Annotated in this window: 38 protein-coding genes and 1 pseudogene; 18 read left to right on the top strand and 21 right to left on the bottom strand. The window is 68.5% G+C overall.

From position 1 onward, the window contains the following. Positions 1–203 precede the first annotated feature (203 nt). From IEY37_RS21250 to IEY37_RS21275, 6 genes and pseudogenes are all read right to left on the bottom strand, one after another. Entirely contained in the window at positions 204–1,124 is a 921-nt protein-coding gene (locus IEY37_RS21250) for a cation diffusion facilitator family transporter (RefSeq protein WP_188944944.1), read from the bottom strand. A gap of 271 nt (positions 1,125–1,395) precedes the next feature. After that, positions 1,396–2,169 carry a ZIP family metal transporter gene (locus IEY37_RS21255; protein ID WP_188944973.1) on the bottom strand — a complete coding sequence of 258 codons (774 nt, stop codon included), beginning with the start codon at positions 2,167–2,169 and terminating at the stop codon, positions 1,396–1,398. Positions 2,170–2,254: 85 nt separating this feature from the next. Beyond that, positions 2,255–3,418, bottom strand: a complete 1,164-nt coding sequence (locus IEY37_RS21260) for a cation diffusion facilitator family transporter (RefSeq protein ID WP_229674747.1) — start codon at positions 3,416–3,418, stop codon at positions 2,255–2,257. 244 nt (positions 3,419–3,662) lie between these two features. Further along, a pseudogene (locus IEY37_RS21265) lies at positions 3,663–4,340 on the bottom strand (cation efflux transmembrane domain-containing protein); the annotation flags it as partial. Next, positions 4,340–4,675 carry an ArsR/SmtB family transcription factor gene (locus tag IEY37_RS21270; RefSeq protein ID WP_188944946.1) on the bottom strand — a complete coding sequence of 112 codons (336 nt, stop codon included), beginning with the start codon at positions 4,673–4,675 and terminating at the stop codon, positions 4,340–4,342. The pseudogene IEY37_RS21265 and the gene IEY37_RS21270, both read right to left, overlap by 1 nt. A gap of 346 nt (positions 4,676–5,021) precedes the next feature. Next, entirely contained in the window at positions 5,022–5,678 is a 657-nt protein-coding gene (locus IEY37_RS21275; protein ID WP_188944947.1) for a hypothetical protein, read from the bottom strand. Here IEY37_RS21275 and IEY37_RS21280 point away from each other — a divergent pair. The 6 genes from IEY37_RS21280 to resB all read left to right on the top strand — a co-directional run bounded on the left by IEY37_RS21280 (position 5,665) and on the right by resB (position 12,790). Then, complete coding sequence (locus IEY37_RS21280; RefSeq protein ID WP_188944948.1) at positions 5,665–6,705, top strand: L,D-transpeptidase; 1,041 nt, start codon at positions 5,665–5,667, stop codon at positions 6,703–6,705. The genes IEY37_RS21275 and IEY37_RS21280 overlap by 14 nt on opposite strands. Before the next feature lie 183 nt (positions 6,706–6,888). Beyond that, a complete protein-coding gene (locus IEY37_RS21285) occupies positions 6,889–8,052 on the top strand; it encodes a cytochrome P450 (RefSeq protein WP_188944974.1) in 1,164 nt (387 codons plus the stop codon). A 128-nt stretch (positions 8,053–8,180) separates the two neighbouring features. Further along, positions 8,181–9,110, top strand: a complete 930-nt coding sequence (locus IEY37_RS21290) for a DsbA family protein (RefSeq protein WP_188944949.1) — start codon at positions 8,181–8,183, stop codon at positions 9,108–9,110. Between the two features lie 738 nt (positions 9,111–9,848). Continuing rightward, entirely contained in the window at positions 9,849–10,361 is a 513-nt protein-coding gene (locus IEY37_RS21295) for a TlpA family protein disulfide reductase (protein WP_229674750.1), read from the top strand. 2 nt (positions 10,362–10,363) lie between these two features. Continuing rightward, complete coding sequence (locus IEY37_RS21300) at positions 10,364–11,173, top strand: cytochrome c biogenesis CcdA family protein (protein WP_188944975.1); 810 nt, start codon at positions 10,364–10,366, stop codon at positions 11,171–11,173. 36 nt (positions 11,174–11,209) lie between these two features. Continuing rightward, positions 11,210–12,790, top strand: coding sequence for a cytochrome c biogenesis protein ResB (gene resB, locus IEY37_RS21305; RefSeq protein ID WP_229674751.1), 1,581 nt, complete (start codon positions 11,210–11,212; stop codon positions 12,788–12,790). 567 nt (positions 12,791–13,357) lie between these two features. Here resB and IEY37_RS22395 read toward each other — a convergent pair. The 4 genes from IEY37_RS22395 to IEY37_RS21320 form a co-directional block, all read right to left on the bottom strand. Continuing rightward, positions 13,358–13,645 (bottom strand): ankyrin repeat domain-containing protein, encoded by a 288-nt coding sequence (locus IEY37_RS22395; RefSeq protein WP_308426422.1) that lies wholly within the window; start codon positions 13,643–13,645, stop codon positions 13,358–13,360. Next, positions 13,633–14,157 carry a nuclear transport factor 2-like protein gene (locus IEY37_RS22400; RefSeq protein ID WP_229674752.1) on the bottom strand — a complete coding sequence of 175 codons (525 nt, stop codon included), beginning with the start codon at positions 14,155–14,157 and terminating at the stop codon, positions 13,633–13,635. Before IEY37_RS22400 ends, IEY37_RS22395 begins: the two co-directional genes overlap by 13 nt. After that, positions 14,154–14,474 (bottom strand): hypothetical protein, encoded by a 321-nt coding sequence (locus tag IEY37_RS21315; protein WP_229674753.1) that lies wholly within the window; start codon positions 14,472–14,474, stop codon positions 14,154–14,156. Before IEY37_RS21315 ends, IEY37_RS22400 begins: the two co-directional genes overlap by 4 nt. Before the next feature lie 372 nt (positions 14,475–14,846). Further along, the gene (locus IEY37_RS21320) at positions 14,847–16,766 is read right to left on the bottom strand and encodes a copper-translocating P-type ATPase (protein ID WP_229674754.1); all 1,920 of its coding nucleotides are present in this window, start codon (positions 16,764–16,766) and stop codon (positions 14,847–14,849) included. Positions 16,767–16,820: 54 nt separating this feature from the next. Here IEY37_RS21320 and IEY37_RS22405 point away from each other — a divergent pair, with 54 nt between their 5' ends. Next, positions 16,821–17,087, top strand: a complete 267-nt coding sequence (locus tag IEY37_RS22405) for a hypothetical protein (RefSeq protein ID WP_229674755.1) — start codon at positions 16,821–16,823, stop codon at positions 17,085–17,087. Between the two features lie 449 nt (positions 17,088–17,536). Here IEY37_RS22405 and IEY37_RS21325 read toward each other — a convergent pair whose 3' ends face one another. The 6 genes from IEY37_RS21325 to IEY37_RS21350 all read right to left on the bottom strand — a co-directional run bounded on the left by IEY37_RS21325 (position 17,537) and on the right by IEY37_RS21350 (position 24,226). Then, positions 17,537–18,910, bottom strand: a complete 1,374-nt coding sequence (locus IEY37_RS21325; protein ID WP_188944953.1) for a L,D-transpeptidase — start codon at positions 18,908–18,910, stop codon at positions 17,537–17,539. A gap of 303 nt (positions 18,911–19,213) precedes the next feature. After that, the gene (locus tag IEY37_RS21330) at positions 19,214–20,023 is read right to left on the bottom strand and encodes a DUF305 domain-containing protein (protein WP_229674756.1); all 810 of its coding nucleotides are present in this window, start codon (positions 20,021–20,023) and stop codon (positions 19,214–19,216) included. Positions 20,024–20,108: 85 nt separating this feature from the next. After that, entirely contained in the window at positions 20,109–20,708 is a 600-nt protein-coding gene (locus tag IEY37_RS21335) for a hypothetical protein (RefSeq protein WP_188944954.1), read from the bottom strand. Next, complete coding sequence (locus IEY37_RS21340; protein ID WP_188944955.1) at positions 20,705–23,230, bottom strand: heavy metal translocating P-type ATPase; 2,526 nt, start codon at positions 23,228–23,230, stop codon at positions 20,705–20,707. Before IEY37_RS21340 ends, IEY37_RS21335 begins: the two co-directional genes overlap by 4 nt. 72 nt (positions 23,231–23,302) lie before the next feature. Next, positions 23,303–23,521: a heavy-metal-associated domain-containing protein gene (locus IEY37_RS22410; RefSeq protein ID WP_229674757.1), complete on the bottom strand. Its 219-nt coding sequence runs from the start codon at positions 23,519–23,521 to the stop codon at positions 23,303–23,305. Positions 23,522–23,944: 423 nt separating this feature from the next. Beyond that, a complete protein-coding gene (locus tag IEY37_RS21350) occupies positions 23,945–24,226 on the bottom strand; it encodes a metal-sensitive transcriptional regulator (protein WP_188944978.1) in 282 nt (93 codons plus the stop codon). Between the two features lie 141 nt (positions 24,227–24,367). On the opposite strand from IEY37_RS21350, the gene IEY37_RS21355 reads away from it, so the two are divergent. From IEY37_RS21355 to IEY37_RS21365, 3 genes are all read left to right on the top strand, one after another. Further along, positions 24,368–25,813 carry an MFS transporter gene (locus IEY37_RS21355; protein WP_188944957.1) on the top strand — a complete coding sequence of 482 codons (1,446 nt, stop codon included), beginning with the start codon at positions 24,368–24,370 and terminating at the stop codon, positions 25,811–25,813. Between the two features lie 148 nt (positions 25,814–25,961). Next, positions 25,962–26,315: a BlaI/MecI/CopY family transcriptional regulator gene (locus IEY37_RS21360; RefSeq protein WP_188944958.1), complete on the top strand. Its 354-nt coding sequence runs from the start codon at positions 25,962–25,964 to the stop codon at positions 26,313–26,315. 372 nt (positions 26,316–26,687) lie between these two features. After that, the gene (locus IEY37_RS21365; protein WP_188944959.1) at positions 26,688–27,209 is read left to right on the top strand and encodes a hypothetical protein; all 522 of its coding nucleotides are present in this window, start codon (positions 26,688–26,690) and stop codon (positions 27,207–27,209) included. A 411-nt stretch (positions 27,210–27,620) separates the two neighbouring features. Here the strand turns inward: IEY37_RS21365 and IEY37_RS21370 are convergent, their stop codons facing one another. Further along, entirely contained in the window at positions 27,621–29,345 is a 1,725-nt protein-coding gene (locus tag IEY37_RS21370) for a hypothetical protein (RefSeq protein WP_188944960.1), read from the bottom strand. A gap of 791 nt (positions 29,346–30,136) precedes the next feature. Between IEY37_RS21370 and IEY37_RS21375 the strand changes: the two genes are divergently transcribed. The 3 genes from IEY37_RS21375 to IEY37_RS21385 all read left to right on the top strand — a co-directional run bounded on the left by IEY37_RS21375 (position 30,137) and on the right by IEY37_RS21385 (position 32,345). Next, positions 30,137–30,913 (top strand): hypothetical protein, encoded by a 777-nt coding sequence (locus IEY37_RS21375; RefSeq protein WP_188944961.1) that lies wholly within the window; start codon positions 30,137–30,139, stop codon positions 30,911–30,913. Between the two features lie 222 nt (positions 30,914–31,135). Next, a complete protein-coding gene (locus tag IEY37_RS21380) occupies positions 31,136–31,624 on the top strand; it encodes a hypothetical protein (protein WP_188944962.1) in 489 nt (162 codons plus the stop codon). A 298-nt stretch (positions 31,625–31,922) separates the two neighbouring features. Beyond that, on the top strand, positions 31,923–32,345 hold the full coding sequence (locus IEY37_RS21385) for a hypothetical protein (protein WP_188944963.1): 423 nt from the start codon (positions 31,923–31,925) through the stop codon (positions 32,343–32,345). An 89-nt stretch (positions 32,346–32,434) separates the two neighbouring features. Here IEY37_RS21385 and IEY37_RS21390 read toward each other — a convergent pair whose 3' ends face one another. The 3 genes from IEY37_RS21390 to IEY37_RS21400 form a co-directional block, all read right to left on the bottom strand. After that, positions 32,435–33,394, bottom strand: coding sequence for a TolB-like translocation protein (locus IEY37_RS21390; protein WP_188944964.1), 960 nt, complete (start codon positions 33,392–33,394; stop codon positions 32,435–32,437). A gap of 370 nt (positions 33,395–33,764) precedes the next feature. After that, positions 33,765–34,661 carry a hypothetical protein gene (locus tag IEY37_RS21395; protein ID WP_188944965.1) on the bottom strand — a complete coding sequence of 299 codons (897 nt, stop codon included), beginning with the start codon at positions 34,659–34,661 and terminating at the stop codon, positions 33,765–33,767. Positions 34,662–35,153: 492 nt separating this feature from the next. Further along, positions 35,154–35,864 carry a hypothetical protein gene (locus IEY37_RS21400; protein WP_188944966.1) on the bottom strand — a complete coding sequence of 237 codons (711 nt, stop codon included), beginning with the start codon at positions 35,862–35,864 and terminating at the stop codon, positions 35,154–35,156. Positions 35,865–35,942: 78 nt separating this feature from the next. Between IEY37_RS21400 and IEY37_RS21405 the strand changes: the two genes are divergently transcribed. The 4 genes from IEY37_RS21405 to IEY37_RS21420 all read left to right on the top strand — a co-directional run bounded on the left by IEY37_RS21405 (position 35,943) and on the right by IEY37_RS21420 (position 40,387). Further along, positions 35,943–36,185, top strand: coding sequence for a hypothetical protein (locus IEY37_RS21405; RefSeq protein ID WP_188944967.1), 243 nt, complete (start codon positions 35,943–35,945; stop codon positions 36,183–36,185). A gap of 391 nt (positions 36,186–36,576) precedes the next feature. Then, positions 36,577–36,897, top strand: a complete 321-nt coding sequence (locus IEY37_RS21410) for a hypothetical protein (RefSeq protein WP_188944968.1) — start codon at positions 36,577–36,579, stop codon at positions 36,895–36,897. An 856-nt stretch (positions 36,898–37,753) separates the two neighbouring features. Beyond that, positions 37,754–38,941: a Kelch repeat-containing protein gene (locus tag IEY37_RS21415; RefSeq protein WP_188944969.1), complete on the top strand. Its 1,188-nt coding sequence runs from the start codon at positions 37,754–37,756 to the stop codon at positions 38,939–38,941. Positions 38,942–39,451: 510 nt separating this feature from the next. After that, a complete protein-coding gene (locus tag IEY37_RS21420) occupies positions 39,452–40,387 on the top strand; it encodes a DEAD/DEAH box helicase family protein (RefSeq protein WP_188944970.1) in 936 nt (311 codons plus the stop codon). Positions 40,388–40,603: 216 nt separating this feature from the next. Here the strand turns inward: IEY37_RS21420 and IEY37_RS21425 are convergent, their stop codons facing one another. Then, complete coding sequence (locus tag IEY37_RS21425) at positions 40,604–40,990, bottom strand: hypothetical protein (RefSeq protein WP_188944971.1); 387 nt, start codon at positions 40,988–40,990, stop codon at positions 40,604–40,606. Between the two features lie 85 nt (positions 40,991–41,075). On the opposite strand from IEY37_RS21425, the gene IEY37_RS21430 reads away from it, so the two are divergent. Next, positions 41,076–41,366 (top strand): hypothetical protein, encoded by a 291-nt coding sequence (locus IEY37_RS21430; RefSeq protein WP_188944972.1) that lies wholly within the window; start codon positions 41,076–41,078, stop codon positions 41,364–41,366. Positions 41,367–42,098: the final 732 nt, after the last annotated feature.

Raw genomic sequence — 42,098 nt, forward strand, 5'->3', positions numbered from 1 at the left:
ACACCGCAATCGGGAACCAGGCCCCGGTCACCCGCTTAACCAACCTGTCCGGTCAGTACAGCTAGTCGGGGCCATCGCGCTCCGCCGACGCCGCGACAATCTGTAGACACCACCGCGGCGAGCGCAGGTGGGCCAACCGTTACGCAGGCGGCGACGAACCTGCTGCGTGGGGTATCCGCCTCGCCGCCGGTGTTCGCTAGCGCTCACGCTTGTTGCCGGTAGATGTCCGGCTCCAGATAGATCATCCGCGCTGCGGGCAGCGCCTGGCGGATGCGACTTTCAGCCGTATCAATTGTGGTCGCTACGTGTTGCGCTGAGTCGTCATGATTGACACCGATTTTTGCGGCGACCAAGATCTCGTCGGGACCCAGGTGCAGCGTCTTCATGTGCACGATCCGGGTGATGGACGGCGTCGACGTCAACGCTGACACGATGAGCGCCGTGTCCGCATCTGAGGCGGACTCGCCGAGCAGCAGACTTTTCGTCTCTACTGCCAGGACGACTGCAATCGTTACTAGCAGCGCACCGATGGCGACCGTTGCCAACGCGTCGTACACGCCGTTGCCCGTCAGGAGGGTGAGGATGACTCCGATCATCGCCAAAGCTAGGCCGAGCAGCGCGCCCAGATCCTCCAGCAAGACCACGGGCAGTTCGGGAGCCTTGGACGACCGAACGAACTTGATCCACGAGAGCCCCCCTCGCGCTCGATTAGATTCAGTCACTGCGGTTCGAAAGGAGTAACTCTCCAACGCCGTCGCCACGGCCAACACCACGATTGGCAGCCACTTCCACCCTTCAACGGTGTGCGGCTGCCGAACCTTGTTGATCCCCTCATAGAGGGCGAACAGGCCCCCAATACTGAACAGTACGATGGCGACAATGAATGCGTAGAGGTAACGCTCGCGACCGTACCCGAATGGATGGGTGGCAGTGGCTTGCCGGCGGGATCGGCGACCACCGACCAGCAGGAGGCCCTGGTTACCGGAATCGGCAACAGAATGGATGGACTCGGCAAGAAGCGACGGCGACCCGCTCAGCAGAAACGCCGCGAACTTGGTGACCGCAATACCCATATTCGCCGCAAGCGCCGCGAAGATCGCCTTCGAACCACCGGACGTGCTCATGACCTCCGCCTTCCACCTCATTCTCAGCTTGTGCTGCCGCTGTTGCGGCGTCACCGTTCCTAATCCGGGTTGGTTAGCCGGTGCCCGTCGCGCATCCCACACGACCGCCTAGATCCGAAATCATACCGATTCCAAAGGCGGCCGGCGCGCTCCTGCTGTCAGGGCGGATCGGCCGTCGTCGCTGATAAAACGCCAACACCTGGGCGATACACGGATTCGTCGGACATCGGACTTGTAGCGTCCCTAAAACTTGACTGTTCCATTCGCTGCTTCAGCCGCCGACCTCTGCCAGCAGGAACAGCGCAATGAAGCCGAGGAAGAACAGCGCGCTGAGTACGGGCGTGTCGGGTTGTTCGTGCGCCTCGACGATCAGTTCCTCCACGACCAGGTAGAGCAGCGCGGCGGCACCGAAGGCTAAAACGGCGGCCAGCACGGTAGGGCTGGCGTCGCCCAGGACAGCCGCGCCGCCGATAGCCCCTAGCGCAGTGGCCAAAGCAAGGCTGGCCGCGACGCTGGCGGCCCGGAACCGGGCGATTCCCAGCTCGAGCAACTCCGCGCATACCGCCAACCCCAGGAACAAGATTTCCAGGGTCAGCGCGACCGTCAGGATCAGCCCTTGGTTGCTGCCCAGCGTGACGCCCAAGCCCACCAGCAGGCCGTCCAACAACAAGTCAATTCCTACCGCGACCAGCAATCCCACCGGTAAACGTGCGGTCGGCGCCGCAGCGGTGGATTGGGCGGGGCTGTCACCGGTCGTCTCGGGAGCGGCCGTGGTGGCTTCCAGGCGTCGGGTGTAGGCGGCCAGCATCAGCAGGACAGCGACGCCGGCCGAGAAGCCGACCGCGGTCGCCCACAGGTGTCCCTGTGCCTTCAGCTCAGGCAGCACTTCGGTGGCCACGGCCGCGAAGACCACGCCGGCCGCCAAGTGCTGCACGCCGCTGGTGAACTTCGGGCTAGGTCGGCGCAGCGCCCCCGCGAAAGCCCCCGCGCCCGCGGCCACCACCGGGAAGACCACCAAGACGGCGGCCTGACCGACCACAGACATCACCTAAGACCTCCACTCAGACGTCCACAGATGCCCTGTCGGCTCCAAAGACTTGATTGCCTACGTTCGAAGCTCAGTTCGAGGGTCAATGTCCGTGGTGCTGCGGTCGGTCGCTTTCAGGTGCCGTGACGGCGGTCGGTGCCGTTTCGGCGGCGGCGACGGGGTAGTGGCGCGGGCCGTGGGGTTCCTCGCAGGTTTCGCCCGCCTGGCCGCCGTCCTGTGCGGTCGCGGAGGGGTCGTTGATGTGGTCGACCTGCAGGGTGGTGTGGTCGATGCGGTATTGGCCTCGCAGCAGCACTTCCACGTCGCGGCGGACGGCGTGGCAGTCACCCGTCGGGTCGACCAGGATGTGCGCGGACAAGGCGGGCATGCCGGAGGTGACGTCCCAGATGTGCAGGTCGTGAACCTCGGCGACCGTGGGCCGCTGGGCCATCGCCGGCCCGATCACGTCCGGGTCGAGCCCGCGCGGCGCGGCCTCGAGGAAGATCCGGCCGGACTCACCGATCAGGCCGAATCCGGCCTTGAGCATCAAAGCTGCCACGACCATCGCCGCGAGAGCGTCGGCGCGGGCGAACCCGGTCAGCAGCACCACCAGTCCTGCGATGGCGGTGGCGATGAACGCGTAGAGGTCGTTGAGGATGTGCTGGAACGCGCCTTCGACGTTCAGGCTGGTGCGGTTGGCCTTGGAGATCAGCCACGCCGCGGCGATGTTGACCGCGATGCCGACAAGGGCGGTGATCAGCACCAGCGCGCCGGTGACCTCCGGGGGGTCGATCAGTCGGCGGATCGACTCGTAGATGAACCACACAGCCAGCAGCACCAGCGTCAGACCGTTGGCCTGAGCAGACAGAATCTCGGTGCGTTTAAGGCCATAGGTCCAGCGGCCCTGCGCCGGCCGGGCGGACAGCCGCATCGCCACCAACGCCAAGACGATCGAGGCGGCGTCGGTGAGCATGTGCCCGGCATCAGAGATCAACGCCAACGAACCGGCGACCACCCCGACCACCACTTCGGTCAGCATGAACACCACGATCAAAGCCAACGCCCCGGTCAAGTATCGGCGGTCGGCGTCCGCGGCGACCCCGTGGCTATGCCCGCCGTGCCCGCCGTGCCCGCCGTGCCCGCCGTGCCCGCCGTGCCCGCCGTGCTCACCGTGGTCGGCATGGCCGTGGTCGGCATGGCCGTGGCCGGCCCGCTCAGCGCGTGTTTGGGGCGGCGGCGCTGCGCCGCTGCCGTCGTGGTCAGTCACGCGAGTGCGGCCTTTGCACGAGCTGCACAGCGACGAGGGACGCGCCGGCGGTCGCACCGCCGGTCGGGCTGACGGTGGAGTCGGCAGCGGGATCGGCAGGGGAGCAGCACCGGCAGCCCGCGTCGCATTCGTCGGTGTCGACGGACACTGACACGGCCCCAGCCGCGGCCGTGGGGGCATCGGCCGGGTGCGTGCCCGGGACGCAGCAGAAATCGGACTCTGCGTTGTGGTCTGCGTTGTGGTCGGCGTGCAGGGCGGCGGTGGGGGCGCAGCAGCTGTCGCCGCGCCAGGCTTGCAGTCCTTCTCGGACGGCGACCGCGGCGATGACCAGCGCGGCGATCGGATCGGCCCAGGACCACCCCCACAGCCAGTTGACGGCGAGGCCGACCAGCAGCACCGCCGATAGATAGGTGCACAGCAGGGTCTGCTTGGAATCGGCGACCGCGGACCGCGAGTTCAGCTCCCGCCCGGCGCGGCGCTGCCCGTAGGACAGCACCGGCATGATCAGCAAACTCAGCCCGGCCAGGACCAGCCCGACGGGGGAGTGCTGGGCCTCGCGGCCGCCCAGCAACGAGATTGCGGCGTCAATGGTCACGTAGGTGGCCAGCGCGAAGAACGACACCGCGATGATCCGCAGCGCCGTCTTCTCCCGCCGCTGCGGATCCCGGCCGGCGAACTGCCACGCCACCGCCGCCGCCGAGGACACCTCGATCACCGAGTCCAACCCGAACCCGATCAGCGCCGTCGAGGACGCTGCGGCGCCGGCGACCAACGCGACGACCGCCTCGATGACGTTGTAGCTGATCGTGGCCGCGACGAACCACCGGATCCGCCGCTGCAGCAACGCCGGCCGGTCCACGGCAGCAGCACCAGGCCGGGCCAGCGGTGCGGCGCCGCCGGGGGAGGTGGTCGCGGCGGCCATCAGCAGCACCCTTCGGTGGTGGCGGCGGCGCAGTACTGGGGGTCGACGGCGACCACGACGCTCATCAGGTCGGTCAAGGCGTGCGCCAGGCGGGCATCGGCCAACTCGTAACGGGACCGCCTGCCTTCGGGCACGGCGACGACCAACCCGCAGCCCCGCAGGCACCCCAGATGATTGGACAGGCTCTGCCGGCTCGTGCCCAACAGCTCCGCCAGCTCCGACGGGTAGCCGGGACCGTCCCGCAGCGCCAGCAACACCCTGGCCCGAGTGGGGTCGGACAACGCCTGACCGAAACGGGCCAACACCGCGCCGAACGTGGCGATCTCAACAGGCACACCAACACACTACATCGCGCGGTGTATCCAGGCGACGGTGGACCGGTAGGCTGCACCTGCCGGTTGTGCGGTCGGGGAGGCCGGGAGGAGGAGGCGCGGACGTGACATCCACGCGTGGCCTGTCGTCCCTGTCCGCTGTATGGCTAGGTCGTTGGCTGCTGCTCGGCGTGGCCTTGGTCGCCGTCGTGGCGCACTTTTTCACCGTTCATGACGCCGGCGACGACCCAATGTCGGTGAGCGCGTTCACCACGGCATCACCATCGGTTGGCGTTGACCACTCTGTGCATTCTGTCGACGAGCCGTCGACCGTCACCGGTGCCGCTGCGCCGGACGGGCGGGGCGTCTTTCAGGTCCAGCAGTGGCCCAGCCGCGACGGCCATGGGATGCGTTTCGGTTGTGTGACCGTGTTGCTCACAGGTCTGCTCATCATGGCGTTCGTGGGTGGACCGACCGCAGCGCTGCAAGCCCCGACGGTGTCGGTACGGCGGTTGCCTAGCGGACGAACGGGCGGGTCGGACCCCCCGAACCGTCGGACTTTGTGCGTGGAACGGACCTGACGGTCGGGCACGTCGCTGGCTGCGCCTGCCTGCAGCGGCAACACATCCCCACGTTTTGTCTCCTCGTTCGTGTCCGACCTTGCAGAAAGCTCGTCCATGCCTGTTACGTCCTTGCGTTTGCGCGGTCTCGCCGCGGCCGGTGCCCTGCTCGCCGTTTCGGCCTGCACCGCAACCCCCGCTGCGCAGCCCACCGCCGCACCCGAAGCCAGCGCCACCAACAGCACCGTGACCCCAGCCGGCACGGCCGCGGATACGGTGCGACCCGGAACCGGTGCGGTCACCAGCACCGGATCCTCGCCGCTGTCCGGGTCACTGTCCGGGTCGTCGTCCAGCCAGTCATCGCCGCCTAGTGCGACCACCCCGGTCAGCAGCACCGTCCTGGCTCCGCCGAAGCCTCGATTGTCAGCGGTACCGGCCAACGGGGCCGAGAACGTGTCGCCGATCAAGCCGGTCACCGTCGCCGCTGCGGCGGGCACCCTGACGTCGGTGGTGATGACCAACCCGGACGGCAAGAAGGTCCGCGGCGCCCTGACCGCGGACCGCACGAAGTGGACCTCGACCGAGCCGCTGGGCTACGGCCGCCGGTACACGATCACCGCGGCCGCCGTCGGCGCCGCCGGCGGCAAGACCACCACACGAGCGTCGTTTTCCACCTTGACACCGGCCGACACCATCTACCCGTCGTTCTTCCCCAACTCCGAGCTGTCCACCGTCGGGGTCGGGCAACCCATGGTCGTCACCTTCGACAAGCCCCCCACCGACAAGGCGGCGGCCGAGAAGGCCCTCAAGGTCACCACCGTCCCCGCCGTCAAGGGCGCCTGGTACTGGTGGGATGACCGCACCCTGCACTACCGCCCCGAGAAGTACTGGAAGCCGGGAACCAAGATCACCGTCGCCGCGAACATCTACGGCGTCAACCTCGGCGACGGCGTCTACGGCGAGACTGACCGGTCCACGACCGTCACCATCGGGCAGTCCAAGATCGCCAAGGTCGACGACGCCAGCAAACAGATGCAGATCTTCGTCGATGACAAGCTTGTCGACACGGTGCCGGTGTCGATGGGGATGAACAAGTCGGTCACCGTCAACGGGCTGGACATCTCCTTCATCACCCCCTCCGGCACCTACGTCGTGCAGGAGAAGTACGAAGTCAAACGGATGACCTCCGCAAGCTACGGCCTGCCGCTCAACTCCGACCTGGGCTATGACTCGCTGATCCCGCTTGCGGTGCGGATCTCCGATGACGGGATCTTCGTCCACTCCGCGCCGTGGTCGGTCCAGGATCAGGGCGTCCGCAACGTCTCCCACGGCTGCATCAACATCAACCCGCAAGCCGCGCAATGGTTCTACGACAACTTCAGTTACGGCGACATCGTCACCGTCACCGGCACCTCCACCGACCTCGAACCCAGCAACGGCTACGGCGACTGGAACATCTCCTGGTCCGACTGGCTGCAAGGCAGCGCGCTCTGACCCCGCCCGCCCACGCCAGCCCGACGCCCCTGCCCGATGCGGGACATCCGGACGGTGAGCCCGCCGCGGACACCACCGGTGCACGGGGCCGACCAAGGTGGGGCCCCTGCCCGCCGACCCGCTGCTCACAACCCTGCTGCACACGACTGCCTGAAAGGCGCCCTGCCTGTGACAGATCCGTTCATGCCGCTGCTACGGGACAAGCTCGACCCGGTACCCGAGCTGGCCGCACGACGCGCCGACCAACCGATCAGCAAGCTCGAGTTCCCGTTCGGGTTCTCCGCGTGGTTGGTGACCCGCTACGACGACGTCCGGCAAGTCCTGGCCGACGCCGACGCGTTCAGCAACGACTTCGCCAACCTCACCGCCGCAGCGACCGGGCGGGCCGCGCCGGCCGCTGACCCGGGCGGGCTCGGCTTCGCCGACCCACCGGATCACACCCGACTGCGCCGGATCCTGACACCGGAATTCACCATGCGCCGCCTGGGCCGGCTGCAACCACGGATCGCCGACATCATCGACCAGCAACTCGACCGGATGGCGACCGCCGGGCCGGGCGTGGACCTGGTCAGCAGCTTCGCCACCCCGATCCCGTCACTGGTGATCAGCGAGCTGCTCGGCGTCCCCTACAGCGAACGGGAAGCGTTCGCGCAACTGTCCGAGTCCCGGTTCGACATCTTCGCCAACCTCGGCGACCCGATGGGCGCCGTCACCGAATCGCTGATCTACCTCAAGACCCTGGTGCAGCGAGAACGCGACCAACCAGGCGAAGGCATGCTCGGCATGATCGTCCGAGAACACGGCGACGCCATCACCGACGACGAACTCGCCGGCCTCGCCGACGGCTTGCTCACCGGCGGCCACGAAACCACCGCCAGCATGCTCGCCCTGGGCGCACTCGTGCTGCTGCAACAACCGGACCTGGCCACCCGGCTGCGCCACGACGACACCCACACCGCGGCCATCGTCGACGAGCTGCTGCGCTACCTCACCGTCGTCCAAGTCGCCTTCCCCCGCTTCGCCCGGCGCGACCTGCAGATCGGCGACCAACACATCGACAAGGGCGACATGCTGCTGTGCTCACTCACCTCCGCCAACCGCGACCCCAACCTCGCCGCGGAACCCGACCAAGTCCACCCACCCCAGGCCAGTACCGCGCATCTAGCGTTCGGGCACGGCATTCACCGCTGCGTCGGCGCGGAACTGGCCAAGATGGAGCTCCGCGCGGCCTACCCCGCTCTGCTTCGCCGCTTCCCGGGCCTGCAGCTGGACATCGACGTCGCCGACATCAACTACCGGCAGTACTCCATCGTCCACGGCATCGACAACCTGCCCGTGTCCTGGTAGCCGCGGGGGCAAGACGGGGATGGCCTCGAACCTCTTCTCGAGTCGATCGGCGCGCACCTCCTGCAGTAGCACGTCAAGGCGTCAGACCGCACATCACGACGAACCGAAAACAGGAACCGGAGGATCCGTTGGCTCTCTTGAGGCGCAGATCGCGCGGCCTCACAACCGAGACCGCGAAAACCAGGAACGGCGGGTCCAAGCCGCCGACGCACCAGGATGCCGCCGAAGGCGACGACGAGCCCGCCGAGCAGCAACAACCAGCGGTTCACCTCGGCGACGCGCCCACGCAGCCGACTACTGCAGCGTCCAAGGCAACGCGAGAATCAGTTGCAGCCAGACGACCGGTCAAGCCCAGCCGGGCGCCGCTGATCGTCGGCGGCCTGGTGATTGCAGCCATCACTACCGTCGTCGTCATCGGACTGATCATCAACGCACAGCAAGGCGAGGCCACGTCGACCTACGGGCCGTCGACCGAGTCAACGGCCACCCTCACGGCCGACGGCGTGATCACCGTGTCCAGCGCCGGCCACGTCCCCAGGGCCACCCTAGATGTCTACGTGGACCCACTATGCGAAGCCTGTGCGTTCTTCGAACAGCAATTCGGCCAAGAAATCAACGACAACGTTGACAACGGCGCCCTCGTCGTCCGATATCACATGCTCACCTTCCTCGACGGCAACTCTGCCTCCGGGAACTACTCGACCCGTGCCTCGGCAGCGCTAATGTGCATCGCTCGCGACGTCCGCACCCGAGCCGGCGGATTTCGGTCCTACCTCGAGAGCCTGTTCGCAACACATACCCAACCACAGGACAAGGGCTCCACCGACTTGGCGAACGCACAGCTTGCACAATTGGCGGTCAACAGCGGCGCCGGATCGTCCACAGCGTCCTGCATCACCTCCGGCGCCACCACAGCTTCTGCGAAAGCCGAGTCGACGGCAGGTCAGCGGCAACTCATCGCGGCGATCGGACGCAATTGGAGCACCCCCACCGTGCTTCAAGACGGCAAGCCAGTCAACATCAACACCAGAGGCTGGCTGACCAGCCTTGTCGATTGACGTCGTGGGCACCGCCCGGTGCGATACCCCGCAAGGGCCGATGGACACGGACTCAGCTGCCGTACGCGCTCCTCGAGATGTCATGTGCAGCCGCTGCGCCGCCCATCACCGCGTTGCCTGTGGCAATTCGGTTAAATTATAGGAGTTGGCTACTATGACGCGTGAATGTCAGTTCTTTCAGTTGAGGCCGAGTTGGACACGGGATCCTGGACATCACCGATGCGTAACCTCACCCCGAGTCCACGCGTGAGGCGTACACATCGCGTCGCGTCGGTGTACGCCACGGGACAGGTCGCTTCAGCACGGGTTACCGGGCAGCGCCGCCGACGAGTCATCGCCGTGGTCCTGCTCACTCTGGCGCCCGTCGTAGCGCTTACGCACCTCCTCGAACACCTGGGCGCCTGCCGATCGATGACCTCAAGGCCTGAACGTATCGACTGGCTGGCACGCGGCGCCCGTCGTACACATGCGCGGCGGAATCCGATCGGTCTGATCGATAAACAGGGTGCGACGAACTCGGCCGACTCCCTCACTCGCTCGGCATGCTCTTCAGCAGCGAACCGTCGACTACGTAGGGGTAGTGACGCGCTGGGTTTTCTTCGCGCGTCACGGGCGCCCCAACACCTGACCCGTCGCCGACTATCTGGATCCCCAGTCAGGTCGAACTACTGGACATTCCGACGCGCGCGCGCCGGACTCGCGCTGTGCATGATGTCACTCGTGACAGTAAGCTGCTCGGTGAACAACGCGCAGAGTCAGTCCTTTTCGTTTGTGTCCCCTGGAGGCCGGACGGACTTGTCGTACCGCGTGGCGGATCGTCAACCGATCGGCGCGTTGAGCGGTCCTGGTCTGTTGGAGCCCGAGTCAACCATCGCGGTAGCCGACTATCCCGGCAAGGTGATCGTCCTGAATTTTTGGGGATCCTGGTGTGCACCGTGCCGCGCAGAGGCCGACGGGCTCAACCGTGCCTCGGCGCAACTAGCATCGAAGGGCGTGCAGTTCATCGGCGTGGACGTCAAAGACACCCGCGAGGGAGGCTCCGATTTTCACAAGTCGAAGCAAGTTCCCTATCCGTCAATCTTCGACCCATCCATGCGCACGTTGCTGTCCCTGCAGGGCTACCCCGCCAGCGCGATCCCCTCAACGATAGTGCTCGATCGCAACCACCGGGTCGCTCACATCTGGTTGCTACCGGTAACGGCCGAGAAGTTGGTTTCGGTTATCGAGCCGATCCTGGCGGAGACACATTGACCATGATCCCCGGGATCGCCTCCGTGCACGTCTCCGCCAGTGGCATCACGGATACTGTGTTGTCCGGTCCATTTGTCCTGGCGGCGATGCTGGCCTTCGCTGCTGGAGCCGTGTCGTTCGCCTCCCCGTGCTCCATCCCGCTCGTGCCGGGCTACCTGGCGTATCTCATCGGGCTTGTCGGCGCAGAATCAGCCGCATCGACGCCATCGGCGACAATTCGCGTCAGGGCGCGAGCGGTCCGCGCGACGGCGCTGTTCGTTGCCGGGTTCACCGCGATCTTCCTGGCGCAGACCGTGGCGGTCTTGAGTGTTGCCTGGGCTCTCCTCGTCAACAACGATGTCTTGATGCGCATTGGTGGAGTTGTCACCGTCGTGATGGGGCTAGCGCTGCTCGGCTTTATTCCTGTGCTGCAGCGGGAGAAGCGAGTGCATCTGCGGCCGACCGGACGCAACTTCGGGCCCCTGCTGCTGGGCGGCGCGTACGGGCTGGGATGGGTGGTGTGCATCGGTCCGACACTGGCCGGAGTAATTGCACTCGCAACAGCCACCGACTGGGGTGGCTCCGCATGGCGCGGGCTCCTGCTCGTGCTCTTCTATTGTGCTGGCCTAGGAGTTCCCTTTCTGCTCCTGGCATTCGGATTCGGGTGGGCGAGCAGCGGGTTGGCCGCTTTGCGGCGTCGCAGTCGCAGCATCCAACGGTTCGGCGGCGTGGCGATGATCGCGCTCGGCATCTTGATGGTCTCCGGCGTTTGGGGACAGTTCATAGCGTGGCTTCAGGTAGCAGTGTCCGGTAGCGGCGGGGTGTGGTTGTAAATGGTTTCGCAAACAAGCGCCGCCGACGATGGCGCGGTGGCAACTACCGACCGTCCGGAGCCATCGCGTTCGCCAAGGCCAGCACAGACGGCGTTCGCGCTTGCTCGGAACATCTGGCGGCAACTGACGAGTATGCGCACGGCACTCATCCTCTTGTTCTTGTTCGCCTTAGCCTCTTTGCCGGGGGCACTGCTTCCGCAGTGGAACCTCGACAGAGGCAAGACTGCGCAATTCATCATCGACCACCCGCGATGGGGGCGCTTGCTGGATGCGACTGGGTTCTTTTCAGTTTTCGGTTCCCCGTGGTATGCGGCCATTTACCTGTTGCTCTTCACCTCACTCGTTGGGTGTCTGGTTCCGCGGAGCGTGGAATTGACGCGTCAGCTGCGACGACCGCCGGTTGTCACGCCGCGCAACTTGGTCCGCATGCCGCACTTTTTCGCCTTCACTACTAGCGCGACTCCGGACGATTCGGCAGCGAAAGCGACAGCCGTGCTGGGGCGACGCTGGCGGATCCGACGAGACGTCGAGGCCGACGGCGCCGTCACCATCTCTGCCGAACGCGGCTACCTGCGTGAGGTGGGCAACGTTGTGTTTCATCTGTCGTTACTGGGCTTGCTGGTGGCGGTCGCCGTCGGCAAACTCGTCGGCTACGAGGGCTCAATCATAGTCGACACGCAAAGCGGGTTCTGTTCGGTCGGCCCGGTGTCGTATGACAATTTCCGTCCTGGGATTCTGGTGGACGGCACGCAGATGTCGCCCTTCTGCGTCAACGTGGAAAACTTCCGTAGTGCCTACACGGCCCAGGGTCAGGCGTCCGAATTTGCGGCAACCATTCGATACCAGTCGGGTTCCGACGTGGGCACGGGGCGGTGGTCTTCGCGGGTGCTGCAAGTCAACGATCCGCTGCGTATCAGCGGCCAGCGCCTGTACCTACTCGGTCACGGCTTCACGCCGCACTTTCGTGTGAAATATCCCAGTGGAGCGGTACGGGACTATGCGCAACCTTTTCAGCCGATGGATTCCACGTTGGTCTCACAAGGCGCTGTGAAAATCACGGACCCGCCGGATTGGAACGGAACGAGTCTGCTCACCCACCAACTGGCTCTGGTCGGTGTTTTCGCTCCGACGCAGCGAGTCAGTGGCGGGGTGATGACCTCCGTGTTTCCGGCTGCTCGCGATCCCGGCGTGGCCGTCCAGGTCTACCGAGGCGACCTGGGCTTGGAGATCGGTCGCCCCCAGTCGGTCTTCGCTATCGACAGCGCCCAGGTCGCCAGCGGACTACTTGTGAAGGTGAAGCAGGGCAACCTTTCGCCGGGCCAGACTCTGACCCTCGACGACGGCACTGTCATAACCTTCACCGGGTACAACGAGTGGGTGAGCCTGCAGACGTCCTACGACCCAGGTCAGCTGGGCGCGTTGATCTCCGCGATCGCCCTGCTCGTCGGGCTGACTGTCTCTTTGACGATCAAGCGTCGGCGCGTGTGGTTTCGGTTTCGTGCGACGGCGGATGCAACAGGGGAGGCCCGCACGGATGTCGAGGTCGGGGGACTGGCCCGCACCGACGCCGCAGGCTACGGCGAAGAGTTCTCAAGGTTGGTGCGGCTGACCGTATGAATGCGGCCGGAGCGTGTTCGACGCAGGCTGCCCATCCACGACGACGCCGCGGAGCCCACCGGAGGGCAGGGCAGGCCCCTTACAACGCATATCTGCGGCCGATCGCGGTTGTCGCTGGGCTACGACTTCTCGCCACCGCCGCGCTGCTGCCGATGACCGTGCTCATCAGTCGTACTGATGGTGGCCATCGCGCCGCGGCTGATCGCGCGGCTGGCGCCAAGCCCCTGATCGTCGGTGGACTACTGGCCGTCGCCGCCGGGCCGCTCTGGTTGTCCTCCGCCCGATCCGATCGAGTCTGCCCCCCCGGGGCCGTCGTCAACGACTCGCCGAGGCAGGGCGACGGGCGCTGCTCGCGCCGACTCCTTTAAGCCAGTCGACGACATTCTGCTGCCGCGTCGACCGGTCGGTCGCCACGTCCAGCGGCGTGCCCTCGGCGTAGCCCGGGGTCCAGTCGATATCGGCCCCGGCCTCGAGCAGCCGCTCCGCGGCTCGACGCTGGGACGCGGCGCAGGCGTGCCAAAACGCCTGCGAGGCCGCGTCGCGTTCCGGCTCGTCGACAAGCAGACCTTACAACAGATCAAGCCGGCCCAGTGCGGCCGCATGCCCCAGCTTCTCGATACGCGCGCCCCGCTGGGCCAGCAGTTCCGCGACGTGCCAACACCCATACCCGATCGCGTTGTCCAACGGTGTCCCGATCGAGCCGCCGGGCAGCTGCATGTCCGCGCCGCCCTCGAGCAACGCCTGCGCGACATCGACGTCGTCGCTGCTGGCCGCCCAATGCAACGGGCTCTCCCCGCGTTCATCGTCATCGGCTCGCACGTTCGGGTCGGCGCCCCGCTCGATCAGTAGGCGCACCGCCTGTGGGCCGCGCGGGGTGTATCCCGGCCAGTCGGCACCACGTGCAGGAGAGTCCGGCCCCCATAGCCGGGCACCCGGTCACGGGCGAGGCTCGGTCGTGCGGCCAGCGCGCGTGTCAATGCCGTCAGGTCGCCCGCCCGCAGCGCAGACACCGCCGAGTCGGCGCCGGTGTCGCGTGGCTCAGCGGTCACCTGCTGCAAAGCGATCACTCGCCCGTCCGCGACATTCACCATCGTCGCCGTTCCCTCCGCGACGCCAACACCGGACACCAAGAACGTCGCATCATCACGGCGCGTCACCTTCACCGCGCGAAGCTCATCACGCGGTCGTTGGCCCTGGCGCAGGCGCAACAGCGCCATTACCTCTTCGCGGCCCGCGCACTCCCACGGGCTAGGCTCGACCGCTTTGAGCGTGACTTGCGGGTCCAACACCTGCTCCAGCGCGTCGAGATCACCCCGCGTCCACGCCGCGAGGCCCTTCTCGATCGCTGCGTTCGCCGAGTCGTTCACCGGATCGCGACCGCCGCCGCCTCTTTCAGAACCCGACGCAGCTCACGCAGCCCTGGCAGCGGTCGCCCGCCGGGATAGACCCGGCAGGCCAGCGCCGCCGTTCGGCCCGGCTCATCGAACAAGTCGCGGCCCTCGACCGTGAACGTCGGCGAACCGAGGAAATGCATCTGTTCGGCCATCGCAGGGCTTTCAACCATGACCACCTCGAACGACTGCGACCCCAGGCCGATGTCGTCGAGCGCACCACGCAACAGGGCGGCTGCGGCTTCCTCGTGAGGACAGTCCGCCAGGACAACCAGTTTAATCCGCATCACCACCTCATCCTCCGCGTCTTCGCCCGGAATCGGAAGGCAGGCAACAGCAGCTGAGCAGCACACCCCGAACTCACCGCGTCGCACTCAAATGGGCCAAATCGGTGAGGGCCGGGGAAGCCAAATCACCTGCCGAACCCACCTGGCATACGGCCCAGCCGCAGTTACTGTGCGGCAAGCGGGATCTATTGGACCGATCGGCAAGCCGAGGGCACGTCGCCGCGGCCCAGCGCTTCGCCAGCCGTAACGGATCAGCGAGCCGCTTGGCACCCACGCCGCCGCTGTTGATCACCTCGACGGCCGGTGCACGTCGAATCGGGCGGCACGAAGCGCTGTCGACCGTCTCCTGGTGGCGGGGGGTACGGAGGGGCGACGGGATCATCGCTGGTCCTGGTCGGGGCGTAGCCGGATGCGGCGCAGCAGTTGGGCGTTGGCGGCGACGATGATGGTGGAGGCGCTCATGAGGATGGCGCCGACGGCGGGGGCGAGGACGAATCCGATGGGTGCTAGGACGCCTGCGGCAAGAGGAACCGAGACCACGTTGTATCCGGTGGCCCAGGCCAGGTTTTGCCACATCTTGCGGTAGGAGGCGCGGGAGAGGGTGACCACTCCGACGACGGAACGGGGATCGTCGGAGGCGAGCACGACACCGGCGGATTCGATGGCCACATCGGTTCCGGCGCCGATGGCGATGCCGACGTCGGCGCGGGCGAGAGCTGGGGCGTCGTTGACGCCGTCGCCGACCATGGCGACGGTGTGCCCGCGGGCTTGCAACTCGGCGACCTTCGAGTCCTTGTCGGCGGGTAGTACCTGAGCGAAGACGTCGTCGATGCCGATTTGGCCGGCCACGGTGTCGGCGACGGTGCGGGCGTCACCGGTGATCATGGCTGTGCGTACGCCGAGTTTGTGCAGCCGGTCGATCGCTTCGGCGGATTCGGGTCGGATGCGGTCGTCCAGGGCCAGTGCGCCGGCGACGTGGCCGTCGCGCAGCACGTAGAGCACGGTGCTGCCCTGCGCGGCCCATTGGGCGGCCGCGGTGTGCACGGGTTCGGGGACGTGCCCGTCGGTGGTGTCCAGGACGGCAGGGCCCCCGACGGTGATGCGGGCACCGTCGACGTCAGCTTGCACGCCGCGGCCGGTGTGGGAAGCGAAGTTGGAGGCGGCCGGCAACGACCCGGCCGACCGGGCGGCGGCCACGATGGCGCGGGCGAGGGGATGTTCGCTGTCGGCCTCGGCGGCCCCGGCCTGGGCCAGTAGCTGGGCGGTGGCGGCCGGGTCCTGGTCCCCGGTGCTGGCGACGACGCCGGCGACGGCCGGTTGACCCGCTGTCAGGGTGCCGGTCTTGTCGAAGAGCACTACGTCGACCACCCGCATCTTTTCCAGCGCAAGCCGATCCTTGACCAGGATGCCGGCCTTGGCCGACACCGCCGTGGAGATGGCAATCACCAGCGGGATGGCCAAACCGAGGGCATGCGGGCAAGCGATGACCAGGACGGTGACGGTGCGTTCGACGGCCTCTTGCGGCTGGCCCAGCAGCATCCAGACGGCGAAGGTCACGACGGCGGCGCCGGCGGCGAAGTAGAACAGCACTGCGGCGGCCCGGTCGGCCAGAGCCTGGGCCCGGGATCGGGACGACTGCGCCTGTTCGACCAACCGCCGGATACCGGCCAGCGCGGTGCCTTCACCGACAGCGTCGATGCGGACCCGGATCGCCGAGTCGGTGGCGACCGTGCCCGCCACCACGCGGTCGCCGGGTTCTCGCCGCACCGCCCGTGATTCGCCGGTGATCATCGACTCGTCCAGGTGCGCAAGGCCATCGACGACGACACCGTCGGCGGGGACCCGACCGCCGGAACGGACCAGCACGAGGTCGCCGGCGGCAAGCTCATCTAGGGCGACGGTGTGCACCTGCCCGGCGGCGTCAACCCGTTCAGCGTCGTCGGGCAGCAACGCCGCCAGAGCGTCCAACGCGCCGGAAGCCTGGCCCAGCGCCCGCATCTCAAGCCAATGACCGAGCAGCATGATGACCACCAGCAGGGCAAGCTCCCACCAGAAGTCCAGGTCCAACCCGCCGATCTTCAACGTCGTCGCGGCGGAGGAGACGAACGCCACGGTGATGGCCACCGCGATCAGCAGCATCATTCCGGGTTGCCGGGAACGGATCTCACCGACGGCGCCGGTCAAAAACGGCCAACCGCCGTAGACGAACACCGCGGTGCCGAATACCGGCGCCACCCACACCAACCCCGACGGGATGTGGTAGCCCAACAGGTCCGCGAACATGTGACTGCCCAGCACCGCCGGCACCGCCAGGACCAGCGACCACCAGAACCGGTCCCGAAACTGCGCTGCATGATCGCCGTGCCCGCCGTGCCCGCCGTGCCCGCCGTGCCCGCCGTGGGCACTCTGTCCTGCATGACCGCGGTGGCCTGCCTGGCTTTGGTGCGTTGCGTCCGCGTGGTGGGCGGTGTGGTCGTGCCCGCCGTGTGGTGCTGCGGTCGGATGGCCGGCGTGTTCGCCGTGGCCGGTGGCGGTCAGGACGGGGTCCATGTCGCCGGTCGGTCGAACGGTGTCCGGTGGCGTTGTCACCGCTTTCGATGCGCCGCGCACGGTTCCTGAAGAGGTCGTCTGGTCAGGGTTCGATGCCACGTCCGTCTCCTCTCCCTCGCAATACCGGCAACGGTACCCCCGGGGGGTACCTTTGTCGAGTGGTGGTCGTGGCCGGCTTGCGTCGGTGAGCGCGGACAGACTGCAGGCTGCCGGGTGACACCCGACGGTCGCGGACGCCGGTCGAGCAGTGTTCGATGCGCCGGGGTGCTGTCGGCCTGGGCCTATCTGGTCACGGGCCCGAGGACGGGTTCACGGGCGTCTAGCCCGGCGAGCACTCGGGGGTCCTGGAGCTGCATCCAGGCGATGACGGCAGTGCAACTGCGCACAGGAGTCCTTGCCGCACGCCACGGCGTGTGGGAGCTGGTGCGCCGCAGAGCCAGTGACGGGTGCGCTTGATTCTGGGCGTGCGCGGGACCGCCTCGAGCAGCTTGTCCGGGCGTTTGTGATGTCGGATGAGGTCAGGGGAGGGCGGAGCCTTGCTGCCACTGGTGCCATGGGATGTTCCAGTCGCCGAAGCCGTCGGTGGGTTCGAGCTTGGTGCTGGTGCCGGTGACGGTGACGATGTCGCCGTAGCTGAAGGTGTTGTAGAACCACTGGGCGGCCTGCGGGTTGATGTTGATGCAGCCGTGGGAGACGTTGCGCCGGCCCTGGTCTGCCACCGACCACGGCGCCGAGTGCACGACGATTCCTTCGCCGGAGATTGTCACCGCCAGCGGGATGTCCTGGTCGTAGCCGAGGTCGTAACTGGTGGGCAGTCCGTAGGTGGCCGAGGACATCCGCTTGACGGCGTACTTCTCCTGCGCCACGTAGGTGCCGCTCGGGGTGACGAATGAGATGTTTTTGCCGGCGACGGTGATCTTTTGGTTGCGGCCCATGGACACCGGAATGGTGCGGACCTTCTTGCCTGCGATGAACACCTCCATCTGCTTGGTGGCGTCGTCGATTTTGGCGATCTTTGACGGGCCGATGGTCAGGTGCAGGGTGCGGTCGGTCTCGCCGTACATGCCGCCGCCGAAGTTGACCCCGTATACCTTGGCGCGCACGGTGATCTTGGTGCCGGGCGTCCAGTAGTGCTGCGGCCGGTAGTGCAGGGTCCGTTCGTCCCACCAGTACCAGTTGCCCTTCACGGTCGGGACGGTGCTGACCTGCAGCGCCTTCTCGGCGGTGACCTTGTTGCGGGGGGCCTTGTCGAAGATGACGACGATGGGTTGACCGATCCCGACCGTCTTCATCTGTGGGTTGGGGAAGAACGAGGGATAGACGGTCTGTGCCGGTTTGACGGTGGTGAAGACGGCGGTGGTGTCGGTGCGAGCGGGGCCAGCTCCGGTCGCGCTGGCCTCGATGGTGTAGCGGCGGTTGTAGCCGAGCGGCTCGGTCGAGGTCCAGCGGCGCTCATCGGCGGAGTAGGAGCCCTGCACGAGGCGGCCGTCGGGATTGGTCAGCGACACCGAGCGCAGCGTCCCGCCGCGAGCGGTGATGACCACCGGTGCGATCGGTGAGATTCCGGTCGTCCCATCCGCCGGCACCGTGTCGATCTTCGGCCCGACCTGGGTCGGGCTGCCGCTCGTGGTCGGCGCGGCCGGCGTCGGCAGCTCTGCGGTGCCCGTCGAGGTGGTGCCGGTGCCGGCGGTTCTCGTGTCGGCGGTGCTGGTGGATCCGGTTGCCGCGGTGTCTGAACGGACTGTCGGGGTGGCCGGTTCTGCGGTAGCGGCGATCGTCGTCGTGGTGGTCACGGTTGTCGCGGTGGGGACGGCGGAGCATGCCGCGGCCGTCATCGTGGTGGTGATCAGTCCGATCATCAGCCGCGCGATGCGGCTCGGGGTGGTGGGCATAGAGGTCCTTCCGGACGGGGCAAGGTCGCGGGGTGGCGTCGTCGGTGGTGGCGGCGCGAGCGGGCTTCGGGTGGCGTGCGGTGCTCGGTCCGCGCCGAACGGCAGCCGTGGGTCCAGCCACCCGGTCGACCGCAATCTGTGGGACTCAAAGCGCCGCGACGGCGGTGGCGCGGCGGCCGCGGTGGCGCTGCGGTGGGTTGTTCCACCCGTCCCGCTTGGGAGTGGGAGGGGTGGGGTGCCGGAGGGCTGGCGCGTGAGGGGGAAGGGCCGGCCCTCCGGCGGTCGGTGCAGGAGAAGAACCCCTTACAGGGTTTTGAGCAGGTCCTGCATGGTGGTGATCTCGGCGGTCTGGCTGGTGATGATCGAGTTGGCCAGTTTGAGCGCTGAGGGGTTGGCTCCGTCGGCCTGTTCGGTCTTGGCCATGTCGATGGCGCCCTGGTGGTGGGCGATCATCATCTGCAGGAACAGCTTGTCGAACGCGGCGCCCTTGGCGGCGGTCAGTTGCTGCATCTGCTGCTCGGTCATCATCCCCGGCATTGCCGCACCCGAGGACGCGCTGCCGCCGGTGTCGCCGTGGCCGGTGCCGTGGTCCATGCCCGGCATGCTGCCCATGTCGGAGCTGGTCGGCGAGGCCGAGGTCTTGGTCAGCGGCATGCCGTTCATGTCGGTGTCCGGGGCCCAGGCGGCCAGCCAGTCGCTCATCTGGTCGATCTCCGGGGCTTGCGCCGCCTTGATCTTGGCGGCCAGCTGCTTGACCTGGTCACTGTCGGCTCGGGACGGTGCCAGGTCGGCCATGGCGATGGCGCCCTTGTGGTGCTCGATCATCATCGAGGCGAAGGTGACGTCGGCGTTGTTGTGCGGGCCGGCCGGGCCCGTCGGCATCGGCATGCCGCCGGCTGTGCTGCTGGGCGCTGTACTGCCGGTGGCTGGGTCGCCGGTGGCCGTCGACGGTGTGGCGGTGGCCGCGGTCGAGGCGGGCCCGGCGCTGGTGCTGGTGCTGGTCAGCGGGGTCATGGTGCTGGCGGTGTTGCCGCCGCTGCTGCAGGCGCCCAGCAGGAGGCCGGCGCCGGCGGTCACGACGACCAGTCCGGGGCGGATACGCAAGGTGTTCACAGTTGTCTCCAGGTACGGGAAGAGGGAACGCAGGACACGCTGAGGTCGCCGCATCGGTGTGTCCGGTGCGGCGAAATGGCGGTTCCTATACCCGGAGAACGCACAGGGCCAGGCGCGGTGGCGGCGGCCCGGGTGGGCCGCGTCGCCACGGCGCCCACGCCGACGCGGGGCCGGCATGGCGTCGGCCAGCTCCCGCGGTGGCCAACGCCAACAGCAACGAAAGAATCAGCCCGGCGACGGTGACCAGGAACAGCACACAGCCGGCCATCGAATCCATCGGCCGTCCGTGGCCGGTCCGCACCGCAGCGGCGTCCGTGCGGTCGACGTCGACAGCAGGCGCGGCGGCAGGCGTGAAGTGGCGCGGCTGCCCAGCCGCCGCCACGTGCTGGGCCGGCGGGTCGGCAGGGTGATGAACAGCGTGGTCGGTGTGGTGTTGTGGGGCTGGAGCGGCCGGCACGGCCTGCACGGCCTGCATGTCCATGGCATCCGCGGGCGCCGTGGCTGGCATGGCGTGCCCGCCGTCCTGGTCGTGGGCGCCGAGCACGTGCATGGCGAACACACCCCAGATGACCAGCAGGATGGTCGCCGCCACGCCGACTCGCGCGGCGGCGACCGGTCGCCGGAGCGGAGCGGCCGTGTCCACGACGTTCAGTATCGCCAGGTTCGGCGACTGCCCACGGCTCACGGCGTGGACGATTCCCGTGTCGTGCTGCCGGTACCCGCTGCGGCCGCCGACTCTGCGGTTCCTGTCGCCGTTGCGGCGTTTGCTGGGACCGCTGCTGCTGTTGTCGCGTTCACAGCGGCGCCGGTGGTGGCGGTCGGTCGGTCGGTCGGGGTGCGGGTGGGCGGCACGGCGGAGCCGAAGTTGCGCAGCCGCAGGCTGTTGGACACCACGAACACCGAGGACAGGGCCATGGCGGCGCCCGCGATGAGGGGGTTGAGCAGGCCGGCGATCGCGAGGGGGATGGCGGCGATGTTGTAGGCGAACGCCCAGAACAGGTTGCTCTTGATGGTGGCCAGCGTGCGGCGGGACAGCCGGATCGCGTCGACTGCCGCGTAGAGGTCACCGCGGACCAGGGTCAGGTCGCTGGCCTGGATGGCGACGTCGGTGCCGGTGCCCATGGCGATGCCCAGATCGGCCTGGGCCAAGGCTGCGGCGTCGTTGACGCCGTCGCCGACCATGGCCACGACGTGGCCTTGCCGTTGCAGGTCAGCGACCGCGGCGAGCTTGCCGGCGGGGGACACGTCGGCGATGACCGTTTCGATGCCGACCTGCGCGGCGACCGACCGGGCCGCGCGCGGGTTATCGCCGGTGAGCAGCACGGGCGAAAGTCCCAGTCGGCGCAGCGCGGCAACCGCGGCCGGGCTGGTGGCTTTGACGGTGTCGGACACCACCAACACGCCGCGGGCTGCGCCGTCGACAGCGACCGCGACGGCGGTGCGGCCTTGCGCTTCGGCGGCGGTGACCGCCTCGAGCAGCTCGGGCGGCAGCGGGGCGGACCACTGCTCGGCGAGCCACCGTCCGCGGCCGGCGGCGACCGCACGCCCGTCGACGACCCCGAAGACGCCTTGCCCTTGGCTGTTGCCGAACGAGGACACGGTCGGCAGCGCCGCGCCGGGGGGCAGCTGGTCGCGGGCGGCGGCGGCGACGGCCGCGGCGATGGGGTGCTCGGAAGCGTCCTCCAAGGCGCCGGCCAGGCGCAGCAATGCTGCTGTGTCCTCTCCGGAGGCGGGCACGACCTGGACAAGCTTCATCCGGCCGGTCGTGACGGTGCCGGTCTTGTCCAGCACGATGGTGTCGACGCGGCGGGTGGACTCGAGGATCTGGGGGCCCTTGATCAGGACGCCGAGTTGGGCGCCGCGGCCGGTGCCGACCAGCAGCGCGGTCGGGGTGGCCAGCCCGAGCGCGCACGGGCAGGCGATGATCAGCACTGCGACGGCTGCGGTGAACGCTGCTTCCGCGCCGGCACCGGCGACCAGCCAGATGACCAGCGTCGCCGCCGCCAGCGCGATGACCAGCGGAACGAACACCGCGGAGATCCGGTCGGCCAGCCGCTGCACCGGGGCCTTGCCGGACTGGGCGGCTTCCACCAGTGCGGCCATCTGCGCCAACTGGGTGTCGGCGCCGACCCGGGTGGCCTGAACGATCAGCCGGCCGCCGGCGTTGACCGTGGCGCCGACGACCGCATCGCCCGGCCGGACCTCGACCGGCACGCTTTCCCCGGTGAGCATGCTGGCGTCCACCGCTGACGATCCGTCGACGACGTACCCGTCGGTGGCCATCTTCTCACCGGGTCGGACCACGAAGTGCTCGCCCACGGCCAACTGCCCGATCGGGATGCGCTGCTGTTGGCCCTGCCGCAGCACTGTCACGTCCTTGGCGCCCATGTGCAGCAGCGCCCGCAACGCCGCACCCGACCGCTTCTTGGCGCGGGCCTCGAAGTACCGGCCCGCCAAGATGAACACGGTCACCGCGGAGGCGACCTCGAGGTAGATCTCGCCGGCGCCGGCGCCGCGTTCGGGCAGCAACCGGAACGGCATCCGCATGCCCTCGTGCCCGGCGTCGCCGAACAGCAGCGCATACAGCGACCAGCCGAACGCAGCCAGAACACCGACGCTGACCAGAGTGTCCATGGTGGCCGCGCCGTGACGCAGATTCGTCCACGCCGCCCGGTGAAACGGCCACGCCCCCCACACCACCACCGGCGCCGCCAACGTCAAAGAGATCCACTGCCAGTTCGCGAACTGCAGCGCCGAGATCATCGCCAACACCAGCACCGGCGCCGCCAACGCCGCCGACACCAGCAGCCGCTGACGCAGCCCGGCCAACTCTGCGCGGCCGCCGGCACGGCCGCCGTCCTGCTCGCCGGCGTCCTGGCCGCTGTCCTGGTCACCGCCGTCGTGGGCGGACGGGATCGCGGGGGCGGCCGGATCCGCTGCCGGCGGCTGCGGCGATCGTGGCGGTGCGGGGACGGCGGCGGTGTAGCCGGTGGCCTGCACGGTCGCGATGGCGTCCTGGACGCTGACCGTCGTGGGCAGGTCGACGACTGCCTTCTCGGTGGCGTAGTTGACGCTGGCCTGCACGCCCGGCATCCGGTTCAGCTTCCGTTCGATCCGCGCCGCGCACGAAGCGCACGTCATACCGCCGATCAGCAGCTCCACCCGCTGCGGCGGGTCGGCCACCGCGGGCTGGGCAGCAGATGTCATGGCAGCACTCCTGACACTGGGATCGGCGGCGGGCGGCCGCCGGCGGGGCCTTCGATGCGGACGGCTGGCGGGTCAGCGCAGCGAGCCGGGGACCAGCTGGTAGCCGGCTTCCTCGACGGCGTCCTTGACGGCCTGCTCCTGCACCGGCCGGTCGGTGGTGACCACGACACGGCCCGAGGGCAGGTCCACCTGTACGTCTGTGGTCCCGGGCACACCCGCGGTGACCTCTTCGGTGACCGCGGCCACGCAATGCCCGCAGGTCATCCCGGACACCGTGAACGTGCTGACCACCGTGTCCACCCCAGCGCTTCGCGCCGCGCCCGCACCGGCGCCGCTGGACGGGTCAGCGGCAGCAACGGTGCCGGCGGAGCTCGACGCGGCAGGGCTGGTAGCGGCAGGGCTGGTGGCGGCAGAGTCCGTGGAGCAGCCGCATCCGCAGCCCCCGTGCTGCTGCGCCGTGGTGTCGGTCAAGGGCAGGTGCTGAGTCATCACATCCACCTTCCGGCCTTGAGGCCATTAGTCGTTGGTCGTTGCTGGGCAGGGGAGCGGGGCCAACGGCGGTGTCCGCGGTGTCCACGGTGTCCACGGTGGCCGCTGGGTGCTACTGGGGCTGGTTGGGTTGACTGCCGCTGTCCCCGGCCGTCTGCGGTCCAGGCGGCCCAGGACATGCGGCCAAGGAGATGCGGGCCGAGGACATGGCGTAGTGGAGGTCGATCAGGAGCGGACGAGTCTGGCGATGGCGTCGGCGGCTTCTTTGACCTTGATCTCGACCGAGTCGCCGCCCTCGGCGACTGCTTCGGCCACGCAGTGCGCCATGTGCTCTTCCAGCAGCTTGACGGCCACTGACTGCAACGCCTTCGTGGCCGCCGACACCTGGGTCAGGATGTCGATGCAGTACTTGTCGTCGTCGACCATCCGGGACAGCCCGCGCACCTGACCCTCGATGCGCGCCAGGCGCTTGACGTAGTCGCTCTTGCTGGCCGTGTAGCCGTGCATCCCAACCTCCACGTCATCGCCCGCTATCACCAACGACCTTACCATACCCCCCCACCGTACTTGCAGTCCCGCCGTGAGGCGCCTACTGTGCACCACGCATACCCCCTAGGGGTACTTTCCGTTGAGCGATTGGAGCTTGAGATGTTGCACACCCAACCCAACCCGCGCCGGTGGGCCGCCCTGGCCGTCATCGCACTGGCTCAATTCATGGTCATCATGGACACCTCGATCATCGGCGTGGCGCTGCCGAAGATGCAGACAGATCTCGGTTTCTCGCCGGACACGCTGTCGTGGGTGTTCAACGCCTACGTCATCGCGTTGGGCGGTCTGCTGCTCCTGGGCGGCCGCTTGGCAGATCTGCTGGGCGCGCGGCAGATGTTCCTGGCCGGTTGGGCGGTGCTGCTGGCCGGGTCGGTGATCGCAGCGGTGGCCGGGACGGCCGGCGTCGAGCTGACCGGTCGCGTCGTGCAGGGCGTCGGTTCAGCGCTCATCGCACCGGCCGCGCTGACGTTGCTGATGATGCTGTTCGGCGGGCGCCCCACCGAGTTGCCCAAGGCCATGGCGCTGTACGGGGCGGCCGCACCCGCCGGCGGCACCGCCGGGGTGTTCCTGGGCGGCGTGTTGACCCAGTGGCTGAGCTGGCCGTGGATCTTCTGGATCTACGTCCCGATCGCCGGCGTCGCGATCCTGGCGACCGTGAAGCTGATGCCCACCACGGCCACACACCGCGGCTCGGTGGACGTGGCCGGAGCGGTCACCGTCACCGCAGGCTTGGCCGCAGCCGTCTTCGGCATCGTCCGAGCCCCGCAGATCGGGTGGGGTTCGGCCGGAACGCTGACCTCCCTGCTGGCCGCTGTGGCGTTGCTGGCGGCGTTCGTGCTGATCCAACGAGCACGGCGGGTCCCGTTGCTGCGGCTGGGCATCTTCACCACCCCCAACCTCGGCGGCGCCAACCTCGCGCAGGCACTGCTGGGCGCGGCGTGGGTCCCGATGTGGTACTTCCTCAACCTCTACCTGCAGCAGGTCCTGGGCTACGACTCCTTCGCCAGCGGCGCCGCGCTGCTACCGATGACCGTGCTCATCGTCGTGCTGATGGTGGCCATCGCGCCGCGGCTGATCGCGCGGCTGGGCGCCAAGCCGCTGATCGTCGGTGGACTACTGGCCCTGGCCGCCGGGCTGGTCTGGTTGTCCTTCGCCCGACCCACCGGCAACTACCTGATCGACGTGCTGCCCGCCACGCTGGTCGCAGCGCTCGGCCAGGCATTGGCCTTCATCCCGTCCCTGGGCACCGCCATCTCCAGCGCCCGCCCCGAGGAAGGCGGCATCGCCGCCGGCATCGTCAACACCACCTACCAGGTCGGCTCGGCGCTGGGCCTGGCCGCCATGACCGCCCTTGGGATGTCCTTCGGCGCCGACCAGCTCGGCAACGTCCCGGCGTTGACCAACGGCTACTCCGCAGCGTTCCTCGGCGCCGCCGGCATCGCCGTCCTCGGTGCGCTGCTGACCCTGCCCACCCTGCACTTCTCCTCGCCCCGCACCCGCCAAGCCAGCCAGCAGCAGCAGCAGCCGACAGGCATCACCCACTGACCCGCCCCGCAGGGCCCAGGGCGCCCATAGCCCCATGCCCGATCGACGCGCAGGCCCTGACCCTTGACCGCTTCAGGTCAGGGTCCGCGCGTCGATGCACACAAACGGACCAACGCACCGCCGCCGCGACCTCACTACCCTTGCCGGGGTGAGCAAGCGGCGCGCACCGCCCGACGAGCTGCAAGCGCACGTACTGCTCGCCCTCTGGGCAGCCGACCAGCCGCTCACCGTCGCGGACATCGCCGCCCACATCGGCCTCGACGACCACCACCACACCGTGCGCGCCGCTCCCGACCGGCTGCAATCGCAAGGCGCCATCGACGACGTGACCGGCCGGTCCCGCACCTACCGGCCACGCACCGCCCACGTCCGAACCGCCACCCAGCAACTGCACACCGCGCTGCACCACACCCGCAGCCAACTCACCGTCTTGAACACCGACCGCTGCTTCGCCGGCACCCTCACCCCGGACGAGCCCAACGCGTTACCGACAGACCTCTGACCTTGCTGCCCCGCTGTCCCTTGGCCGAACCACCCCCACCACCACGCCCCCCCAACGCACACCAACAGCCCGCTGGCCGAAGTTGACCTCCGCGACGTCCCGCGACCCATCGAGTCCGGCCGCGTTCGTCCTGGACCGGCACGGACAGGCCGGCCGCCCGGTCACAGGACACCGGCTCAAAGAGTGAACGCTGCAGGCCGAAGCACTGAAAGATGAGCGCGAACGTCGACTTCAAGTGGAGTCTCACGGTGACGGAAGACGGGTCATGACCTGACCTTGCCATCAACAATTGCATGTAGCGACACACCACGGCCCGTGTGATACAACCGACGGCAACAGCGCAACGCGGTCTGTTGATTGCAAGTACCGGTGATGCCCTTCGCATGGCAGAATGCCAAAGAAGCGCTGCAAACATTCGCCATCGAACGCCACTTCGACTTTCTAGGCTATGCCGAGCGTGACAACTTCGCGGCCGCGGCGCTCGAGCGTTTCGCGGCCAACGGGCAGACCGAACGCGGCACCGCGGTCCTCCATCGGACGGGAACCGGTTGGACGACCCCCCGCTTGAGTTCGACGACGATGTGGCAGCACAGGTTCATCACGCGCGGTGAACTGCTCCCGGGACGCCTAATCGAACGGTACCAAGCAATCCAAACGTCTCCAGCGCCAAACGTTGCCCGACGTCCTTCGCATGGCTATGTCGCGATCAGCGGTATCGCCCCATTAGGCGTAAGCGCTGTGGTGGCTGAGACGTCGCTAGACAGCTGGGAAACTAGCGTAACCGAGTCGGGAAACTTCCTGGTGGTTGTTGAAGCTCATTGGGGCGAAGAGGCCAGACTGTTTCTGGCAATAGCCAGCGGGGACCGAGTCGAGGCGACCGGAGGACGGTTGTAGCAGCCGCGCCGGAGGGCGCCCGGCGACAGGTCACGCCTGGTTCGGGGACGATTGGTCCTTGCGTCCACGCACCGCCAAACACGTCCCGTTGGCCATGCGAACTCCGGCATCCGATGGGACAGATCGCCGCACTCATCCGTTTAGCGGACCGCGCCATCAGCGGGACGCCGCGGCTGCGCCGTGCCCGCCGGAAGCACGCCGACGGCTTGTGCACCACTCCCGCGCAGGCCGACCCTTCCACCCATGCCGCCGGTGCACACCCGGACAGTCACACACACCCTTGATAGCCATTCGGTCGCCGGGTGGCTGGGTCGACTTCGCCGCTGACACCGTCATCCGCCGATTGCAGATGTGGTCGCCCGGCCGTGCCGGTATCGCAGCAGTGCAGGACATGCGGTTGGCGGCGGAGGGTCAGCTGGCGTGACGGCGGGGTTGGTTGCGCAGGTGCGCCAGGGCGGCGGCGTAGTCGGCGCGGCCCCGGTGCACGGGGTGGGGGCCGTGGCGGCGGCGCGGCGCCGGCAGGTCCGGAAGAGCTAGCGCCACCTGGTCGAGGCCGGGGGTGCGGCGCCGGCGAGCGGGGGACAGCCGCCGCCAGGCCAGCTCGTCTAGCCACCACGCCCACGCGGTGCGTTCGGTGTCGTGCCGCAGGGTCCGCGCCGCCAATGTGCCCGCCGCGCCGGTCGTGGCCGCCGCGGCGTCACGATGGTCGCGGCCCGGTCGTAGCCACCGCCCGCTGGGGTCGGTGCGGGCCAGCCGGTGGCGGTGCAGCCGCTCGAGGTAGGCCAGGGTGCGGGGCAACGTGTAGCCGAGCCGGTCGGCCAGGCTCCTGGGGCTCCTGGGGCTCCCTTTTGCGGTGGTGAGGGCTTGGTATGTGCGGGCGCAGTGGTGCCCCAACCCTGGCTTGGCGGTGAACACGTCGTGGGCAACCGCGGTGGTGCGGTGCCGTAGGTGGGAACGCCACGCGTTGCGAGCAGCGGGGACGCGGTAGGGAGGGCGGCCGGCGGGGCGCGTGTCCGCTTGTGACCGACCTGAGGTCACCTGTGGTGTGGACAACGTGGGCGGGCGGGTGTGGATGGTCCAGTGGGTGGCGTGCACGCCCTCGGCGGGGCGGACCTGGGCGATCCAGCCGTCGGCGGCAAGGCGCAGCAGGGCTAGGCGGGCGGTGTCCCGGCCCAGGCCGGTCAGCTGGGACAGCCGGCGGATGTCGGCCTCGACGGCGTCGGGGCGGACGGCGTCCAGCTGCAGCAGGCACAGCACGTCCAGCACCCGCCGATCGGCCGGCCCACCCCGGGTGGCCCACCGGCCGGGGGAGGCGTCCGCGCGGCGCTGCACCCCGGCCACCGCCCCGGTGACCGCGGCGCACCGCGGCAACCACGTCGGATCGGCGCCGGCGGTGTCGGCCGGGTGCGCGGCGATCCAGGCGACCGCCCGGCGCCAGTTCCGGTCCAGCACGTCCCGCTGAGCCCGCGGGTTACGGGCGACACGCAGGGGGCCGTGCCGGCGGGTGCGGGCATGCTCCAATCCCGGCGCGGTCGCTAGGTGGGCGTCCAGGTCGGTGCGGCGCCAGCGAGCGCGGGCGGCTCCGCACAGCACCGTGAACAGCACCCGGCTGGCATCCGCCTCGGCCGGCAGCGGACTCGTCAGCGCCGCCTGCGCCGCGGGGGGCAGCGGGCGCCGGTCACCGAGCAGGTGTGGATGGCCGTGCTCGTCCCGGCCGACCGGCGACGCCCCGTCGACGGTGGCGGTGGACCGGGGTGGCGGGTCGCCGACTAGCCCGGCAAGTGTCAGGACGGCGTGGACGCCGGCGGTCGGGGCCAGCAGCGCCGACACGTCGCCGGCCAGGACCTCGCTGCGCCCGCCGAGGCGGTGCGGCGATCCTGGTGGGCGCAGCGCACCGGTGGCCGGGTTCAGCAGGGCGCTGACGTCCAGGCTGGGCAGCAGCTGTTGCAGGCCTGGGGCCAGCCGGGCCACCACCGGCGCTGGTACCGGCTCCGCCACCGCGGCCCACACGTGCCGGCCGCCGCCCGGCCCGGACCGGCACACCACATGCGGCACACCGGCCCGGCCCAGCAGCTCCCGCAGCCTGGCCAGATCCGACTCCACCGGGCCGGCCTTGGCGTCCAGATCGAACCCCAACAGCCGGAACCGGCCCGCGGGCGTCGGTCAGATACACCGCCCACGGCACGACCGGCTCCGCACCAGAAATCGGCGCGGTGGCCGGGTAGCGGTTCTCCACCCGACCATGCGCGTCGACCGAGGCCACCCGCACACATCGACGCGGCGACAACGCAGCCGTCAACGCCCACCCTGTGGGCGGGGGGACGGCGTATGCGCGGTGGCCGCGGGGGGCGCCGGGCCGTTCACCGGACGGTGAAGCGGCGGCTACTCGCTGATGTGGGCGGGGTCGATGCCACGGACACGGTCCGCCATAGGCATCGGACCGGCACGTCAGCCAATCGTCCAACGGCTGTTGGACGATTGCACCTTCTCTGCCCAACGGGCGTCCGCCGTGGTTGTTCCGATCTCGCAGTCACGGGGCCTCGCCGCGGAGCAATCAGCCGTGCGGAGGCAACCCGCCCGCATCGCGGACCCGTCTACTGCTCGAAGGACTCGACCGGCTCGCCAGGGGAGGTGACCGGATGCCAAGGTGGGCGATTGCTCTGCTTATTGCGCTTCTGATGGTGACGGTTGGGTGCGCGGCGAGGGCGCGGCTGCCTGCTGCGCCTTCTACAGGTGCGCCGGGATCGTCTACCGGATCGCTGTCGGCTCGAACCGGGAGCGACCTGCCGAGACCGTCGGCGAGCTCGACCCCGGTCACCGTCCCATGGAGCCCACGTGGGGTTCGGTCCGCCAATAAGGTCATACCGGCCGCCACACCGTCCGCGGTACCAGCCGAACCGCGCGCGTGCACCGGCGCGATCCGGTTGGTGCCCGGTAGCGCCCGCACGACCTCCAGCAGCGGCGGATACCTGCTGACCACCTTCGTCGTACGATTCGGTGCCTCGAAGCCATGTTGGGCCAACGGCGGCTTGTTCGCCGTCGACATGCTCGCCGCAGACGGCACAGCTCTACCCATCGGCTCTATGCCTGCTGGGCCCTATCACCCGCCGTTGCACATCGCAGCCGGTCAGCTCGTGTTCGGGTCCATACGCTGGGCCCCTGGACCGAACAGTCCACGGCCGGTGCGCCTTGCGTTCGTACTCGGCGACGCCCCGTCCGTCTCTCCGATCAGCATCTCGGTCGCCGACGTCGATGTCCCGCCGCTGTCCGGCGGCCACGGCCCACGCGACGCGTGGCAATCCACGGCGTACGGCCGGTTGACGTCGGCCGCTGACCCGGCGAGCTTGGCGTCGTTGACCGCTACGGTCATCGCGCCTGCCACGGTCCGGGTCTCGTCGAAGCTGGTCTACGCCGTCAGGTTGACCAATGACACCGACACCGCGGTGCCATTGCCCGGCTGCCTGCAGTTCGCCGAACAACTCAGCGTCGTGCCGCTGAAGATCCCAACGACGGTCGGCACTGAGGGCCCCTTGAACTGCAGTCGGCTGCCGCCGGCCATCCCCGCCCATGCATCGGTGACGATGCAGATGCAACTGGACACCGCCGGACAGGTCCCCGGCTCCGGTCGACTGACGTGGTCGCTCCTGGACGGCGGTCACGCCGTCGTCGAGGCCGACGTACCAGTCACGGTGCGGGCGCACTAGCGGCAGAACCTGGTGAGCCTCTCCAGTGCTTCCAAGACGCGAGCAACGTCGGGAAGTGTTGCGAGATGGTGCCCTTGGCCTCGCAGGTGACCGACCTGGGTAGCGCATTGAACTAAGTAGAAGTGCTACGGCGGCTTGACTGGTACCCGGAGGCAACCTTGCCGTGGCTGGCTACCGCCTACCCGTTGTGAAGCTGCGCGCGTGGGTGGTCGCGGGGCGCTGGTGACCACCGCGTGCACGTCGGCGCCTTCGACGTCGCTGACGCCAGCCAGCCCGGCTTCTGGTAATCAATCGGCGTTCTCGCAGTCCTGGCAAGCCGTCGTCGGCGCGGTGTCGCCCGCTGAACAGTCCGAAGCGGCGGAGCTGATCGGTCGATGGGCTGGCGCGGCCGCCTCGTCGCCGCCGGCGACCCTTCCGTTCAACCCTGAACGGCCAGGGGTCGCGGTCAACATCGAACGGGTCGTCCAATCCGCGGATGGCAGGATGTCGCAGCTTGAGTTTGTCGGCTCACCGAAGCAGGCCAACCAGGACTGCGGCTACGACTACTCCGCCGCAGCACTGCTCACCACGACGACGGCGGTCCTGGTCGTGCACGCCGACGCGGGCATGTGGCCCGGCGGCCCCGATGTCGGCTGCGGCTTGTCCGACCGCTCACGCTCGGCGGCCGTCCGCCTTCCGGTACCGCTGCGCGACCGGACATGCTGGACCTGACCACTGGCCAACCGATTCAGCCGGCACGGTGACCGCAGCCATCATCGAAGCTCTGGGTAGGACACCGGCCGTCGCCGCGGCGTCCCGGACGGCTGTCAGCCGGACACGCACCGAGCCTGCCGGCGACGCCCGTCGAGGCGGCGTGGCGCCCTCGACGCCGCAAGTCACTCGGGCGCACCCTTGGTACCCGCCGCGGCGGTGGCGGCCCACGACTGGATCGAGCGTCGTACGGCAGGAGGGGTGACGGATGCGGTCGTCACGCGCAGCGTTGCGGAGGTCGCGGGGTTCGCTGTTGGGGTTGGCCGTCGTCGTGGTGCTCGTGGGCGCTGGCTGGGCGTGGTGGCTGCGGTATGACGCCGGCCCGTACATCGACGTTCAGGGCCTGCGATACGCCGACGTCTCCTACGACTCGGGACCGTCACGGGGCAATCGACACGAGACAGGGCCGCGTCTGAACACCGCGGACGCGCTCGCTGTGGCCGAGGCCATCAACGCCCTCTCGACACACGACCACCTGTCCGGACCTCACAGCTGCCCCGTGGACAGCGAAGCCACCGACACGGTGATCTTCCATGCCGACCAGATCACGACAGCAGTCATCGACCGTGACGGCTGCAGCCGGGTGAAAGTCGTCCGCCGCGGACACAGGTGGACCCTGGACGAGAGCTACGGCACCGTCCGAGCCGCCGTCTCCGCCGCCGTCACACCAGCACACCGGTAGCGCCGAGCGGGCCGCCGGGACAGCGAGCCGGCCGGTTCTGAGTGGAAGTGTCGGGCGGTAGCGTGCGCGGCGAACCGACCGCGGCGGACTCACCAAAACCCTGCCAGCTGCGGCTCGTCGGAGGCAGGGTCTCGGCTGTGGGTGGCGGTGATCGTGCGGACGGTGGGTGGTTGCACCTGCCAGACTTGGGTGCCCCAGGCGGTGCCGCATGGCGAGTCGGTGCCGTAGCCGGTGGAGATCTGGGCCAGGGCGGTGGCAGATCCCGGGAGGGCTACAAGGTGGTGGACGCCGCCGCACGGCGGCATGGGCCAGGAGTGCAGGACATCGCCGGCGGGGTCGAGCAGGGCCATGGTGTTGCCGGTGCGGCAGCTTCGGGCGACCAGGATGCCGGCGCGGATCCAGCCGGGGGAGCCGTACGTGCAGTGCGGTGTCGGCTTGGCCACCTGAGGGTGCATCAGGTCGGGATGGTGGGTGTCGACAGTCACGAATGTGCCGTCCAGACCGCCGAGCTGCACGGCCAGCCGCGTCCCGTCAGGACTCCACGACGTGTACGCCAGCGAGTAGTACGGCCGGCCGATGGTGGCGGACAACGTCCGCCAGGTGGCCAGGTCGATGATCTGCAGCCGGTCCAGGCCACAGCCGCCGATGCGGCAGTGCGGAATGCACGCCTGTGTGTTGAGCACGGCGATGCGGGTGCCGTCCGGGCTCAGCGAGGCCCAGGCGGCGTCGCCGTCGAATTGCCGCAGCACGGTGTGCTGGTGGGTGCGCGGGTCGATCTTGTCGAGCCGGGACAGACAGCTGAACGTGGACAGCACCAACACGTCACCGGCCGGGGTCAGCATGGGATCGACGTGCTCGGCGGTGACTGCGGCGACGCAGTCGACCAGCGCCCCGTCGGTGAGTCGTCGGGTCGTGATGACGGTGCCGGCGCCGGTGCCGTCCAGGTTGCCCGGCTGGTTCCGCACCATCAGATACACGGCCTGCCGTGGGTCCGAAGCCGCCGACGGTGCTGGTCCGACGGTGATCATCGGTGGCACGGTCGCGAACATCGGCGTCTGCGTAGCAGCGGACGGCGGCACTCCCGGTGGTGTGGGGCATGCTGCCGCCGACGGCACCACCGGCCGCGTCGACGGCACTGGCAGCGCCTGTGTCGTCGGCGACGCCCCACTGCGGCTTGCCGTGCGAGGCGTTGTGCATCCAGCCACCACGACGCACACCAATACCGCAACAGCAGCAACCGCCCTGACCGCCGCCCGTGGACCGTTCACCACCATGGGACGGCCCGCACACCCGAGATGGTTGCGTCTCCGCCTGGCACTGCGCAACGGCCACCAAGCACACCACCTGACGCCGCTTCGGTGTGGCGGCGGCTCCATCGGAGGTGCAACCGGACGGCCTGCCAGGTACGGGCGGGCCGCATCAATCGGTGATGTTGAAGTTCAGGGCGGGGATGCGGTGTTGTGTGCCGTCGGCGAGGTCGAGAGGGGCGGTCAGTTGCCACCGTCCGGGCGGCAGGGTGTAGCCCAACTCGGGTCGCATGCTCGCGGTCCCTACCAGTAGTGGGATCTCGACACGCCCGCCGCGGGGTCCGGCGGTGAACGGAATCAGCGGCAACGTTTGTGCGCCGACGAAGCCGCCTGCAACTGCTCCGGTTTCGGGATCAAGGATCTGCGCTGTGAGTTGGCCGTTGGTCTGCACCTCGAGAGGCGACGCGGACCGGTTGGTCAACACCACCGCCGTCCTCACCGTGGCGCCGCGAGTCACCGTCAGCTCGGCTTGAAGCCGGATGTCTGCGCGGCCGGGGTCCATCACGGGTAGGGAAGGGAAGGATGCCCGTAGCGGGGTCGCCGCTGGGTCGGGCGGATAACGCAAGGCTCCGACCTGCAGGGTGACGGCGGCACCGTAGCGGCCGTGCAGCGCGGCTGCGACGTCCTCGGCGGTGGCTGTCAACGCGATGCGGTGCGGCTCGGGTTGGAATCGGGAGCTTGCCGTCGGGTACTGCAACAGGACACCAGGAGACCGCCGCCTCAGCTCATCCAGGTCCTGCGCCAGCTGTTGCCAGCGGCTCACAGCCCCATGGGCGGCCGCGACGACCTTCACCTCACCGGACAGACCGATTCCTTGTGCCAAATTGCCGATAACCCGCACGTCGTCGGGACCGACCTGCTCCAGCAACACCTGCGGTGTGCGGTCCGGCAGGAACCGGCACTCCAACACGCGATCGCCAAGCACTTCTTCGACCCGGTCGAACAGCCGCAGTCCCACGGATTGGCGACGCCAGAAGTCGGCGTCGAACTGGTCGTTTCCCAACGTCACGAGCTAACCCTTCCACGCACGATCGACCGCCGCCTGCACGCGGCCATGGGTGGCCTTGACCCAGTGCGTGCGGTCGTCACCTGCGGTCGGTGTGCGGCGTCTTCCGCGGCTTGCGCCAGTCTCCCCTGCCACGAGCGGAAGCCGCGGCCGGACGCCGGGGATTGCATCCGGTCGACCCGCCTTTCGAGGCGTCCGCCCGGCCCGCTGTCCGACGCGACGGCACCCCTCCTGAAGATGCCTGAGAGGGCTGCAAGCCATGAAGGTCGGTCCGTGGTCACGTCCGGTCCAGTCGGTGACGGTGCGCATTATGAGGTCACGCCCACGACCGGGGGACGACAGCTAGTCGTCGTGTCCGGGGACGTTGTTCACGCGGTCAGTCGCGTCGTAGGAATGCATGACGGGGTCCCGAGGGTGCGGCCGGCGCGTCGGCTGAAGGCCAAAGGACATACGGGGTGGCGTTACTGTTTGGAGTCGGCCAGCTGGACCTGTCGATCAGTACACGGTGAGGGCTGCGGGCGGCGCGTCGAGGTGCAGGCACAGGAGCCGCGCGCGAAGAACGTACCGACCGGCCGGTAGGTTGCGGGCGCCCGCCGGATGCCGCCAGGCTGCGGTGACCGCAACTGCGATACCCGGCTCGAGGGATGGCAGGACGTCGACCACGACGGCGCCCATGTCACCGAAATCGGCGCCCGCTCGGGGAAAATCGTCCCCGTCCTGCCCGACGGCCCAAACTTCGACGTAGTTGTCGTCGTTCCCGTCCGCGGTCCACCACTGCTGTCCGATGTTGCGAAGAACGAGCCGGAGGTCGGGTGACGTTCCCCTTGCAACCGTCGCCGGCTCGGTGACCCACTCTAGAGCTAGCCCGGCCCGGCGGACCGCGCGACCCGGTCGTGCTACAACCCCCGTGCCTTCAACCGCTGTCTGCCACTGGCCATCCGCTCGATAGGCGCGGATGACGATCCACGTGTCCGGGCCGCCGATTGGCCACGAGGCGGCCACTATTGGCAGAACCTCGCCCGGGTGAACGAGGTCTCCGTGAATGACGCGCCAGCCGTCGGTTGGTGGCCGGCCGTCAAGATCGTCGACGCTATTTGCTCCGTGGTCGCCGATCAATCGAGCCAACGGCACACCACGATCGGCCAGCACCGCCGCCGACACATCGACTTCACCCAGCTGCAGCACGGTCGCGGATCGGCCACTCACCAGTCGATCGTGCCACCGCGACCCAGCGTCGAGCGGGTCGTTCCCTCCGCCGATGACAGGACCCTCACGCTGCACTTCGTGGGCTCACCGAAGGAGGCCAACCATGATTGCGGGTACGACTACACCGCCGCGGCACTGGTCTCCACCCGGACGGTCGTGCTGGTCGTCCATGCCGATCCAGGGATCTGGCCCGACGGACCCGACATCAACTGCGGCATGTCCGGACGCATCCGGTCGGCTGTCGTCCGGCTACCCGAACCACTGGGAACCAGAGCACTGCTGGACCTGACCACCGGGCAGCCGATCCAGCGCACACCCTAACGTGCCCGGCGGAAGCCGCGTTCATCCGCACCGGCAAGTGACTGACTTGGTGCAGGCGCAGCGAAGGCAAAGGTCGGTCGCCGGCAACGCTTGCCGGCGAGGTCCCGTCTGCACTGGTGTGAGAGTTGGCGCTTGGCTTGCCGCAGCTGCACTGCTGCTATCCGGCTGCACAGCAGGCACCGAACCGGCGGGTCGCGGGAACGGGGAACCCTCGGCCGGAAGAGCAACACCCGTCGGCGCCGTGACTAGGCCTACGCCAGCGAGACCGGTGACGACGGTGCCGGGGCGCACTGCGCAATCGTCCGCGTTACCCGACACCACCACCGGCGCGCCAGGCACTGCAGTCACTCCGACGTGGCTAACGACTTGGTCCAGTACCTGCGGGGGGCAGGTGCAGGCCTACACCAGTGCAGGTCAATGGCGGGCACTGGACAACTGCCAGGGGCGGCTCCGCCCACTGCAGCAGACTGGTGAATCGGCACTAGCCATGAGCGTGGGTCAAACCCTCACGATCTTCGTCATCGACCAACCCGACATTCAGTTGTCCGTCACCCCAGTCTCCCTGGTACGCCTGGACGGACGAGTCATCACGGCCGAAGCTGTCGGCGACATACTCATCTTTATCCACGGCAGTCACGACCTGTGCCCGCCGCAGCCACCAGCTGCGGCGGCCGACTCCTGCCCAGCAATGAAAGTCACGATCGTCGGATGACCCGGACGCCCTCCTCTGTCGAGGGCTCAGCGCTGTTCTGGCGTAGCGGCCGGTCTCTGCGCCGATCCGCCACGGATTCGTGCTGAGCGGTCTTGGGTTGTCGAGCAACCAGTGCCCGGACCCGCCACGTCTGCGCATTGTGAAGTCTCGGGTGTTGGCCACCGTCGGTGTGGTCTTGCTTGTCGGCTGCTCCGGACGATCCGGCCCCCCGTCAGGCGATGCGCCGGCTCCTGACCGGGTCGTGGTCTCGGCGCCGCTGCCCACCGTGTCCCCCAAAACCCTGCCGTCGATTCCGCCCGTGATGACGCTGTCAACGCCGTCGACGCCCACCGCTGAGCCGGGACGGCCGACGACCCTTCCGACCTCGGAGCGGGACCCGCAGGTCACCGGCATGTCGTCCATGGGTGCTGTTCTGGTCGGTCGGTTGACCCTCGACCGGCGGGGTTGCTTCCACATCAGCGGCACCGAACGGGACATCTTGTGGCCGCGCGGCTACACCGCACGGCAACCGCTGAACGGGCCGGCCGAGATCGTCGACCCGACCGGCCAGACCGCCGCTCGAGTCGGTGACCTGATCTCCACCAGCGGCGGATACGCCTCAGCCGCGCCGCAGCCGCCGTGTACCGACGGGCAGCCCTGGGAGATCAACTCAGCCATCACGGTCCAAGCAAGCGACTACACCGCCACCGGGACAGCACTGCACACCAGCACAAGCCGCCCCGTCCCGACGGCTACCGATTCGGCCGGCACCGCGCCGCCAGTCACCGCCGGTCAAGGAACCCAGCAGACGTCGACTGCCGCATCGACCGCCGGCGGATCCGGGTCCGTCGCCGCGGCGACGCCGGCGGACCCACCGGTGACGACAGCAGCGTTAGCGCACGGAACGTGGCAAGAGCTGCCGGCCGCCCCGATCAGTGGCCGCTCCGACGCAGTCGGTGCGTGGACCGGCAGCCTGGTACTCATCTGGGGCGGCCGGGACGCGACATCCCGCGGCCGGCCCCTGCTGCTGGGTGACGGCGCCTCCTACGACCCGGCCACCCGACGATGGAACCAGCTCCCGCCGTCACCGCTCCCGCCCCGGGCATCGGCCCTGTCGGTGTGGACCGGACGGCAGCTGCTGATCTGGGGCGGCCAAGGCCCGACCGGGAACAACTACACCGACGGCGCCGCCTTCACACCGGCCACCCGCACCTGGACGGCGCTACCCAGCCTGCCCGACCCGACCGGCCCGACCGGCCCTGTCCGCGACCGAGCACTGGTGTGGACCGGCACGGCCGCCGTGCTGTTCACCGCCGGCGCTGAAGCCCCTGCCGCGACGGCGGCCAGCTCGGTTGCGGCTCACCGGTTCGTGCCCGGTGCCTCGTCCTGGACCGAGCTGCCGTCACTGCACTTGTCTGCTGGCCACCCGGCCCAACGGATCGCTGCAGTCGCAACCGACAGGCAGGTGTGGCTGTGGGCGCAGTGGTCCTCGAGCAAGGTCCTCGAACGACACGAGCAAGGCCAGCCCACCAGCACCGCAACCCGAGACGGTACCGACGTCTTCACCCTGGACGCGACCACGTTCAGATGGCGGACCAGCGGCACGGTGCCGGGCGGGCAGGGCATCTCGCCACCGTGGTGGACCGGGACGCACATCCTGCTACCCGCCGGCGTCTACCCGCGCACCTACCCCGGACCCAGACAGACGGACCTGCACGGCCTGACCGTGGACCCGACCGACGGCACCAGCACCGCCATGCCACACGGCCCGGTCGATGACCTGCGGCCGACATACGTGTGGACAGGCCAATTGCTCGTCGCGGCCAACAGCAGCGACGACCGCGGCGGACCTCCCCAGACATTGACCGGCCACGCAGCAGCCTGGGATCCGGTCACCCGCATCTGGACAGCACTGCACCCCGCGCCGGCCTCCGCGCCCGGTGGAGTCGTGCTGTGGACGGGACGGCAACTGTTCGTCTGGGGGCAGACGTCCAACACCCAGCTGACAACCGGCTCCAACCCCACCGCGACGTCCGGCTTCGTCCTGCAACCCGCCGCGCAGTAACCCCAACTGAACGGACGCGGCCGTCCTGCCTGTGCTGCTTGGCTTGGACGAAAACCCGTGGCACCGCGAACGTCCAATAGTGCCAAACCACTCGGGACTCGCCAAGTACCGAGCCGATCGAGTGAATGCCATCGTCGCAGCGCCCATACCGGTGGCCGGACGACCCGGCAGCGGTGTGCAGTCCCGGCAAGGTGTGCCGAGCCGGCGATGGTGACGCTCGGGGCTGTGGCCGCCAGCTGTCGAGCAACGGGGAAGGGGTTGGCGCCCGTCTAGTAAGCGTCGACGGTCAAAGATGGGAGCAAGGTGCAGGGGACACGAACCGGGCGCGGGATTCCGGCGGTGGTCGTGGCGGTAGCCGTGCTGGTGGCCGGTTGCCGGTCATCGCCGACGGCGCCGTCCACTTCGACGGTGCTGTCAGCGTCGACGACTGCGCCCCACGGGTCGCCTGTGCAGCGCTTGACTGGGCCGAGGCTGACTCACAGCACGGCGGCCGCGTCCAGCACCACGGACGTGGCCAGCGGCACTGGCGCCAGCACCAGCGCCGCGCCGTCGGTGGACACCAAGCCCGCAGCCGTCGATCCACATCTGTTGGGAGTGCATTGGACACTCGCGTCGGTCCGCACCGCGACCTCGACGACGGATACCGGACGCTTCTGGCCGGCAGCGGTCGAGTTCACCGCCACGTATGTGGCGTACGACCTGGACTGCTCCGGCGCGCTGCACACCTACACCGCGACCGCGTCGCAATTCACCGTCGGTCCGGCGATCGACACGCTCGCGCATGGGTGCGGCTTCGAACCTTCGGGCCCCGGACCCGACGCGATCACCGCGCTGGTCCGATCAACAACCCCCGTCACGTACACGGTCACCGGCGGCACGCTCACCATCAGGACGGCCACTGCGAGGCTGGTTCCGCAATACCGGCCGCGCCGGCCTGTACGGGTACTGGCCGCAGCTCTACCGAACAGCGACCTCGCCGCGTGGGTGCACGAACCTGCCACACCGCTGTTCCCGGTGTCCTATCGCCGGCCGCAGCAGTGGCAGCTCTACCCGTTCCGTCAGACCTTCCCCGACCTGACCATCGCCGGGTACTTGAGCACCGACCCCCTGCACAACCCCTGCAACGTTGGCCAGACGCACAACACCCAGGACCACTGTGGCCCGCCGATCAAAGAGCTGGCAGGCGACGGAGTCCTGATCACCCTGGGCGGCCCCACCAACGCCCACGACCGCGACAACTCCGCCGTCTGCGACACAGCCAACACGACCGTCGCCGGGTGGCCCGCCAACCTCTCTGATCGCCGCGCCACCGGCGACTGCGCAACCATCGGCGGCAACCGAGCAATCCTCGTTCACACCACGCCCGACCCCGCCCACGAATTCAGATCAGCGCCTGCATCCGTGGCCCCTACCCCGACCAGGTCGACCACACCTTCCGACAGCTGATCAAGACCATCACCTACGACGGGCATTGAACCGTCCCAGACTCCTTGAGCTGGGCCGCGCCCGTCCACAACCACCGACTCACCCGCTGCACTCACTACTTCGGTGAACTGACCGATCGCCAACGTGATGGGCGCCCTTGAGGCGCCAGGAATCGGCGGAGCAGAAGACCTCGACCCAGGAAGCGCAGCCTGCCGTGGGACGGGTGCTAGCGGTGGTTCAGTACCGCTGCGCCCACCACCGCGCCACGTACAGCGGTGCCGTCGCGCCAAGGAACGCCATCGCGAAGGTGTGCGTCTGCAGCCACCCAACGACGAACACGGCGGTTGCTACCACGGCACCGACGGTCGCGATGCGCAGCCCCACCGGAACGAACGTCCAGCTCATCGGCCGACGTCCCCGCATGAGGCCAATCAGCAGACAAGCCACCGCCCAACCACCGAGGACGACGCTGACCACCACAGCGGGCCAGTACCCGAGGACCTCGTTGCTCGACCACAAACAGAAGATGAGCGAGCAGGCGCCGAGCACTCGGAGGGCGGCCGGTTCGGGCGCCGTCCACACCGACTCCCGACGCCCCGTGGGTGCGGGCGGATCCGCGGTCATCAACGACTTCCTTCACCCGAGGTGCTGCGCGAGCCGCCTACGCTGACCGGGTCCCGGGCGGGGACCGCACGGGAGGGAGTCAGGCATGTGGCTGGACGACTTCGGAGAATACGACCAGGAGCCGCCGCGTTGGGGGCAAACGTTTGTGTACCGGTTTTTCACGACTCGGCCCCGGTCGCTGGCGGTGCTCCTCTTCGTCTTCCCCTTGGTCTGCTACACCCTCGTGGTCGTCACTCTGATTCTCGGCACCAGGTTCCAGTCCGCCCCTCAACTCATCGGAGGCTGCATCGCCGGTGCTGCGTTCGGCACCTTCGCACTGCTCCTAGCCGTCAACAACGCTCGTCGCACCTTCAGGCGTCAACGCCGCGACGATTAGGCGCGGAACATCGCTGGGTACGCCGCAGCACGTGACCATGCGGACATCTGGTTGCCAGCACCCGACTCGTTCACGGCCAGGTGGTCACCGTGTTGCTTTGCCGACCAACGCGACGTCCACTCGACGCAGGCTGCGCTGCGGTCAGGTCCCGTGCAACCGAGCTGCAGTTCGGCGCCGTCCAGTCATGCGGATGATTCGGATGGGGCGGAGGGTTGGTGCGAACCCGAAGGATTCGTGATGCTCGATGGGTCGCCGCGGTAGCGGCGCTGTTGCTGCTGGCGTGGGTCTCTGGGTGCCGGCAGCAAGAGGCCGCGTCGACTGTCCGGCCGGTCGGCTTTCTCCCGCCTTTGCCAGTGTCGGCGACGTCGTCGGGTGAGATTTCGGCGTCGGGAGCCGTGGCGCTGCAGTCGACCGGCCCCGACGCGGCGTCGTCTTCTCCGAGCTTTCCTCCTTCCGTGCAGTCGTCGGCCGGGTCGACAAGCCCGGAGACCGTCTCGACGGGGGTAGATGGCGGTCTTACCGGTAAGAGCTGAGCGCTAGTAGGTATCGCCCTGTCAGCGCATCGCACGACCGACACCGCTTGTGTTACTCGTGTGGCAGCGATCCCTGCAACCAGCAACACGCCGACGGGAGCCCTGGCGGCAAGCAGCAGGATTGGGACCTCACCGGCTCATCGCAATCGACGGTGTATGGAGGGTCTGAAGCCGCCGGTTTCCAGCAGTGATCTGGCGA

Source organism: Nakamurella endophytica (assembly GCF_014646215.1).
GTDB lineage: Bacteria > Actinomycetota > Actinomycetes > Mycobacteriales > Nakamurellaceae > Nakamurella > Nakamurella endophytica.

Coding starts and splice junctions, on each gene's coding strand:
- IEY37_RS21250 (WP_188944944.1), bottom strand. CDS start 1,124: ATGAGCACGTCCGGTGGTTCGAAGGCGATCTTCGCGGCGCTTGCGGCG.
- IEY37_RS21255 (WP_188944973.1), bottom strand. CDS start 2,169: ATGTCTGTGGTCGGTCAGGCCGCCGTCTTGGTGGTCTTCCCGGTGGTG.
- IEY37_RS21285 (WP_188944974.1), top strand. CDS start 6,889: ATGCCGCTGCTACGGGACAAGCTCGACCCGGTACCCGAGCTGGCCGCA.
- IEY37_RS21300 (WP_188944975.1), top strand. CDS start 10,364: ATGATCCCCGGGATCGCCTCCGTGCACGTCTCCGCCAGTGGCATCACG.
- IEY37_RS22405 (WP_229674755.1), top strand. CDS start 16,821: ATGATCGCCGTGCCCGCCGTGCCCGCCGTGCCCGCCGTGCCCGCCGTG.
- IEY37_RS21325 (WP_188944953.1), bottom strand. CDS start 18,910: ATGCCCACCACCCCGAGCCGCATCGCGCGGCTGATGATCGGACTGATC.
- IEY37_RS21340 (WP_188944955.1), bottom strand. CDS start 23,230: ATGACATCTGCTGCCCAGCCCGCGGTGGCCGACCCGCCGCAGCGGGTG.
- IEY37_RS21350 (WP_188944978.1), bottom strand. CDS start 24,226: ATGCACGGCTACACGGCCAGCAAGAGCGACTACGTCAAGCGCCTGGCG.
- IEY37_RS21355 (WP_188944957.1), top strand. CDS start 24,368: ATGTTGCACACCCAACCCAACCCGCGCCGGTGGGCCGCCCTGGCCGTC.
- IEY37_RS21365 (WP_188944959.1), top strand. CDS start 26,688: ATGCCCTTCGCATGGCAGAATGCCAAAGAAGCGCTGCAAACATTCGCC.
- IEY37_RS21390 (WP_188944964.1), bottom strand. CDS start 33,394: ATGTTCGCGACCGTGCCACCGATGATCACCGTCGGACCAGCACCGTCG.
- IEY37_RS21425 (WP_188944971.1), bottom strand. CDS start 40,990: ATGACCGCGGATCCGCCCGCACCCACGGGGCGTCGGGAGTCGGTGTGG.
- IEY37_RS21430 (WP_188944972.1), top strand. CDS start 41,076: ATGTGGCTGGACGACTTCGGAGAATACGACCAGGAGCCGCCGCGTTGG.